At 39.2% G+C, this 43,159-nt stretch carries 31 protein-coding genes and 1 pseudogene; 30 read left to right on the top strand and 2 right to left on the bottom strand.

Translation table 11 applies throughout. From position 1 onward, the window contains the following. A pseudogene (locus NBH01_RS23305) lies at nt 1–168 on the bottom strand (MFS transporter); the annotation flags it as partial. 82 nt (nt 169–250) lie between these two features. Between NBH01_RS23305 and NBH01_RS23300 the strand changes: the two are divergent. The 28 genes from NBH01_RS23300 to NBH01_RS23165 all read left to right on the top strand — a co-directional run bounded on the left by NBH01_RS23300 (nt 251) and on the right by NBH01_RS23165 (nt 38,228). After that, on the top strand, nt 251–1,885 hold the full coding sequence (locus tag NBH01_RS23300) for a sialidase family protein (protein WP_070750947.1): 1,635 nt from the start codon (nt 251–253) through the stop codon (nt 1,883–1,885). Beyond that, nucleotides 1,882–3,894, top strand: coding sequence for a beta-N-acetylhexosaminidase (locus tag NBH01_RS23295; RefSeq protein ID WP_070750949.1), 2,013 nt, complete (start codon nt 1,882–1,884; stop codon nt 3,892–3,894). Before NBH01_RS23300 ends, NBH01_RS23295 begins: the two co-directional genes overlap by 4 nt. A 14-nt stretch (nt 3,895–3,908) precedes the next feature. After that, a complete protein-coding gene (locus NBH01_RS23290) occupies nt 3,909–5,984 on the top strand; it encodes a GDSL-type esterase/lipase family protein (protein ID WP_070750964.1) in 2,076 nt (691 codons plus the stop codon). 77 nt (nt 5,985–6,061) lie between these two features. Then, nucleotides 6,062–8,656, top strand: a complete 2,595-nt coding sequence (locus NBH01_RS23285) for a beta-mannosidase (RefSeq protein ID WP_070750951.1) — start codon at nt 6,062–6,064, stop codon at nt 8,654–8,656. Between the two features lie 38 nt (nt 8,657–8,694). Beyond that, nucleotides 8,695–11,019, top strand: a complete 2,325-nt coding sequence (locus tag NBH01_RS23280) for a glycoside hydrolase family 20 protein (RefSeq protein WP_070750953.1) — start codon at nt 8,695–8,697, stop codon at nt 11,017–11,019. Beyond that, a complete protein-coding gene (locus NBH01_RS23275; protein WP_070750955.1) occupies nt 11,019–13,094 on the top strand; it encodes a glycoside hydrolase family 20 protein in 2,076 nt (691 codons plus the stop codon). The genes NBH01_RS23280 and NBH01_RS23275 overlap by 1 nt, the downstream gene beginning before the upstream one ends. A 15-nt stretch (nt 13,095–13,109) precedes the next feature. Beyond that, a complete protein-coding gene (galB, locus tag NBH01_RS23270) occupies nt 13,110–15,629 on the top strand; it encodes a beta-galactosidase GalB (protein WP_070750957.1) in 2,520 nt (839 codons plus the stop codon). A gap of 333 nt (nt 15,630–15,962) precedes the next feature. Then, entirely contained in the window at nt 15,963–16,517 is a 555-nt protein-coding gene (locus NBH01_RS23265) for a UpxY family transcription antiterminator (RefSeq protein WP_008766024.1), read from the top strand. 176 nt (nt 16,518–16,693) lie between these two features. Next, nucleotides 16,694–17,581 carry a glucose-1-phosphate thymidylyltransferase RfbA gene (gene rfbA / locus NBH01_RS23260; RefSeq protein ID WP_070750959.1) on the top strand — a complete coding sequence of 296 codons (888 nt, stop codon included), beginning with the start codon at nt 16,694–16,696 and terminating at the stop codon, nt 17,579–17,581. Nucleotides 17,582–17,611: 30 nt separating this feature from the next. Next, a complete protein-coding gene (gene rfbC / locus NBH01_RS23255; protein ID WP_070750961.1) occupies nt 17,612–18,181 on the top strand; it encodes a dTDP-4-dehydrorhamnose 3,5-epimerase in 570 nt (189 codons plus the stop codon). Nucleotides 18,182–18,184: 3 nt separating this feature from the next. Continuing rightward, nucleotides 18,185–19,045, top strand: coding sequence for a dTDP-4-dehydrorhamnose reductase (gene rfbD / locus NBH01_RS23250; RefSeq protein ID WP_008766021.1), 861 nt, complete (start codon nt 18,185–18,187; stop codon nt 19,043–19,045). Between the two features lie 2 nt (nt 19,046–19,047). Beyond that, complete coding sequence (gene rfbB / locus NBH01_RS23245; protein ID WP_070750729.1) at nt 19,048–20,160, top strand: dTDP-glucose 4,6-dehydratase; 1,113 nt, start codon at nt 19,048–19,050, stop codon at nt 20,158–20,160. A 139-nt stretch (nt 20,161–20,299) separates the two neighbouring features. After that, a complete protein-coding gene (locus NBH01_RS23240; protein WP_070750731.1) occupies nt 20,300–21,832 on the top strand; it encodes an oligosaccharide flippase family protein in 1,533 nt (510 codons plus the stop codon). A 26-nt stretch (nt 21,833–21,858) separates the two neighbouring features. Continuing rightward, the gene (locus NBH01_RS23235; protein WP_070750749.1) at nt 21,859–23,025 is read left to right on the top strand and encodes a Coenzyme F420 hydrogenase/dehydrogenase, beta subunit C-terminal domain; all 1,167 of its coding nucleotides are present in this window, start codon (nt 21,859–21,861) and stop codon (nt 23,023–23,025) included. Nucleotides 23,026–23,063: 38 nt separating this feature from the next. Then, nucleotides 23,064–24,326, top strand: coding sequence for an O-antigen polymerase (locus NBH01_RS23230; RefSeq protein WP_070750733.1), 1,263 nt, complete (start codon nt 23,064–23,066; stop codon nt 24,324–24,326). Continuing rightward, nucleotides 24,326–25,555, top strand: a complete 1,230-nt coding sequence (locus NBH01_RS23225; protein ID WP_070750735.1) for a polysaccharide pyruvyl transferase family protein — start codon at nt 24,326–24,328, stop codon at nt 25,553–25,555. The genes NBH01_RS23230 and NBH01_RS23225 overlap by 1 nt, the downstream gene beginning before the upstream one ends. Before the next feature lie 6 nt (nt 25,556–25,561). Continuing rightward, nucleotides 25,562–26,776 (top strand): glycosyltransferase family 4 protein, encoded by a 1,215-nt coding sequence (locus tag NBH01_RS23220; protein ID WP_250700331.1) that lies wholly within the window; start codon nt 25,562–25,564, stop codon nt 26,774–26,776. 7 nt (nt 26,777–26,783) lie between these two features. Further along, complete coding sequence (locus tag NBH01_RS23215) at nt 26,784–27,542, top strand: acyltransferase (protein WP_008766014.1); 759 nt, start codon at nt 26,784–26,786, stop codon at nt 27,540–27,542. A 9-nt stretch (nt 27,543–27,551) separates the two neighbouring features. Then, on the top strand, nt 27,552–28,493 hold the full coding sequence (locus tag NBH01_RS23210; protein WP_070750739.1) for a glycosyltransferase family 2 protein: 942 nt from the start codon (nt 27,552–27,554) through the stop codon (nt 28,491–28,493). A 30-nt stretch (nt 28,494–28,523) separates the two neighbouring features. Further along, a complete protein-coding gene (locus NBH01_RS23205; protein ID WP_008766012.1) occupies nt 28,524–29,570 on the top strand; it encodes a GHMP family kinase ATP-binding protein in 1,047 nt (348 codons plus the stop codon). A 13-nt stretch (nt 29,571–29,583) separates the two neighbouring features. Beyond that, nucleotides 29,584–30,177, top strand: a complete 594-nt coding sequence (locus tag NBH01_RS23200; RefSeq protein WP_011107285.1) for a D-sedoheptulose-7-phosphate isomerase — start codon at nt 29,584–29,586, stop codon at nt 30,175–30,177. Nucleotides 30,178–30,181: 4 nt separating this feature from the next. After that, complete coding sequence (locus tag NBH01_RS23195) at nt 30,182–30,889, top strand: nucleotidyltransferase family protein (RefSeq protein WP_011107286.1); 708 nt, start codon at nt 30,182–30,184, stop codon at nt 30,887–30,889. A 15-nt stretch (nt 30,890–30,904) separates the two neighbouring features. After that, nucleotides 30,905–31,375, top strand: a complete 471-nt coding sequence (gmhB, locus tag NBH01_RS23190; RefSeq protein ID WP_070750741.1) for a D-glycero-alpha-D-manno-heptose-1,7-bisphosphate 7-phosphatase — start codon at nt 30,905–30,907, stop codon at nt 31,373–31,375. After that, nucleotides 31,372–32,478, top strand: coding sequence for a glycosyltransferase (locus NBH01_RS23185; protein WP_016267805.1), 1,107 nt, complete (start codon nt 31,372–31,374; stop codon nt 32,476–32,478). The genes gmhB and NBH01_RS23185 overlap by 4 nt, the downstream gene beginning before the upstream one ends. A gap of 156 nt (nt 32,479–32,634) precedes the next feature. Then, nucleotides 32,635–33,459, top strand: a complete 825-nt coding sequence (locus tag NBH01_RS23180) for a glycosyltransferase family 2 protein (protein WP_011107289.1) — start codon at nt 32,635–32,637, stop codon at nt 33,457–33,459. A gap of 57 nt (nt 33,460–33,516) precedes the next feature. Next, the gene (locus NBH01_RS23175; protein WP_008766006.1) at nt 33,517–34,923 is read left to right on the top strand and encodes an undecaprenyl-phosphate glucose phosphotransferase; all 1,407 of its coding nucleotides are present in this window, start codon (nt 33,517–33,519) and stop codon (nt 34,921–34,923) included. Between the two features lie 53 nt (nt 34,924–34,976). After that, on the top strand, nt 34,977–35,777 hold the full coding sequence (locus NBH01_RS23170; protein ID WP_008766005.1) for a polysaccharide biosynthesis/export family protein: 801 nt from the start codon (nt 34,977–34,979) through the stop codon (nt 35,775–35,777). 12 nt (nt 35,778–35,789) lie between these two features. Beyond that, a complete protein-coding gene (locus NBH01_RS23165) occupies nt 35,790–38,228 on the top strand; it encodes a GumC family protein (protein WP_070750743.1) in 2,439 nt (812 codons plus the stop codon). 7 nt (nt 38,229–38,235) lie between these two features. Here the strand turns inward: NBH01_RS23165 and NBH01_RS23160 are convergent, their stop codons facing one another. Next, nucleotides 38,236–38,397, bottom strand: coding sequence for a hypothetical protein (locus tag NBH01_RS23160; protein WP_155520514.1), 162 nt, complete (start codon nt 38,395–38,397; stop codon nt 38,236–38,238). An 81-nt stretch (nt 38,398–38,478) separates the two neighbouring features. On the opposite strand from NBH01_RS23160, the gene NBH01_RS23155 reads away from it, so the two are divergent. Further along, the gene (locus NBH01_RS23155; protein WP_070750745.1) at nt 38,479–41,223 is read left to right on the top strand and encodes a SusC/RagA family TonB-linked outer membrane protein; all 2,745 of its coding nucleotides are present in this window, start codon (nt 38,479–38,481) and stop codon (nt 41,221–41,223) included. 111 nt (nt 41,224–41,334) lie between these two features. After that, nucleotides 41,335–42,960 carry a RagB/SusD family nutrient uptake outer membrane protein gene (locus NBH01_RS23150; RefSeq protein ID WP_373151641.1) on the top strand — a complete coding sequence of 542 codons (1,626 nt, stop codon included), beginning with the start codon at nt 41,335–41,337 and terminating at the stop codon, nt 42,958–42,960. The last annotated feature ends 199 nt before the right edge of the window (nt 42,961–43,159 follow it).

The following is a 43,159-nucleotide window of genomic DNA, read 5'->3' as shown; positions in this document are numbered from 1 at the left end:
TCCCCAGGAATCACCGAAGAGGAAGTAAATGCCGATCAGCAGGAGGGAGACAACCATCCCCGAAACTCCGTAATAGACCAGTTGCTTGCGGCCGACCCTGTCGATGATCACAAGAGCAAGAACGGTGGTCAGAGTGTTGACTAGTCCTACGAGAACTTGGTAAAAAACGCAAGTTTGTCGCTTTGACTGTTAAATATATGCTGAGAAAATCTTATCTTTGCCTTCGTTAAACTAACTAATACCCCCATTTATGAAAAGAAATCATTATTTACTTACCCTTGTTCTCTTGTTAGGGTGCTCTATCTTTGTGAAAGCTTCAGACACCGTTTTTGTACATCAGACGCAAATTCCTATTTTAATTGAGCGGCAGGATAACGTATTGTTCTACTTTCGTTTAGATGCAAAAGAAAGCCGGATGATGGATGAGATCGTTTTGGATTTTGGAAAGAGTGTCAATCTGTCGGATGTACAGGCAGTCAAACTCTATTATGGCGGTACGGAAGCTTTACAAGATAAAGGAAAGAAGAGGTTTGCACCTGTTGACTATATATCCAGTCACCGTCCGGGGAATACATTGGCAGCAATACCGTCTTATTCGATAAAATGTGCGGAAGTCTTGCGGCCTTCTGAAAAAGTAGTTTTGAAGAGTCATTATAAGTTGTTCCCGGGGATTAATTTCTTTTGGATCAGCTTGCAGATGAAGCCGGAGGCTTCTCTTTTCACGAAAATAAGTTCCGAACTTCAATCAGTGAAGATCGATGGTAAAGAAGCCATTTGTGAAGAACGGTCGCCGAAAGACATCATTCATCGAATGGCAGTGGGTGTCCGCCATGCCGGTGATGACGGTTCGGCTTCTTTCCGTATTCCCGGATTGGTAACTTCAAATAAAGGAACCCTGCTTGGCGTATATGATGTCCGTTATAATAGCAGTGTTGATCTGCAGGAATATGTAGATGTCGGTTTGAGCCGGAGCACGGATGGTGGCAAAACATGGGAAAAGATGCGCCTTCCTCTTTCGTTCGGCGAATATGATGGTTTGCCTGCTGCACAGAATGGGGTAGGGGACCCTTCTATTCTGGTAGATACCCAAACGAATACAATATGGGTTGTTGCCGCATGGACACACGGAATGGGTAATCAACGTGCCTGGTGGAGTTCTCATCCCGGAATGGATCTATATCAAACAGCACAACTGGTGATGGCAAAAAGTACGGATGACGGTAAAACCTGGTCGAAACCGATTAATATAACCGAACAAGTAAAAGACCCTTCCTGGTATTTCTTGCTTCAGGGACCGGGACGGGGAATAACAATGAGTGATGGAACTTTAGTATTCCCTACTCAGTTTATTGACTCTACCCGTGTACCTAATGCCGGCATCATGTATAGTAAAGACCGCGGAAAAACATGGAAGATGCACAACATGGCACGCACCAATACAACCGAAGCGCAAGTAGTAGAAACAGAGCCCGGAGTGCTGATGCTGAATATGCGGGATAACCGTGGAGGAAGCCGTGCTGTGGCAATAACAAAAGATCTGGGCAAGACATGGACAGAACATCCTTCCTCCCGGAAAGCCTTGCAGGAACCTGTATGTATGGCCAGTTTGATCCATGTGGAAGCTAAAGATAATGTACTTGATAAAGATATCCTTTTGTTCTCGAATCCGAATACGACCAGAGGACGCAATCATATAACTATTAAAGCCAGCCTGGACGGCGGACTGACCTGGCTTCCCGAACATCAGTTAATGCTGGATGAAGGAGAAGGCTGGGGATATAGCTGTCTGACAATGATTGATCGGGAAACGATTGGCATCTTGTATGAGAGTAGTGCCGCCCACATGACATTTCAAGCAGTAAAACTGAAAGATTTGATTCGATGAAAAGTCTTCGAATCTTTTTGGGGATTGCATTTTTATTCCATACCTTATGTATATTAGGAGCAGGTCATTTGCATCTGCTTCCCCAACCTCAGCAATGTGTGCTTGCAAAAGGATATTTTGTCGTGGATAAAATGCAGCTTTCCACTCCTGTGCTTTCGCAGGAATGGAAGCGTTTTGTGACGGAGATGGGAGGCACTCTGACTGATCAGTCGGTATCCTCTATCAATATAAAATTGGTTGACGCGATTGACAACGTACCTGTCAATCTGGAAGAGGCTTATCGTCTGACTATTACTCCAAAGGCAATTACTGTGGAGGCTGTAGCAGAGCGTGGAGTATATTGGGCGATGCAGACACTATATCAACTAAAAGAAGAAAAGGGAAAGAAAATCCGACTGAAATGTGGTACTATCACTGATTGGCCGGCTTTCCGGATTCGGGGTTTCATGCAGGATGTAGGGCGTAGCTACTTGTCTTTGGAGGAATTGAAACGTGAGATAACCATTTTATCCCGATTTAAAATCAATACCTTTCATTGGCACTTGACGGAAAATCAGGCATGGCGTCTGGAAAGTAAAATCTTTCCGATGTTGAATGATAGTGTGAATATGACTCGTATGGCGGGTAAATATTACACGTTGGAGGAAGCGAGAGAGTTGACCGAGTTCTGTAAAGCTCATCAGGTACTGTTGATTCCGGAGATTGATATGCCCGGACATAGTGCGGCATTTATCCGTACTTTCCGTCATGATATGCAAAGTCCGGAAGGAATGAAGATCCTGAAACTCCTGCTGGATGAGATTTGTGAAACGTTTGATGTTCCATATCTCCATATTGGAACAGACGAAGTGCATTTTACTAATCCGCAGTTTGTGCCCGAAATGGTGGCTTATATCCGTGACAAAGGGAAAAAAGTGATTTCCTGGAATCCCGGATGGAAGTATAAGACGGGTGAGATCGACATGATGCAACTTTGGAGCTATCGTGGCAAAGCCCAACAAGGTATTCCCGCTATTGACTCCCGTTTCCATTATTTGAATCATTTTGATACGTTCGGCGATATAATTGCTCTATATAATAGTCGGATTTATAATGCGGATATGGGAAGTGATGATCTTGCCGGAGTCATTATGGGTATCTGGAATGATCGTTTAATCGACAAAGAGTGGAATATGGTTCTGGAAAATAACTTTTACCCGAATATGCTGGCTATCGCAGAGCGTTCATGGCGGGGAGGAGGAACTGAATATTTTGATAAGCAAGGAACAATTCTTCCTGTAGATGAAAACTCTGAGGTTTTTCGTAATTTTGAGGACTTCGAAAGTCGTATGTTATGGTATAAAGAGCATCTGTTTAAAGGGTATCCATTTGCCTATGTCAAACAGACTCATGTAAAATGGAACATTACAGATGCTTTTCCGAATGAGGGGGATCTGACTAAAGTTTTTCCACCGGAAGAAGAGCTGAAAGATTCATATACCTATGAAGGGAAGCAATATGGAGTGCGTCCTGCCATAGGAGCCGGTATCTATCTCCGGCACGTATGGGGGAAAATTGTGCCGGCTTTTTATAAAGACCCGCAGGAGAATCATACTGCTTATGCCTACACGTATGTCTATTCTTCTAAAGCACAGGAAGTCGGCTTATGGGCTGAATTTCAAAATTATGGACGTTCTGAGAATGACCTGCCGCCATTACCGGGAAAGTGGGATTATAAAGAAAGCCGTATTTGGATTAATGATCAGGAAATACTGCCTCCGGTATGGTCTGCTACTCATCGCGTGAAAAGTTTGGAAACAGCCTTAGGTAATGAAAATTGTGTGGCACGTCTGCCACTACGGGTTCATTTGCATAAAGGCTGGAATAAGGTATTGCTGAAACTGCCTGTCGGCAAATTCTCAACGAATGAAGTACGATTGGTTAAATGGATGTTTACCGCAGTATTTGTTACTCCTGACGGCGATAAGGCCGTAGAAGGGCTGATCTATTCTCCGGAAAAGAAAATGTAATTGACTCTTATATGATGAAAAATGTATTATTGATTGTTGTTGCCATCTTGTTTGTTACAGCAGCGAGTGCACAGGAAAATCGTATTAAAGTTGCCTGCATCGGGAATAGTATCACCTATGGTTATGGATTGCCCGACCGGACTACACAATCGTATCCGGCGCAATTACAGAAGATGTTGGGAGAGTCTTATCAAGTCGAAAACTTCGGCAAATCGGGTGCTACCTTGTTGAATAAAGGGCACCGGCCTTACATGCAGCAAGATGAGTATCGCAGAGCGATCGACTTTGGCGGAGATATTGTGGTTATTCATTTAGGCATCAATGATACAGATCCCCGTGATTGGCCCGATTATCGTGATTCCTTTGTGAAAGATTACATTGAATTGATCGATTCTTTTCGGGCGGCTAATTCTAAAGTCCGGATTATGATTGCCAGACTTACACCTATTGCCGATCGGCATCCTCGTTTCCTGTCAGGGACACGTGACTGGCATGGAGAAATACAATTGGCTATTGAGAATGTGGCACGCTATACCGGAGTACAGTTGATCGACTTTCATGAGCCGTTGTATCCATACCCTTTCATATTGACGGACGCCGTACACCCTGATTCCGAAGGAGCGTTTATTATGGCTCAGACCGTATATTCCGCCATTACCGGAGATTATGGCGGACTGAAAATGTCGTTGCTTTATACAGATAATATGGTATTGCAACGGGATGTTCCGCTGACGGTTCAAGGAATTGCCAATGCCGGGGACCGGGTAACTGTAAGCATAGCCGACCGGCAAATGAAAACAAAAGCAGGTCTGAATGGAAAATGGTCGGTAACGTTGCCTCCTTTAAAGGCGGGTGGTCCTTATACCTTAAAGATCTCAACGGATGAGACAGACCTTCAATATCAAAATGTGTTAGCGGGTGAAGTCTGGCTTTGTTCCGGTCAGTCAAATATGGAGTTTATGCTGAAACAGGCTTCGACTGCCCGAGACGATATTCCACGTGCCGCAGATCAGCAACTTCGTTTGTATGATATGAAAGCACGTTGGCGCACAAATGCCGTCGAATGGGAGGCGTCCGTACTTGACTCGTTGAATCATCTCCAATATTATAAGGATACGGAATGGAAAAATTGTACTCCGGCGACAGCTTCTGATTTCTCGGCAATTGCATACTATTTTGGTAAGATGCTAAGAGATAGTCTGAATGTTCCGGTTGGATTGATTTGCAATGCCATTGGAGGATCACCTACAGAAGCCTGGGTAGATAGAGCTAGTTTGGAATATCAGTTTCCCGCCATTTTAAAAGACTGGACTAAAAATGATTTTATTCAGGAATGGGTGCGCGGACGGGCTGCTTTGAATATAAAAAAGTCAGCAAATAGCCAGCAGAGGCATCCGTATGAGCCTTGTTATTTATATGAGTCGGGGATTCGGCCTTTGGAACAGTATCCGATACGAGGAGTAATCTGGTATCAGGGAGAATCGAATGCGCATAATTGGGAAGCCCATGAAAAATTATTTAAACTGCTCGTGAATAGTTGGCGAAAGAATTGGAATGATGCCTGCCTGCCTTTTTATTATGTACAATTATCCAGTTTGAATCGCCCTTCTTGGCCTTGGTTCCGTGATAGTCAGCGTAGAATGTTGAATGAAATTTCTCATATCGGAATGGCTGTATCCAGCGATCATGGTGATTCTCTGGATGTGCATCCTACCTGTAAGAAACCCGTGGGAGAGCGTTTGGCGCGATGGGCTTTGAATAAAACGTATCAGAAAAATGTCATTCCTTCTGGTCCTTTATTTCGTGGTGCAAACGTTCGCGGTGGGAAAGTCTTTTTGTCTTTTGATTATGGAAAAGGGATGCGGAGCTCGGACGGAAAGCCCTTACAATGCTTTGAAGTAGCGGAATATGATGGTATCTATTATCCGGCAACGGCTGAGGTTGTAGGAGAACAGGTGAAGGTATATAGTAAAGAAGTGCAAAATCCCCGCTATGTACGATATGGCTGGCAACCTTTTACGCGGGCTAATCTGATCAATCGGGAAGGACTGCCTGCTTCGACATTTCGTGCCGAATTTTCGATGAAATGAGATATTTTGTGGCTTCAATAGGAAATATTTAACAAAAAAGCAATATCTTTACTCCGTTAATATCTAATGCCCCCACTATGATCTTAAATTTGACAGGAAAGATAGCCCCGATAGCATGTGGATTGCTATGTTGCTGTAGTATGGTTTATGCTCAAGGTAATGACACTTCGGAAGTCATGCTACTGGATACCGGTTGGGAATTTTCTCAATCAGGGACTGAAAAGTGGATGCCAGCCACAGTTCCTGGTACGGTTCATCAGGACCTGATCAGTCATGAATTACTGCCGAATCCTTTTTATGGGATGAATGAAAAGAAAATTCAATGGGTGGAGAATGAGGACTGGGAATATAGAACCTCCTTTATAGTCTCCGAAGAGCAATTGAATCGTGACGGAATCCAACTTATTTTTGAAGGTCTTGATACCTATGCAGACGTATATCTCAACGGCTCATTATTGCTGAAGGCTGATAATATGTTTGTGGGATATACACTTCCTGTAAAATCAGTGTTGCGGAAGGGCGAGAATCACTTATATATTTATTTCCATTCACCTATCCGGCAAACGTTGCCGCAATATGCTTCCAATGGCTTTAATTATCCAGCGGATAACGATCATCACGAGAAACATCTTAGTGTGTTCAGCCGTAAGGCTCCGTATAGTTACGGTTGGGACTGGGGCATCCGAATGGTGACAAGTGGTGTTTGGCGCCCGGTTACTCTTCGTTTTTACGACATAGCTACCATATCCGACTACCATGTCAGACAATTATCGCTGACAGATGAAAACGCTCGTCTGTCTAATGAACTGATTGTTAATCAGATTGTTCCTCAGAAAACTCCGGCTGAAGTAAGGGTCAATGTATCGTTGAATGGAACTACCATTACAGAAGTAAAACAGCAGGTGACACTGCAACCCGGGATAAATCATATCACTCTTCCTACTGAAGTGACGAATCCTGTACGATGGATGCCTAATGGTTGGGGAACTCCGACTCTGTATGATTTCTCGGCTCAGATAGTTTGTGGAAATCGGATTGTTGCGGAACAATCTCATCGGATTGGTTTACGAACGATTCGTGTGGTAAATGAAAAAGATAAGGACGGAGAATCTTTTTATTTTGAAGTCAATGGCATACCGATGTTTGCCAAAGGAGCTAATTATATTCCTCAGGATGCACTGTTGCCTAATGTTACTACGGAACGCTATCAGACTTTGTTCCGTGACATGAAGGAAGCCAATATGAATATGGTTCGTATATGGGGTGGCGGGACATATGAGAATAATCTTTTCTATGACCTTGCCGATGAGAACGGGATACTTGTCTGGCAGGATTTTATGTTTGCGTGTACCCCTTATCCATCCGATCCTACTTTCCTGAAACGGGTAGAGGCGGAGGCTGTTTACAATATTCGTCGTCTTCGGAATCATGCCTCTTTGGCGATGTGGTGTGGTAATAATGAAATACTGGAAGCTCTGAAATATTGGGGCTTTGAGAAGAAATTTACTCCGGAGGTTTATCAAGGATTAATGCATGGTTATGATAAACTGTTCCGTGAGCTGTTGCCTTCAATGGTTAAAGAATTTGATTCGGATCGTTTTTATGTGCACAGTTCGCCCTATCTCGCTAACTGGGGGCGTCCGGAATCATGGGGGATAGGAGACAGTCATAATTGGGGAGTCTGGTACGGAAAGAAGCCATTTGAGTCTTTAGATACCGATTTGCCGCGTTTTATGAGTGAATTTGGTTTCCAGTCATTTCCGGAAATGAAAACCATTGCTGCTTTTGCTGCTCCTGAAGATTATCAGATTGAGTCTGAAGTGATGAATGCGCATCAGAAGAGTAGTATTGGCAATTCGTTGATCCGTACTTATATGGAACGTGATTATATCATTCCCGAAAGTTTCGAGGATTTTGTGTATGTCGGATTAGTCTTGCAAGGACAGGGGATGCGGCATGGACTGGAAGCTCACAGACGCAATCGTCCTTATTGTATGGGGACATTGTATTGGCAGTTGAACGACAGTTGGCCGGTGGTATCCTGGTCAAGTATTGATTATTATGGTAATTGGAAGGCATTACATTATCAGGCAAAGCGTGCTTTTGCACCGATCTTGATCAATCCTATACAGCAGAATGACAGTTTGAGTGTTTTTCTAATTTCAGACCGGCTTGATACAATGGAGCAAATGACATTGGAAATGAAAGTCGTGGATTTTGATGGAAAAACGCTGGGTAAGAAGATACAAGTACATTCGTTGGAAGCTCCGGCAAATACTTCAAAATGTGTTTATCGTGCAAAACTGGATGGCTGGCTGACTCCCGAAGACTGCCGACGCAGCTTCTTGAAATTGATACTCAAAGATAAATCGGGACATCAGGTGGCTGAAAGCGTCCATTTTTTCAGAAAGACGAAAGATTTGCAACTTCCTCCGGCAGCAGTATCCTATCAAATGAAGCAGACGGATGGTAAATGTGAATTGACTCTCTTTTCATCAATGTTGGCAAAAGATCTTTTTATTGAGACTCCATTGCAGGGAGCCCGTTACAGTGACAACTTCTTTGATCTCTTACCCGGAGAACGTAAGAAAGTAATTATTACTTCTCCCCGGATAAAGAAGGGAGAAGAATTACCTGTCAATATCAAGCATATTCGAGAAACCTATAAATAAAACTAATTTATTAACTACTAACACCTAATTTTTATTTTATGAAACAACTCCTAAAATTAACAGGATGTGTGGCACTGGCAGGACTGATGAGCTCTTGTGACTCGGTACAAGAAGAAGCCAATTATCAGATTATCCCATTGCCACAAGAAATTGTAACATCGCAAGTAAACCCCTTTATTTTGAAAAGCGGTGTGAAAATCCTTTATCCGGAAGGAAATGAGAAGATGCAGCGTAATGCGCAATTTTTGGCTGATTATCTGAAGACTGCAACCGGAAAAGACTTTTCGATTGAAGCCGGAACTGAAGGTAAAAATGCTATAGTGCTGGCGTTAGGCTCAGAAGTAGAAAACCCTGAATCTTATCAGTTGAAAGTCACCGATCAAGGTGTCACGATAACTGCCCCTACAGAAGCCGGAGTTTTCTATGGTATTCAGACTTTGCGTAAATCATTGCCTATTGCTTTGGGTGCTGATGTAGCATTGCCTGCTGTTGAAATTAAGGATGCTCCTCGTTTCGGTTATCGTGGTGCACATTTCGATGTTAGCCGTCATTTCTTCACAATTGATGAAGTGAAGACTTATATTGATATGCTGGCTTTGCATAACATGAACCGTTTGCACTGGCATATTACTGACGACCAGGGATGGCGTCTGGAAATCAAGAAATATCCGAAGTTGACGGAAATAGGTTCTCAAAGATCGGGAACGGTCATCGGACGTAACTCCGGTGAATATGATAACACACCCTATGGTGGATTTTATACACAGGAACAGGCTAAGGAAATTGTAGATTATGCCGCAGAACGTTATATCACTGTTGTTCCTGAGATCGACCTTCCGGGACACATGCTGGCTGCCCTTGCCGCTTATCCGGAATTGGGTTGTACCGGTGGACCGTATGAAGTTTGGAGACAATGGGGAGTGGCCGATGATGTACTTTGTGCTGGCAACGATCAGGTTCTGAAATTCCTGGAAGATGTATATGGTGAATTGATTGAAATCTTCCCTTCAGAGTATATCCATGTAGGTGGTGACGAATGTCCGAAGGTAAGATGGGAGAAATGTCCGAAATGTCAGGCACGTATCAAAGCGTTGGGCTTGAAATCGGATAAGAATCATACTAAGGAAGAACGTTTGCAGAGTTTTGTTATCAATCATATAGAGAAGTTCCTGAACGATCACGGACGTCAGATTATTGGTTGGGATGAGATTCTCGAAGGCGGACTTGCTCCTAATGCAACAGTTATGTCATGGCGTGGCGAAAGTGGAGGTATTGAAGCTGCCAAGCAGAAACATGATGTGATCATGACCCCGAACACTTATCTGTATTTTGATTATTATCAGGCTAAAGATACTGAAAATGAACCTTTCGGTATCGGAGGTTATTTGCCGATGGAAAGAGTGTACAGCTATGAGCCGATGCCGGCTTCCCTTACTCCGGAAGAACAGCAGTATATAAAAGGTGTACAAGCCAATCTTTGGACAGAGTATATTGCTACTTTCTCTCATGCTCAATATATGGTCTTGCCTCGTTGGGCTGCTTTGTGTGAAGTCCAGTGGTCAACACCTGATAAGAAGAACTACGAAGATTTCTTGTCTCGTCTTCCACGACTGATTAAGTGGTATGATGCAGAAGGATATAATTATGCAAAGCACGTATTTGATGTAAAAGCAGAATTTACTCCGAATCCGGCTGATGGTACTTTAGACATTACACTTACTACAATTGATAATGCACCAATCCACTACACGCTAGATGGTACAGAGCCGACGAGTACTTCTCCCGTTTATGATGGTGCTTTGAAGATTAAGGAAAATGCAGACTTCTCGGCTATAGCTATTCGCCCTACTGGCAATAGTCGTGTCGTTTCTGAGAAAATCGATTTCAGTAAATCAAGCATGAAGCCGATTGTTGCTAATCAGCCGGTGAATAAACAATATGAGTTCAAAGGTGTCTCTACGTTGGTAGATGGCTTGAAAGGAAATGGTAACTATAAAACCGGACGCTGGATTGCATTTAGAGGAAATGATATGGATGTGACTATTGATTTCAAACAACCAACAGAGATTTCAAGCGTTGCCATTTCTACTTGCGTAGAGAAGGGAGATTGGGTTTTTGATACAAGAGGACTCTCTGTAGAAGTTTCAGAAGACGGCACAAACTTCACGAAAGTGGCATCTGAAACTTATCCTGCAATGAAGGAAACTGATAAAAATGGTGTTTATGACCATAAACTAACATTTACACCTGTAACTGCACAATATGTGAAAGTTATAGCTTCACCCGAGAAAAGTATTCCGGAATGGCATGGTGGTAAGAGTTATCCAGGCTTTTTATTTGTAGACGAAATCACAATTAATTAATGAATATAAGAAAGAGATACACTAAAGTTTGTCTTTTCTTATGGGTAATCGGGATGTGTCTTTGTACACATCCCATAAATGCACAGTCCGTAATTCCTGTTCCCTTAAAGATGGAACAGGGTACGGGCTCTTTTTTACTCTCTGAAAAAACAAAGCTTTATACAAATCTACAGGGAGAAGAAGCTATTCTTCTGGGTAACTATCTGAAAACTGCATTACCTGTACAATTTAAGGAAGGGAAAAAGAAAGATAAACAGAATGTCTTGTCTTTATTGATAACAGAAAAGAAGCCTCAGTTGGTGTCACCGGAAAGTTATATATTATCCGTTACTCCTGAACATATTCTGATTCAGGCTTCTTCCGGTGCTGGGTTGTTTTATGGAATTCAGACATTGTTGCAGTTATCTCAGCCTTCGGACACGGGCTATTCTATAGCTTCTGTTGAAGTACAGGATACCCCTCGTTTTGCTTATCGTGGTATGATGCTGGATGTCTCCCGCCACTTCTTCTCTAAAGAATTTGTGAAGAAACAGATAGACGCATTGGCATTTTATAAACTAAACCGTTTGCACTTGCATTTGACGGATGCGGCAGGATGGAGACTTGAAATAAAGAAATATCCTTTATTGACGGAATTTGCAGCCTGGCGTACAGATGCAAACTGGAAGAAGTGGTGGAATGGCGGACGGAAATATCTTCGTTTTGATGAGCCCGGTGCTTCCGGTGGTTATTATACTCAGGATGACATGAAGGAGATTATTGCATATGCGCAGCAGCATTATATCACAATCATTCCTGAAATCGAGATGCCTGCCCATTCAGAAGAAGTATTGGCTGCTTATCCGCAACTCTCCTGTTCGGGTGAACCTTATAAAAACGCAGATTTTTGTGTTGGAAATGAAGAAACATTCACTTTCTTAGAAAATGTGCTTACTGAAGTAATGGAGCTTTTTCCATCGGAATATATTCATGTAGGAGGCGATGAGGCTGGTAAGGCGGCTTGGAAGACTTGTCCGAAATGTCAGAAAAGGATGCAGGATGAACATCTTTCTAATGTAGACGAGCTACAAAGCTATCTGATTCATCGTATTGAACTGTTTCTGAATGCACATGGACGTAAGTTGCTGGGTTGGGATGAAATTCTTCAAGGTGGTCTGGCTCCTAATGCTACTGTAATGTCATGGCGTGGCGAAGAGGGAGGTATTGCTGCTGTCCGTTCCGGTCATCAGGCAGTTATGACTCCCGGTCAATATTGTTATTTGGATAGTTATCAGGATGCTCCGTATTCTCAGCCGGAAGCTATCGGAGGATATTTGCCATTGGAGAAGGTTTATTCATATAATCCGGTTTCAGATTCTTTAACTGTAGAACAGGCAAAACTTGTTTATGGTGTGCAGGCAAATCTATGGGCAGAATATATCCCCACTCCGGAGCATATGGAATATATGATATATCCTCGTATCCTTGCTTTGGCAGAAGTGGCTTGGTCGGCTCCCGAACGTAAATCATGGACAGACTTTCATAATCGTGCATTGAAAGCAGTTGATGATTTGCAAGCGAAAGGATATCATACTTTTGATCTTAAAAATGAGATAGGAAGTCGTCCGGAGTCTTTGAAGCCGATAAGTCATCTGGCTGTGGGGAAGAAGGTTATTTATAATGCTCCGTATAGTCCTCACTATCCTGCGCAGGGAAATACAGCTCTTACTGATGGTATTCGTGGCGACTGGACTTATGGAGATGGTTCCTGGCAAGGTTTTATCGATAAAAAGCGATTGGATGTTACCATTGATATGGGTACGGAAACTGTTGTCCATTCTGTCTCTGCTGATTTTATGCAAGTGGTAGGGGCAGAGGTCTTTTTGCCTGAATCTGTCACTATTTCCATTTCTGATGATGGAACAAACTTCACAGAATTGAAACAATATACTTTTGAAGTAAATAGAAAAGAAGCTATTAAATTTATTAGTATTTCATGGGAAGGCAGTGCTGAAGGACGGTATATACGTTATCAAGCTCGTGCCGGAGAAGAATTCGGTGGATGGATATTTACGGATGAAATAGTAGTGAAATAATCAGATGTATAATTTATGACTCTAAATATTAGATACTTATTAGGAATAGCCGTCCTTTTTTCTTTCTCTGTGATCAGTGCACAGGTACGAACCTCGTATACCTTTGAGAAAGGATGGAAATTTACACGTGAAGATAATGCTGATTTTATTCAGCCCGACTATAATGATATCAAGTGGCAATCAGTGGTAGTACCCCATGACTGGGCTATTTATGGGCCTTTTGGTGTAGATAATGATAGGCAAATGACAGCCATTGCACAAGACGGACAAAAAGAAGCGATGGAACATGCCGGACGTACAGGTGGTCTTCCTTTCGTCGGAGTGGGCTGGTATCGGCTGAATTTTGATGCTCCCTCTTTTGCCAAAGGGAAAAAGGCTACATTGATCTTTGACGGAGCTATGAGCCATGCTCGTGTGTATGTCAACGGTCAGGAGGCGGGTTATTGGCCCTATGGGTACAATACCTTTTATCTGGATGTAACTCCCTATCTGAAAGAGGGGACAAAGAATACTTTAGCTGTTCGTCTGGAGAATGAGACAGAATCTTCCCGTTGGTATCCGGGAGCCGGACTTTACAGAAATGTACATCTGGTAGTAACGGAAGATGCTCATATTCCGACATGGGGTACACAGTTGACTACTCCGGTAGTGAAGGATGATTATGCGAAAGTGAATATAAAAACGACTTTGGTCGTACCTTCCGGAAAACAGTTTGATGCATACCGTATAGTGACTGAACTTAAAGATAAGGATGGAAAAGTAGTAACTACTGATGAGAAACAAGGTTCCCGTTTTGATGATAATATCTTCAGTCAGGAACTTGTTGTCAGTCGTCCGGCTTTATGGAGCCCGGAAACACCTGTTCTTTATCAGGCTGTTTCTAAAGTCTATGAAGGTAATACACTGAAGGATGAATATACAACATCTTTCGGTATTCGTACTATTGAAGTCATTCCCAATAAGGGCTTTTTCTTAAATGGAAAGAGAACTCCATTCAAAGGCGTATGCAATCATCATGACCTCGGTCCTTTGGGAGGTGCTGTGAATGATGCTGCTATCCGTCGTCAGATTCGTATTTTGAAAGATATGGGTTGTAATGCGATTCGTACTTCTCATAATATGCCTGCTCCTGAGTTAATCAGAGCTTGTGATGAGATGGGAATGATGGTGATGGCGGAATCGTTTGATGAATGGAAGGCTATGAAAGTTAAGAACGGCTATCGTCATGTCTTTGACGAATGGGCAGTAAAGGATCTGACGAACTTGCTACGTCATTATCGTAATAATCCGAGTGTGGTGATGTGGTGCATCGGAAATGAGGTTCCCGAACAATGGGATGGAAATAAAGGACCTAAGATGTCTTATTTTCTACAGGAACTTTGTCATCGTGAAGATCCGACACGTCCTGTCACACAGGGGATGGATGCGCCGGATGCTGTAGTCAATAATAATATGGCGGCAGTAATGGATATTGCGGGATTTAATTATAGACCACATAAATATCAGGAGAATTATAAAAAACTTCCTCAACAGATAGTCTTGGGTAGTGAGACTGCTTCTACGGTTAGTTCCCGTGGAGTATATAAATTCCCTGTTACCCGCCAATGGATGAAGAAATATGACGATCACCAGTCTTCCTCTTATGATGTGGAGTCTTGTTCATGGTCCAATCTGCCTGAAGATGATTTTATTCAACATGAGGACTTGCCTTATTGTATAGGAGAGTTTGTTTGGACAGGATTCGATTATCTGGGTGAACCGACTCCCTATTATACAGATTGGCCCAGTCATTCTTCACTGTTTGGAATTATCGATTTAGCAGGGCTGCCCAAAGACCGTTATTATCTCTATCGTAGTCACTGGAATAAAGAACAGGAAACACTTCACATTCTTCCTCACTGGAATTGGGAAGGACGAGAGGGAGAGATAACTCCTGTCTTTGTGTATACCAACTATCCTTCAGCCGAATTATTCATCAACGGAAAGAGCCAGGGGAAACGTACCAAAGACCTTTCCGTAACCATTGATAATAGTGCTGACTCTGTTTCCATCATGAACTTGAAACGTCAGAGCCGTTACCGCCTGATGTGGATGGATACAAAATATGAGCCAGGCACGGTGAAAGTCGTGGCTTATGATGCTGACGGGAAAGCTGTAGCTGAAAAAGAACTCCATACAGCCGGTAAACCGGATCATATTGAATTGGTAGCCGATCGTAATGTAATCAAAGCGGATGGAAAAGATCTTTCTTTTGTAACAGTGCGAGTGGTAGACAAAGACGGTAATCTGTGTCCGGATGCCTCACATGAAATCAGTTTCAAAGTGAAGGGGGAGGGTAGTTACCGTGCAGGAGCTAATGGTAATGCAGCTTCCTTGGAATCTTTCCAGCGTCCGAAGATGAAAGTCTTCAGTGGTATGATGACTGCTATTGTATCTTCGACAGAGCAACCGGGCAAAATAACCCTTGAAGCTACGGGCAAAGGCTTGAAAAAAGGAACCTTGATCATTGAAAGCCGTCAGGAAGCTAAGAAGTAAGAAATATCGTTGTAATATATGTAATTCCTCTAAGTGTTTCATTGCGACACACTTAGAGGGATTTTTGTTTAAGCAGACAGGAGTTTAACATCTTTGCAGGCAAAATAAAAGCTGTAAAAGTATGTTCTTTTATTAAATTGTATTACTTTTGCATCGTTTTAGTACTGTATCCGTTTCTCTATGAACCTTGGTTCTTATATGGAGATAAGATAAAAAGGCTAAATCCTTAAGAGATGCGCTACTGCTTCATAAATGGATTTCATTTGTGAAAGTCAGGGCGCTTTTGTCTTTTAAGTAAGTGATGAAATAAAAAACAAGGGGTAATGGGTGATAATGAATGATTTGGACAAAGAACGACAAACAGAGGGAAGGAAGGCATGGTATGCTGTACAAACCTTCTATTGTAAAGAAGAACATTTGGGGAAATATTTGGAAAAAAAAGGGGTAAATTATTTTATTCCGATGCGATATATCGAGCATGAGACGCTTGATGGTAAAAAGCATCGGAAACTGACTCCAGCTGTACACAATCTGCTGTTTATCGAGAAAGAATTTACGGAAAAAGAACTTTTAGAAAGGGTAAAAGATTGTACTATACCTTTTTTGCTTGTTCGTGACCGGAGTACACGGCGGTGTTATGAGATTCCAGACTGTGAGATGTTGGAATTCCGTGCCGTATGCGATCCTAATTATAAAGGAACTCTTTATGTCGATACAGTAACAGCAGAAGCCCGTCCCGGACAAGCAGTTCGGGTGATCCGTGGCCCGTTTGCCGGACTTGAAGGCAAACTCACGCAATACAAGAAGAGCTATTACGTAGTTGTTACGTTAGCTACTATCGGCGTCATGCTACATATTCCCAAGTGGTATTGCGAAAAAATCAACTAATCATAACATTACGATCATCTGCTCAACACCTTGTTGTCGGACACTTCATGTCTGACCTTTAGAACTATTTTTTTTTAATCTCGGAAGGTAATCTATTTTTTTAATAAAATATTCAATTTTTTGAGTGGAAGGATATATACCCTGCCACTCAAATCTTGAGTACTAATAACAAATCAATGAAAGGAATTGTTTTAGCCGGTGGTTCAGGTACTCGTTTGTATCCGATCACAAAAGGAGTGAGCAAACAACTGCTCCCTATCTTTGATAAGCCAATGATTTATTATCCTATTTCGGTATTGATGTTGGCTGGTATACGTGAGATTCTGATAATTTCTACTCCTTATGATCTTCCGGGCTTTAAACGTCTTTTAGGAGATGGCTCTGATTATGGTGTACGTTTTGAATATGCAGAGCAACCTTCTCCGGATGGATTGGCTCAAGCATTTATTATCGGAGAAGAATTTATCGGTAACGATTCTGTTTGTCTGGTACTAGGTGATAATATTTTCTATGGTCAGGGTTTCACCCGTATGCTGCAAGAAGCTGTGTATACTGCAGAAGAAGAGAATAAAGCTACTGTTTTTGGATACTGGGTTGCCGATCCTGAACGTTATGGTGTTGCTGAATTTGATAAAATGGGGAGTGTTCTGAGTATAGAAGAAAAACCTATTCAGCCAAAATCTAATTATGCAGTAGTCGGTCTTTATTTCTATCCTAATAAAGTGGTGGAAGTAGCTAAAAATATCACACCATCTTCGCGTGATGAATTAGAGATTACGACAGTGAATCAGCAATTCCTGAATGATCAGGAACTTAAAGTGCAGCTGCTAGGTCGTGGATTCGCTTGGCTGGATACAGGAACCCATGATTCTTTATCCGAAGCCAGTACTTTTATTGAAGTTATTGAGAAACGTCAAGGCTTGAAGGTAGCATGCTTGGAAGGTATTGCCTTACGTCATGGATGGATTACTGCTGATAAGATGCGTGAGCTGGCCAAGCCTATGCTGAAGAATCAGTATGGGCAATACTTGCTAAAGGTAATTGATGAGCTAACACAGAAATAAATTTAATACTTAATTTTCAAAAGAATCACAGTGGAAGTTATTAAAACAGCTATAGAAGGTGTGTTCATTATTGAACCTCGTTTGTTTAAGGATGATCGTGGCTATTTCTTCGAATCTTTCTCGCAACGGGAATTTAACGAGAAAGTTCGTAAAGTGAATTTTGTACAAGATAATGAGAGTAAGTCTAGTTATGGGGTGCTACGAGGTTTACATTTTCAGAAGCCTCCCTATGCACAAAGTAAATTAGTTCGTGTCATTAAAGGCGCCGTTTTGGATGTTGCGGTAGATATTCGCAAAGGCTCACCAACGTTTGGGAAGTATGTATCTGTAGAACTGACAGAAGATAATCATCGTCAATTTTTTATTCCTCGTGGTTTTGCTCATGGATTCAGTGTGCTGACGGATGAAGTTATTTTTCAATATAAATGTGATAATTTCTATGCTCCGCAAAGTGAAGGGTCTTTGGCATGGGATGATCCTGATTTGGGTATTGATTGGAGAGTTCCGGCAAATGAGATTGTATTGTCTGAGAAGGATAATCATCATGAATTATTGAAAGATGCTTCTTGGTTGTTTAACTATAATGAAAGTCTATATTAAATAATGAATATTCTAGTAACTGGAGCTAATGGTCAGCTTGGTAATGAAATGCGATGCATAGCAGCTACAAGTTTGAATAATTATATATTTACTGATGTTGCAGAGTTGGATATAACAGATTTAGATGCTATTCGTAATATGATACATTTGGATAATATAAAGGTAATTGTTAACTGTGCTGCTTATACGAATGTAGATAAAGCAGAAGATGATTATGATATGGCAGACTTATTGAATAATAAAGCTGTAGAGAATCTGGCTATTGCTGCAAAAGAAGTTAATGCTACTTTAATTCATATTTCGACTGATTATGTATTTCAAGGTGATAAGAATATGCCATGTGGAGAAGACTGTGAAACTAATCCTTTAGGTATTTATGGCAAAACAAAAAGAGCAGGAGAACAAAGCATCCAACGTGTAGGCTGTAATTATTTGATTTTTCGTACAGCTTGGCTGTATTCTCAATTTGGTAAGAATTTTGTTAAAACTATGCGACAGTTAACCGCTGATAAAGATAAATTGAGAGTTGTTTTTGATCAGATTGGTACACCTACATATGCAAAAGATTTGGCTGATATTATTTATAGAGTGATTGAGGGGGATCAATATCACAAACAAGGTATCTATCATTTCAGTAATGAGGGTGTTTGTTCATGGTATGATTTTGCTAAAGAAATCTGTGAATTGAGTGGAAACAGTTGTGATATTCAACCTTGTCATAGTGATGAATTTCCTAGTAAAGTAAAACGTCCTCATTTCTCAGTATTAGATAAAACAAAATTGAAGCTGGCTTTTGGTGTCGAGATTCCTTATTGGAAAGATTCTCTTGTGAAATGTATTAATGAACTTAAAGAAAATAATTAATCATGAAATTCTCAAGAAATATAATGATCACTGGTGGCGCTGGTTTCATTGGTAGTCATGTTGTCCGTCTGTTTGTGAATAAATATCCCAGCTATCGTATTATCAACTTAGATAAACTGACTTATGCTGGAAACTTGGCTAATCTGAAAGATATTGAAGATAAACCTAATTATGTTTTTGTAAAAGCTGATATCTGTGATTTTGAAAAAATGATAGAGTTGTTTAGTGAGTATAAGATAGATGGGGTTATTCACTTGGCAGCTGAAAGTCATGTAGATCGTAGTATTAATGATCCTTTTACTTTTGCTCGTACGAATGTAATGGGAACCCTTTCTCTGCTTCAAGCGGCTAAATTAACTTGGGAGTCTCTTTCTGAAGGTTATGAAGGCAAGCGTTTTTATCATATATCTACAGATGAAGTTTATGGTGCATTGGATTTAACGAATCCTAGTGGCAATAAGGACGGTAGGGGACCTTATGGTCATGATTTTTTTAAGGAAACCACGAGGTATAGTCCACACAGTCCGTATTCTGCTTCTAAAGCAAGTAGTGATCATTTTGTACGTGCTTTTCACGACACTTATAATATGCCTACAATTGTAACGAATTGTTCCAATAATTATGGCCCTTACCAATTTCCTGAAAAACTTATACCATTATTCATCAATAATATTCGCTGTCGTAAACCATTGCCCGTGTATGGCAAAGGAGAAAATGTTCGTGATTGGTTGTATGTAATCGACCATGTTCGGGGCATTGATCTTATTTTTCACAAAGGTAAAATAGCAGAGACATATAATATTGGTGGGTTCAATGAATGGAAGAACATAGATATTATTAAGGTTATTATTAAAACTGTTGATAGGTTACTAGGTTATTCCGAAGGTTATTCCTTAGATTTAATTACATATGTTTCTGATCGAAAGGGACACGATCTACGCTATGCAATTGACTCCGCTAAGCTGAAACAAGAGTTAGGCTGGGAGCCGAGTTTGCAGTTTGAAGAAGGTCTCGAAAGGACTGTGAGATGGTATTTAGATAATGAGGTATGGATGGACAATGTGACAAGTGGTGATTATCAGGAGTATTACGATTCCATATATAGGAATGAATGAATATTCTCTTTTATATAGAGCCTTTTTATTCCCATAATAATTAAAGTATTAATATGAAAAATAGCTTTTGATGTTGTAAACATCTAAAGTTGGAGTTGGATACGAAGTTCCGGATATTTACTGAATAATTGTTTTATATTTGATAACTACTAATTACAATAATAAGCGAATAGCTAAGAATACTTTTCTTCTCTATTTCCGTATGTTATTTACCATGATGGTATCATTGTATACTAGCCGTGTGGTACTAGCTACGTTGGGGGTTGAAGATTTTGGTATTTATAATGTGGTAGGGGGAGTAGTAACTATGTTTGCTATTATATCTACCTCATTGTCTTCTGCCATTAGTCGCTTTATAACTATTGAGTTGGGTAAAGGTGATCTACGAAGACTGAAGACGGTATTTTCTACAGCAGTAGTTATACAGTTTTTAATGGCTTTAGTGGTCGTTATACTTGCTGAGCTTATAGGAGTGTGGTTTCTTAATAATAAAATGAATATACCCGAAGTTCGTATGAATGCGGCAAATTGGGTGCTTCAGTTCTCAATTTTTACCTTTGGAGTCAATTTGATTTGTATTCCCTTTAATGCTTTAATTATTGCACACGAACGAATGTCTGCATTTGCTTATGTTAGTATTCTGGAGGTGTCACTTAAACTCTTAATTGTTTATTTATTAGTATTAATGTCAGTAGATAAATTGATTGTTTATGGGGCTTTGTTGTTGGTGGTAGCAATTGTTATAACCTTCGCTTATTTTATATATTGTAGGCGACATTTTAAGGAATGTAAATGTTTTTGTCGAATCGATAGATTCCTATTGAAAAGAATGTTGAGCTTTTCGGGTTGGAATTTTATAGGGGCATCTTCAGCAATCCTTAGAGACCAAGGCGTAAATATTGCTATAAATCTTTTTTGTGGTCCAACTGTCAATGCTGCAAGAGGGATGGCTGTACAGGTTAATTATGCAATTAATAGTTTCGCTCAAAACTTTATGACAGCATTAAATCCACAGATAACAAAATCATTTGCTGTAGGTGATAGTAAATACATGTTTACTTTGATTTTTCAGGGGGCAAGATTATCTTTTTATATGTTACTATTTTTGTCATTACCAGTACTCATGAGTACAGAATATATATTATCAATATGGTTAAAAAATGTTCCTGATTATACAATCATATTTGTCCGTTTAATCTTGATCTTTGCCATGTGTGAATCAATATCAAATCCTTTGATTACTGCGATGCTAGCAACAGGCAGTATTAGAAATTACCAAATAGTTGTAGGCGGTATGCAAATGATGAATTTTCCTATTTCATATATATTGTTAGAACGAGGTTATGCACCAGAAATTACTCTTTATGTGGCTATTGGTATATCATTATGTTGTTTGGCACTTCGTTTATTTATGCTTCGTAGTATGATACAATTGCCTGTTAAAAGCTATATGAAGAATGTTTTCTTTAATATATGTGCTGTGACGATATTTTCAGTTGCAATTCCCTATTTAATCTCATTACGATTACAATCATCATTTTATTCGTTCTTGATCTTATCTTTCTCATGTATCATATGCTCATTTATGGCTATCTTTTTTGTGGGTTGCAAAGCAAGTGAAAGAGTATTTGTCGTTGGTCAAGTGCGTAAGCTTATAAAAAATAACTTGTAATCATATCAAATAAGCTGTTGAGGATCATGATAAAAATAAAAAAATCAGAGGATTGTTGTGGATGTTCTGCATGCTTGTCAATCTGCAATCATAATGCGATAGTTTTTAAGGAAGATGTGGAAGGTTTTAAATATCCTATGATTGAGGAAGGTAAATGCATCAATTGTGGACTTTGTGAGATGGCTTGTCCTATTCTTTATAGAAAGGTGAAGGATATAAGGCCAACTCCAAAAGCATATTTTGCAGCTCGCCATAAAAATATTGTAACGTTACGGAACAGTTCTAGTGGTGGTGCTTTTACAGCTATTGCAGGATCTGTAATAGAATTGGGAGGGGTTGTTTGTGGTGTAGAATATGATAACGATGGAGTAGTGAGACATAGCTTTTCGGAAACGATGGAAGGTATAGGGAGTTTTATGGGGTCAAAATATGTCCAGAGTGAAATTCAAGGTGTTTACAATCAGATAAAGACTTATTTAAAAAGCGATCGCTGGGTTTTGTTTACAGGTTCTCCTTGTCAAGTAGAAGGGCTTAAGCTTTTTTTACGTAAACCATATGAGAATTTACTAACGGTTGATTTAGTTTGCCATGCTGTTCCTAGTCCACTTATATATAAGCAATATATAAATATGTGCTCGACGAAACTTGGCCAAAAGGTCATGTCTATCAACATGAGGTACAAACAAACTTATGGGTGGAGTCATCGCTTCTCTTATTGTTTTTATTTTGAAAACGGCCAGAAAGCTGTCGATCCTGTTTGGGTAGTTAATTGGGGAAAAATATTTTTTTCTCAAATGATAAATCGTCCTTCTTGTCACTCTTGTAAGTATTCTAACTTGGACCGTCCTGGAGATTTTACAATAGCTGATTTTTGGGACGACAAGAAGAATCGCCCGGATTTGTATTCATGTGAAGGTACTTCATTATTAATGGTGAATACTAATATGGGGTTAGGCTTGGTAAATAAACTTTACGATTCTATTGATTTGTGGAAGATAACGAAAGATGAAGCTATGCAGCCATGCTTAATTCGCCCTACATGTTCTAATCAAAGACGACAAGAGTTTTGGGAATTTTATCTTTTAAGAGGGTTTGATGCTGCATATAAGAAGTATTTTGGTGATAGCAAATATGTTATCACTAAAAAAATAGTGAAACAAATTGTTAAAAGAGTATTAAGAAAACTCCAATAATAGCCAAGCTATTTATGGGTGAACAAAAAATCAAATAAATGTCAGAATTACAAATATTGATATTTAACGCTGCTGTCTTTTCTATATTAGCAGTTTACCACTATTGGAAAAATAGGAAGTTAAATATCGCTTTCTATATATTGGCATATTATTCGATTTGTGCATGGGGAGCATTACTGTATCATGAGCACGAGTTGTTTCATTATATGCGGGGGAGGGAGACGTATTCAATTATACCATTTTTATATCTTATACCTGTTATTCTTCTTTTTGCATATCCTATTATCAGATATGATAATACTAGAATCACTCGAATTGAAACGTTAAATTCTAACTTCTTCATAAATTTGGTTTGGATACTTCTTTTTATTCAGATAGTGTTATATATTATTTTATTTCCTTCATTTTTAAAAGCAATACTTTCTTCAAATATTGGTGATTATCGTAATGATACATATGATGAATCTGAGATTGTACAATTTCCAAATTATTTTTTTAACATATTATGTCGTCTATATATGGGCGCACGCAATGTTGTTATTTTGATTGCCGCTTACGGTTTACTTGTCATAAAAACACATAGAAAACTTCTTAAGATATTTCTCGTCACTTCTTTATGTTTTCCTGTATATATGTTTACAGCATATGCAAGTAGAGCCGTAATGATAATGACATTTTTCTTTTTAGTTTTTATTTTTGTGTTTCTATCTGTTTTTATGAATGTAGGATTGAAAAAAAAGATTGTATCTTATTTAATCTTAATCTTAGTTCCTATTTCTTCAGCCTTTATTCTTATATCCAACTCTCGTTTTGGTAATCTTGCCACTTATATGTTTTATCGGTATTTAGGAGAGTCTTTTAATAATTATAATACACATTTTTTCTATGAGTTAAAAGGTAATACATGGGGAGAGGCATATTTTGTTTTTTTTCGTAAGCTTATGGGAATTTCCTCAAATTTTAAAACAACACGTGAAAAATGGGAGTGGCTTGATAATATTACAGGTGTTGACACCCATGTATTCTATACATTTGTAGGCGGTCTGAATATTGAGTTTGGTTTTGTTGGCACTATTGTTATTGGTTTGCTTTTATCGTTTTTTATGGTAAAGAAAATGCGACCTTACAATATACTGACACTGCCTAAGTTCATAGCTTTGGGAATGTTAGCCTACACACTGATCAATGGTGTTTTTTTCTTTGTTCTTCAAGGGGATTGGGGGAATCTTGAAATTTTGTTTACTCTTTTTTTCTGCTTTTTATTTAGTAAGTATCGGACAAGAAAATATATTAATAAATAATGAAGATCGGAATTCTAACATTTGCTAATGTCCCTAATTTTGGGGCTAATTTACAAGCACTATCTACGATAAGCTATCTACAGAATCACGGATATAATCCTATTTTGATTAAGTGGGAGCCAGAAGATTTTGAAGCTCGTTTCACAAGTATTAAAACTCAGAAGCAACCACAAGAGCATTTTCATTTTGTAGAGAAATATTTTCCGCAGACCAAAATATGTCGTAATGATGATGATATTTGTCAAGTGATAAAGGATGAAAAAATAGAAGGTATAATTATTGGCAGTGATGCAGTTCTTCAGTGTTCGTCTTTTTGGGGTAGATTGGATTTTCCAACCAAAACAGTTGTACGTGTTAATAAAGCTACATCTGAACGTGAGTATCCTAATGCTTTTTGGGGTACATTTTATGATAAACTTGGGTCTAAAATTCCAATGGTAATTATGTCTGCATCATCACAGAATGCGAAATATAGATTGATAGCGCGTTCGGTAAAGCATAAAATGAGTAATAATTTGTCTCACTTCGAATATATTTCGGTTCGAGATATATGGACTCGTGATATGATTACTTATATAACAAAAGGGGCAATAATACCAAATATAACTCCCGATCCAGTATTTGCCTTTAATTATAATTGTGCTAAATTCATTCCTTCAAAAGAAGATATTCTTTTAAAATATCATTTGCCTGAAAATTATGTTCTTGTAAGCATGAAATGTAGAATGCTTGATAATATGCTATGGATGGATAAATTAAAATCAGAAATGAAAAAGCTATATTTAGAATGTGTTGCTCTTCCTATGCCGACTGGTATTGAGTTTAAGCATAATTTTGATTTTTCTATTACTACTCCGCTACCTCCATTAGATTGGTATGCCTTGATAAAATATGCTAAAGGATATATTGGGGAAAATATGCATCCTATTGTTGTGGCTCTACATAATGCAGTACCATGTTTTTGTTTTGATACCTATGGTGTACTTAAATATGCACGTTGTGTATGTGTCGAAGAATCGAGTAAAATTTATGATATTATGTCACGTTTTTCTTTACTTGATAATCGTATCAATGCGTATTCTCGCTTTTGGAAATGTCCACCTGTTGATATTGTGATTAATCAAATATTACATTTTGATGTAATAGCATGTCAAAAAACAGCTTTGAATTATTATAATAACTATGAGCAAATGATGAGTTCTATTTTGGAAGTTTTTAAGTCTAAATAATGTTTTATGAGATATCTTATTACATTGCCATGGATGCCTTATCCTGCTACAGACGGAGGAAAGCAGGGGTCGTTTAATATGTTAATGGAGTTGCAGAATATGATAGATATAACTTTGATCTATCCTGTATTCTTTAAGAAACAAATGGCCTGTCAATATTTGTTGGAAAAACAATTACCAAAGGTTAAAGTTTACCCTTTTGAATATTATAAAAATAAAGATGGCATCAAGTCGCAATACTCATTATTTCGTCTGCACCGTATTATAACCCGGAAATTTTTGAAACAGCCATATTTGGCTACACCTATATATAAAGATGCTTATATTGATTTTGTAAATGAAATTATAAAAAAAGATCGGATTGATATTGTTCAAAATGAATATTTTGAACAGCTATATATGGTTTATGCTATTCCTAATACTGTAAAGAAGGTGTTCATTCAACATGAAATTCAATACATTGCTAAGGAACGTCTGTTTCAGCAGCGTGAATATCCTTCTAGCGTACGCTATTTAGCCACGATGCAACAGATACAGGAAATTAATGCGTTAAATGAATACGACCAAGTAATAACAATGACTGATATTGATAAGAATATCCTGATGTGTGATGGGGTAAGAGCACCTATTTCAGCTTCTCCTTCTTTTATTCCTTTACCTGATAATATAGCATATAAGGAATGTGAACGGAGTAGTATCTGTTTTATTGGTGGTTCTGGTCATAACCCAAACTTAAATGGAGTTACTTGGTTCTTAGATAATGTTTGGTCTTTGATACTCAAAGAAAATCCCAATTTTACTTTTAAAATTATAGGAAAATGGGATGAGAAAATTAAAACAGAATATCAGAAGAAGTATAGAAATTTGTTTTTTTGTGGCTTTGTAGATAACTTGGCTATGGTTATATCTGAATGTATTATGGTAATACCTATTTTAATAGGTAGCGGTATTCGTATGAAAATATTAGAATCGGTCAATTTCTATTCGCCTTTCGTTACTACCACAGTAGGTGTAGAAGGACTTGATTTTATAAATGGAAAAGAGTGTATCATAGCTGATGAGCCTCAAGCTTTTGCTACTGGTGTTTTAAAAATAGCAACAGATAAGGTTTTACAACATAATCTGACAAAAGCTGCTCATGAGAAACTAATGGAGATGTATTCACCGGAAGCTTCTGTACAGCGGCGCCTGAATATTTATAATGAAATGTTGAAACGATAATGAGATTATGAATTTATCGGTTGTTCTGTTTATACTAATAGTTGTATTTATTAAGTATTGGTTACTGCTATTTACTTCTCCTTTACTAATGGCTTATTGTTGGCTGCATCGTCGCAAAAACATGGCTAATCCTGAAGGTGAGGTGAGTGAAATTAGGGATTCTGGCATTACTTCTTCTTCTTGTTCTAAAAAATTGTTCAAACGAATAGATAAAAGAGGATTGATCAATATTGTGGATGGTTATTTTCGTTGGATGATCAAAATAATTTCGGATATTCCTTCACATCATATACGTGATTTCTTTTACAAGTATATTTTCTTGGTAAAAATGGAAAAGAATTCAGTATTATATTATGGAAGTGAAATTCGTGCACCATGGATGTTGATGATAGGAAAAGGCTCTGTCGTTGGAGATAATAGTATTCTGGATGCGAGGCGTGGAGGAATCTATATCGGTGAAAACGTTAATATTGCTTCTAATGTTTCTCTTTGGACAGGTGGTCATGATTATAATGATCCATACTTTCGATCTATGAAAACGAATCGTGGTCCTATTTATATAAAGAACCGTGTATGGATTGGCCCTAATGTAACAATTTTGCATAGTGTTACTATTGGGGAGGGAGCAGTGATAGCAGCTGGTGCCGTAGTTACTAAGGATATTCCGCCTTTTACTATATGTGGAGGAATACCAGCAAAAGTTTTGGCGCAACGTTCTATTGATTTGCGGTATACTTTGGGAGGGACATATCTTCATTTTCTATAAAGTTGATTAATGAAAAAATTGGCAATTGTAATACCTGCCTATAAGGTAGACTTCTTTGAGACTGTATTATTCTCTTTAGCGCAACAGACATGTAAAGATTTCACTGTTTATATTGGTGAGGATTGTAGTAGAGATGATTTTAAGAGTCTTATAGAACAATATTCGAAGCAATTGGATATTGTTTATAGAAGATTTGAAGTGAATTTTGGTGGGCATGATCTCGTTGCACAATGGAACCGTTGTATACAACTGACACAGAATGAGCCTTGGCTGTGGCTGTTTTCTGATGATGATATTATGGGGCCTCGTTGTGTAGAATGTTTTTTTAATACAATAGCAATAGATAATGGAGCTTTTGACATTTATCATTTTGATGTTAAGATTGTTGATTGCGAAAATCAGATAGTGAGAATTCCAACTGTTTATCCATCGGTGATAGATAGTGAGACTTTTTATCGTCGGAAAGCGTCGGCTCGGTTAGATAGTTTTGTAGTAGAGTATATTTTTCTAAGGGATATTTATAATTGTACAGGTGGTTTTCAGCACTTTGATTTAGCATGGGGAAGTGATATAGCTACATGGGTGAAAATAGGAGCTGATAAAGGTATTAAAACTATTTCTGGAGATTATGTATATTGGCGTAAGAGCAAAAAAAATATAACACCTAATATGGATAATAAAATGGTGCTCCGAAAGCTTACTGCTGATATTGAGTTTACTCATTGGATAAATGAGTTCTTTCATAAATCATCTGTCTACCGATTTACAAAGTATGCTTTTTTTCGTTTAGTGGTACATTATTCTCAAGCAATCTCAAAATCTCAAATACGCCTCTTATTAGATAAGGCAGTTGGAAAAAATATTATTTCCTTCAATGATGCATTTATCATTAATTGGACATATCGTTTCATTCAGCTAGCTAAAAGAGTAAAGGATGTTCTATATTTTTGACTATATGAATAATTTATATATTTCAATAAAATGATTGTAAGAAGTAAAGCGCCATTACGTCTGGGATTGGCTGGTGGTGGAAGTGATGTATCACCTTATAGTGATATTTATGGAGGGTTGATTCTCAATGCAACAATTAATTTATATGCTTATTGTACTATTGAAGAGACCAACAGCGGTAGGATTGAGATTAATGCTTATGATGCACAATGTTGCAAAAGTTACCTTTCTATGTCTCAATTAGAGATTGATGGAGAAGCAAGTCTCATAAAAGGTGTGTATAACCGTATTATTCGTGATTATAGGCTTGAGCCTAAGTCATTCAAAATAACAACTTATAATGATGCGCCTGCTGGATCAGGATTAGGAACATCCTCTACTATGGTTGTTTGTATATTAAAGGCTTTTATTGAGTGGTTGTCACTTCCTTTAGGAGATTACGAGACGTCGCGTCTAGCTTATGAAATTGAACGTAAGGATTTGGGATTGAGTGGTGGTAAGCAAGATCAATATGCAGCAGCTTTTGGGGGATTCAATTATATGGAATTCTTGCAAAATGATTTGGTGATTGTTAATCCGCTAAAAATGAAACGTTGGATTGTGGATGAATTAGAGTCAAGTATGGTTCTATATTTTACAGGTCGTTCTCGCTCTTCTGCTGCTATTATTAATGAGCAGAAGAAAAATACGAGCGAAGGTAATCAAACCGCTATAGAGGCGATGCATAAGATTAAACAGAGTGCTATTGATACTAAATTAGCCTTGTTGAAGGGGGATGTTGGGGAGTTTGCTCGTATTTTGGGTGAAGGATGGGAAAATAAGAAGAAGATGGCTGGCGCCATTACTAATCCGATGATTCAAGAAGCTTTTGATGTAGCCACTGGTGCCGGTGCTATGGCCGGTAAGGTTAGTGGAGCAGGTGGGGGAGGATTTATCATGTTTGTGGTTGAGCCGACACGTAAAGAAGAAGTGGTACGGGCTTTAAATAATTTGAATGGTTTTGTTATGCCATTTCAGTTTATTGATGACGGTGCACACGGATGGAAGATTTATTCAACAGATAAAGTTCAGAAATAGATATAGCATAAGTATGGAAAGTATTGATATTGTAAGAAAACAAGTCGCGGAGAGTGAGCGAGTGAAAGCGGAACTTTCTAAAAATGAAGAAGTGATAGCGGCTATTGCTAAAGCGGCTGACGTATGTACTGAGGCCTATCGTCGAGGAAATAAAACGATGTTTGCGGGTAATGGGGGGAGTGCAGCTGATGCTCAGCATTTAGTCGGCGAATTTGTGAGTAAGTTTTATTTTGATCGTCCGGGAATTCCTTCAATAGCTTTAACTACGGATACCAGTGTTATTACAGCTATTGGTAATGATTATGGATATGATAAAATATTTACACGGCAACTCCAGGCACAAGGTGTGGCAGGAGATGTTTTTATTGGTATTTCTACTTCAGGTAATTCGAAAAATATTGTAGATGCCTTGCCTATATGTAAAGAAAAGGGGATTACAACGATTGCTCTTACAGGTATGAAGTCTTGTAAAATGGATGATTTTGATATTGTCATTAAAGTTCCTAGTGCTGAAACCCCTCGTATACAGGAATGTCAAACATTGATAGGACATATTATTTGCTGTATTGTGGAAGAGAATATTTTCGGGGAAGAATATAATAAATAATTTTATGGAAGTTATCATATTAGCTGGTGGATTTGGGACTCGTTTGCGTAGTGTAGTAAATGAAGTACCCAAGTGTATGGCGCCAATAGCAAACAAACCTTTTTTGTGGTATTTACTGAAATATCTTACAAAATTTGATGTATCAAAAGTAATTCTATCTTTGGGTTATTTACGCGGTGTTATTATTGATTGGATTGATGAGTGTAAAGATGAGTTTCCTTTTGCTTTCGAATATGCCGTGGAGGACGAACCATTAGGGACAGGTGGAGGAATAAAACTAGCCTTAAAGAGAACTAGTAAACCTAATATTATTGTTTTGAATGGCGATACATTCTTTGATGTAAATTTGAATGAATTATATGAATGGCATTGTTTATATCCTTCATCAATCACACTGGCATTAAAGCCAATGGAAAACTTTGACCGTTACGGAAATGTACAGATATGTGAAGATACTAATCAGATTAGAAGATTTGATGAGAAAAAATATTGCGAGAAAGGCTTGATTAATGGTGGTATATATATTATCAATACATTAGAACCGATATTCGACAGACTACCGCAGAGATTTTCTTTTGAGACAGGAGTTCTTCAACCCCAATGTTTATTAGGAAAACTTTATGGTGTGGTGCAAAATGGATATTTTATTGATATTGGTATTCCCGAAGATTACGACAAGGCCAATGCGGAATTTTCAGATCTCCTTTTCTAAATAATTCTTTCTATAATGAGACTACAAGATATTGATGTAACTGGTTTTGAAACATTGTTGCTAGATCGTGATGGAGTGGTTAACAGACTTCGTCCAGATGACTATGTGAAAAAATGGGAAGAGTTTGAATTTCTTCCTGGAGTACTTGAAATTTTGAAAGCTTGGAATACCCATTTTAAATATATATTTATAGTGACTAATCAGCGTGGAGTAGGGAAGGAAATTATGAGTGAAGAGGATTTAAAACATATACATGGGCGAATGATTTCTGAAGTTAAGAACTATGGAGGGAGAATAGATAGAATTTATTATTGTACCGCTTTGACGGATTCTGATATTAACCGTAAACCGGGAATAGGTATGTTTCTTCAAATATTGAGAGATTATCCAGATATTGATAAAGCTAAGTGCCTTATGATAGGTGATAGTGATAGTGATATAAAATTTGCTAAGAATTGTGGTATTGTAGGAATTAAAGTTATATGAAAGAGAAAATTTTGTTTTTGACAGCATATGTTCCCAATAAGGCAGCAGCAGGTGAAAAAAACACTATGATAATGCTGAATGATTTAGCTTCATGTTATGATGTTGATTTGATTTATTTTAAATATGATTGGGAAAATGATTATGTGCCCGAAAGAGGAAATGTAAATACGAAACTAACAATTCGTAACTCGATAATGACTAAATTAAAAAATGTTTGCAACTTTCCTTTTGTTCATCCTACTTTTTCTATACGTTTTAATTGGCTGATACTTCGAAGAGTTAGGGATTTGCTTAAAATGAATCATTATAAAGTTGTGATTTTTAATCATAGTAATATGTTCTTGTATGGACGATATATTGATAAACGTATTCCTAAAATATTACTTTGCCATGATGTAATTGCACAACGTGTGCTTCGTTCTTCTTCATATTTAATGCAGAAGATATGTATTTTCTCGGAACGGATGTCCTTGAATCTGCCTAATGCTCATATTTTTTCTTTTTCACAAAAAGATTGTGACCTAATAAAACAGATTTATCATAAGGAAACTAATCTTTGTTTAGACTATATTGATGAACAAATTATTAATAAAAGTCCCGATAAAGTTGAGGATTATTTCACAATGTTTGGCGATTGGCGGCGTAAAGAAAATGCGGAAGGGGCTTTGTGGTTTATTAATACTGTAGGTCCATTATTGAGAAAAAAAGTACATATTAAAATCATAGGACGTGGATTTCCTAATAAAGATGTGAAAAATATAGTTCCGAATTTGAATTTAGATATTCTTGGCTTTGTAGATGATCCATATAAGATTTTATCTCAGAGTAAAGCTTTGATATCCCCATTGTTTACAGGGGCAGGTATTAAAGTCAAGGTTATAGAAGCTTTGGCATGTGGCATTCCTGTTATTGGAACTGATATTGCTTTTGAAGGTCTTCCTCCTTTATTTAATTCCTTTATGCTCATTGCTGAGACGCCAAAGGATTATATTAGATGTATGGAATGTCTCAATTTGAATATAGATGAAAGAATAAAAACGAAAGAAATGTTTATTAAGACATATCAATCGGATTCCATAACAAACTATATTAAAAGGATTTGAGTGATTTATTGTTGATATGTGTGAGTTTATTGTTTAGTCTTTACTGCCAGATTTAATATAACTACAATCATATAGTGAAAGTCTATATATTTAGTTTAATAGATATATTATTTGGAATTAATTTATTCAATTTTCCTTTGTTAATCCTCGATAAATATGATTGATATTTCTATTATTACGGTCGGTATGAACCATCTTTTATACCTTAAAGTATTATTACGTTCTTTATATAAAGAGAATATTCCTCAAGCAAGTATTGAAATGATTTATGTGGATAATTGTTCATCAGATGGTACTGTTGAATATATCCGACAAAATTATCCTCAAGTAAGGATCGTTGAGAATCAAAAACCTTTAGGATTTGGAGAAAATAATAATAAAGGAGTATTAGCCTCAATAGGGAAATATATTGCTATTATTAATCCGGATATTGTTTTGCATAAAGGGAGTTTAGATTTTCTATATGAATATGTTGAAAAGCATCCTATTATAGGCATTACTGTACCAAAACTATTGAATCCAGATGGGACAGTTCAATATTCTGTGAGAAGTTTTATTACATTAAAAGTTCTGTTCTCTCGATTTTTATCTAAAGGTAATGATCAAACAACCAGTAAGATAGTGAATAAGTATCTTTGTAAAAACATGGATACAACAAAGATACAACCTGTAGATTGGGCTATTGGCGCAGCATTATTTATGCGGAGAGATTTTTATGCTTTTTTAGGCGGGTTTGATCAGAATTATTTTTTATATATGGAAGATGAAGATATTTGTCTTCGATCTTGGAAATGTAATCGTCCTGTCATTTATTTTCCTGAATCTATAATGACTCATAACCATCTTCGTGGAAGTTCTAAAATCGGTCGAAAGGCGCTTCTTCATTTACAGAGTATGTTTGTTTTCTTTAAGAAACATGGATGTTCGATTGGAAGCTTTTGTTCTAAAATGCAAGCTTGCTCAAAACTAGAATATTATTAGAAGAATAAATGTGGTTTTATAGAAATAATATTAAAATCTATTATATAACATCGTTCTATGCAGGAGATCCAACGTTTTAATAAAGTTTTAAAATCTTGTGTCCTTTTTGGGGATATAATTTTGTTGAATTCATTGCTATGGGGATTTGAACTGGTTTTGGGCAGTCGCTTTTATTCTGGTAATTTAACTTCTCTTTATCAAGGGATGGTTCTGCTTAGTCTATGCTATCTGGTTTGCAATATTCAATCAGGGGTTATTTTGCATCATCCAGTTGTTCGTCCAGAACAGATTATGATTCGTGTACTTCGTAATATGGTTCCTTTTATTTTATTTTCCATTTGCTTTTTGTCTCTTTTCCATTTTGAATTTTTCCGCTCTCGGTTGTTCGGATTGTTTTATGTTGCTTTACTGATCATCTTGATTTGTTATCGTCTTGCTTTTCGTTATTTTTTGGAGCTTTATCGTGAAAAAGGAGGAAATGTTCGCATGGTTGTATTGGTGGGCAGTCACGAGAATATGCAGGAACTTTACCATTCAATGACAGATGATCCAACTTCAGGCTACCGTGTAATGGGATATTTTGAAGATTCCCCATCCGATTATTATCCGGAAGAAGTTGCATATTTGGGACAGCCGAAAGAGGCGATTGAGTATTTAGAAAGAAATTCAGGTAAAATTGCACAACTCTACTGTAGTCTTCCTTCTGTACGGAGTGCGGAGATTGTTCCGATCATTAATTATTGCGAGAACCACTTGGTGCGTTTTTTTAGTGTTCCCAATGTCCGTAACTATTTAAAGCGCAGGATGTATTTTGATTTATTAGGTAATGTACCAGTATTATCTATTCGTCGTGAACCATTGGAACTTCGTGAGAATCGTGTTTTAAAACGATTTTTTGATATAATATTTTCATTGATATTCTTGTGTACTATTTTCCCTTTTGTTTATATAATAATAGGGATTGCTATTAAAATCAGCTCGCCGGGGCCCATTTTTTTTAAACAGAAACGTAGTGGTGAAGACGGTCGTGAATTTTGGTGTTACAAATTTCGTTCTATGCGAGTAAATGCACAATGTGATGTTCTTCAAGCTACAGCAAATGATCCTCGTAAAACACGTATAGGTGAGTTTATTCGTAAAACGAGTATTGATGAATTGCCTCAGTTTATTAATGTATTGATGGGTGATATGTCTGTTGTTGGTCCTCGCCCCCATATGCTGAAACATACAGAGGAATATGCCCAAGTGATTAATAAATTTATGGTTCGTCATTTTGTGAAGCCTGGTATAACTGGTTGGGCGCAAGTAACAGGCTATCGTGGAGAGACTAAAGAACTTTGGCAAATGGAAGGACGGGTTAGTCGTGATATTTGGTATATTGAGCATTGGACGTTTATGCTTGATTTGTATATTATTTATAAAACAGTATATAATGCTATTCATGGAGAAAAAGAAGCGTATTAATTAGTAATAAAACAACAAAGTATAAAAGAATAGATATCTAATTCATCACAGTTATGAGAATATTGAATAAATTGATTTTTGTAGTGTTACTGCCTTTTCTGTTTACGGCCTGCCAGTCCTACAAGAAAGTACCTTATTTGCAGGATACAGAAGTAGTAAATCAAATAGAACAGAAAGAGAATTTGTATGATGCAAAGATCATGCCTAAAGATTTGTTGACTATCGTAGTTTCCTGTACTAGTCCGGAGTTGGCTGCACCATTTAATTTGACAGTTGCCAGTCCAACAAATTTGTCTGTTACTAATATTTTAGCTACTACACAACCTGTGTTACAAACTTACTTGGTAGATAATGAAGGAAAGATTTTTTTTCCTGTATTGGGAGAGTTAAAACTAGGTGGTTTGACAAAGAAACAGGCAGAACAAATGGTTGTAGAAAAGTTGAAACCCTATATGAAAGAAACGCCTATCGTTACAGTGCGTATGGTAAATTATAAAATCTCAGTGATAGGTGAAGTCACTCGTCCGGGTACTTTTACTATTTCTAATGAAAAAGTCAATTTATTGGAGGCGCTTGCTATGGCAGGGGATATGACGGTGTATGGCTTGCGGGATAATGTAAAACTGATTCGTGAAGATGCCACAGGTAAGCAAGAAATTATAACTCTTGATTTGAATAAATCAGAAACAATTCTTTCTCCATATTATTGGCTACAGCAAAATGATGTCGTTTATGTAACACCTAATAAGGCAAAAGCTCGTAACTCGGATATTGGGAATAGTACGAGTCTATGGTTCTCTGCTACATCTATCCTAGTTTCTCTTGCCAGCTTATTATTTAATATCTTAAAATAACGTTTTGAAAAAATGAAAGAAGAAATAGTAAACGAAAGACAGTGTGAAACTGAGGACGAGAAAATAGATATTCAACAATTACTTTTTAAATATATTATTCATTGGCCGTGGTTTGTCGGTGCCGTTTTAGTTTGTCTTATTGGAGCTTGGATATATTTGCGTATGGCCACTCCTGTTTATAATATATCGGCAACAGTTTTGATAAAGGATGACAAAAAAGGTGGCAATACAGGAAGTATGGTAGGACTGGAAGAATTAGGGTTAAGTGGCTTGATTAGTTCTTCTCAGAATATAGATAATGAACTTGAAGTTTTACGTTCAAAGACTTTAGTGAAAGAAGTAATCAATCTGTTAAACTTATATGTATCATATACAGATGAAGATGGATTTCCTTCAAAGAATATGTATAAAACTTCTCCTGTTTTAGTTAGTTTGACTCCGCAAGAAGCTGAGAAACTAACTGATCCTATGGTTGTTGAGATGGCGTTGTATGGAGAAGGTGGTTTGGAGGTAAATGTTACAGTTGGTGATAAAGAATACCAAAAGCATTTTGAGAAATTGCCAGCTGTATTCCCGATGGATGAGGGAACTTTAGCTTTTTTTCAATCGCCAGATTCCTTATCATTGAAGAAAGATACAATGGAAGCGTCTTCAAATATACGGCATATTACGGCTAAGATTAAATCACCTATGAAAGTAGCACGGGCGTATTGTGAAAATCTAAAAATTGAGCCTACTTCTAAAACGACTTCGGTAGCTGTGATTTCATTGAAGAACTCTAGTTTGCAACGTGGGCAAGATTTTATCAATCAATTATTAGAAATGTATAACCGTAATACGAATAATGATAAAAATGAGATTGCTCAAAAGACTGCTGAATTTATAGATGAACGTATCAATATTATTTCTAAGGAGCTTGGGAGTACAGAGGCAAATCTTGAGAATTTTAAACGTAATGCCGGTATTACCGACTTGACTAGTGAAGCGCAAATTGCCTTGACCGGTAACGCCGAATATGAAAAGAAGAGAGTAGAGAACCGGACACAAATCAGCCTTATTGAAGATTTGCGGAAATATATAAGAGGAAATGAATACGAAGTTCTTCCGGGTAATATAGGCTTGCAAGATCCAGGATTGGTTGCAACGATTGAACGATATAATGAAATGTTAGTTGAACGGAAGCGCTTATTACGTACTTCTACAGAAAATAATCCTACGATTATCAATCTGGATACAAGCATCCGTGCCATGAAGTCGAATGTGCAGGCGACCCTTGACGGATCATTGAAAGGTTTATTAATTACAAAAGCTGATCTTGAACGTGAAGCAAGCCGTTTTTCTCGTCGTATTAGTGATGCTCCCGGACAAGAACGTCAGTTTGTAAGTATTGCCCGTCAACAGGAAATCAAGGCCGGACTGTACTTGATGCTTTTACAAAAGCGTGAGGAGAACGCCATAGCATTGGCAGCTACTGCAAACAATGCAAAGATCATTGATGAAGCTATCGCTGATGATATCCCTGTTTCTCCGAAGCGTAGAATGATTTATCTGATCGCTTTAGTATTAGGCGTTGGCATCCCTGTAGGCATCATCTACCTGATTGGCCTGACCAAGTTCAAACTCGAAGGCCGTGCAGATGTCGAGAAACTGACAACCGTTCCTATCGTCGGTGATATCCCATTAACCGACGAGAAGAACGAAAAAGACGGTTCTATTGCCGTCTTTGAGAATCAGAACAACCTGATGAGCGAGACCTTCCGAAACATCCGTACCAACCTTCAGTTCATGCTTCAGAATGACAAGAAGGTGATTCTTGTGACTTCTACCGTCAGTGGAGAAGGAAAATCATTTATCTCCGCCAATTTAGCCATCAGTCTCTCTTTATTAGGAAAGAAAGTAGTGATCGTAGGGCTTGATATCCGTAAACCGGGATTGAATAGAGTCTTCCGTCTTTCGACAAAAGAGAAAGGTATTACCTTATACCTTGCAAACCCGGAAACAGATTTGATGAGTCTGGTACAACCTTCGGATATTAATCAGAATCTGTATATACTTCCCGGTGGAACGGTTCCTCCTAATCCGACCGAGCTGTTAGCGCGTGATGGTCTGGACAAGGCTATAGAAATATTGAAGAAGAACTTTGACTATGTGATTCTGGATACCGCACCGGTAGGTATGGTTACCGATACCTTATTGATCGGTCGTGTAGCGGACTTGTCCGTCTACGTATGCCGTGCCGACTATACTCATAAAGTAGAGTATACATTGATCAACGAACTTGCCGAAGAAAAGAAACTGCCTAACCTTTGTACTGTAATCAATGGCGTAGACCTGAAACGCAGGAAGTATGGCTACTACTACGGCTACGGTAAATATGGCAAGTACTATGGATATGGCAAACGCTATGGCTACGGATACGGTTATGGACAGGAAAAAGGTGCTAAATCGTAATCCGGTTCTAAGAATAAACCTGAGAATAAACGATAGCCTGTTTCAGTCTGATTGACCACAGTATATCCCCCAAGATATAGTCAGTCAGATATAGCCGACCGCTTGATTTTCCCCAATCAAGCGGTTTGTTGTATTCATCTACGTTGACAATATAATTTTTATATCCCATATCAAAGAAAAGCGGGTATCCGGACAACCAGATGCCCGCTTTTTTTGTTATATTTGTATTATCCCTTAAAAAATGATAATTATGAAACAACACTACAGACTTACTATTTGGAGCCTTTTCTTTCTGATCACTTCCAGTGGAAGTGCCTTTGCCCAGAGAAAAACGATCACTCCGATAGACTCTCTGATAACGGTAGGATACGCCACCGGAAGTTTAAAAACCATATCCGGATCAGTGGAGAAAATCACGGAGACACAGATGAATAAAGACCAGATCACGAATCCGCTGGAAGCCATACGCGGACGAGTACCGGGCCTGACCATCCAGCGTGGGACAAACGGTCCCGCCGCCTTAGATGCAGTCCGCCTGCGAGGAACCACCTCATTGACCAGCGGAAACGACCCGCTAATTATCGTCGATGGAGTCTTCGGCGATTTGAGTATGCTTACCTCCATTTATCCTACAGACATAGAGAGCTTCACCATCCTGAAAGACGCTTCCGAAACAGCACAGTACGGATCACGAGGCGCCTCCGGTGTCATCGAAATCACCACCAAGAAGGGCATGAGCGGTAAAACGCAAGTGAGTTATAACGGCATCTTCGGTATATCCACCGTCTATAAGAATCTGAAAATGCTGTCAGCAGATGACTTCCGCCGGGTTGCATCCGAACGGGGCATCTCCATTCTGGACAAGGGAAACAACACCGACTTCCAGAAAGAGATAGAACAAACAGGATTGCAGCAAAACCACCACATCGCCTTCTATGGAGGCTCGAATGAATCTAGCTACCGTGTATCTCTCGGTTTCATGGACCGTCAGGGAGTCATACTGAACGAGGACATGAAGAACTTCACCTCCAATATGAACATGACCCAAAAGATGTTCGACGGTTTTCTGAACTGCGAACTGGGCATGTTCGGTTCTATCCAGAAGAATCACAATCTGGTAGACCTTCAGAAAACCTTCTATTCTGCCGCCACTTTCAATCCCACATACCCCAATCACAAAGACCCCGATTCCGGTTCATGGGACGGAATCACTACCGCCAGTCAGATCACGAATCCGTTGGCATGGATGGAAGTACAGGATCATGATGCCACCTCGCATATCAGTACTCACGCTCGTCTGACTTTCAATCTGATGGACGAACTGAAACTGGTTCTCTTCGGTGCTTATACCTATAACATAGTCGAAAATTCCCAATACCTGCCCACCTCCGTCTGGGCGCACGGACAGGCATACAAAGGCACGAAAAAGATGGAATCCCTCCTGGGTAACATGATGCTGACCTACAAGAAAGGCTGGAAGAAGCATTACTTCGACGCGCTGGCACTGGCGGAACTCCAGAAGGAGACATACACCGGATTCTATACCACAGTCACCAACTTCAATACAGATAAATTCGGCTACCACAATCTGCAAGCCGGCGCTCTCCGGCCGTGGGAGGGAACCAACTCGTACTACGAGCAACCGCATCTGGCCTCCTTCATGGGACGCTTCAACTACACCTATGCCGACCGCTACAGTCTGACAATGACCGCCCGTACCGATGCCTCTTCCAAATTCGGAGCCAATCACAAATGGGGATTCTTTCCCTCCGTCTCCGCCGCATGGGTGATCAGTGAGGAAAAGTTTATGAAACGCCTCCCTGTGATTGATAATCTGAAGTTCCGTATAGGCTACGGTTTGGCTGGCAATCAGAGCGGTATCGACTCCTACACCACGCTGAGCCTTGTCAAACCGAACGGAGTGATTCCCGTAGGAAACTCGGCAGCCGTGTCATTGGGAGACTTGCGAAACACGAATCCCGACTTGAAATGGGAAGTGAAACATACCTTCAATACAGGTATTGACCTTGCCATGTTCGGCAACCGCCTGCTGCTCTCCGCCAATTATTACAACTCCAAAACGACGGATATGCTCTACCTCTACAACGTAAGCGTACCGCCCTTTACCTACAACACCCTGTTGGCGAATATCGGCTCCATGCGCAACAGCGGTCTGGAGATAGCCATCGGCATCACCCCGTTGAAGACTCAGGACATGGAACTGAACATCAACGCCAACATCACCTTCCAGCAGAACAAGTTGCTTTCTCTGAGCGGTATGTACAATGGCGAACTGATTTCCGCCCCCGAATACAAGAGTCTCGCCAGCCTCGACGGAGCCGGCTTTCACGGAGGTTATAACCACATCGTTTATCAAGTAGTAGGCCAGCCGCTGGGTGTCTTCTACCTGCCACGTGCCAACGGACTCGTTTCCGACGGAAACGGCGGCTACACCTATGACATAGCCGATCTCAATGGCGGCGGCGTCAGCCTCGAAGATGGCGAAGACCGCTATGTAGCCGGGCAAGCCGTACCAAAAACGATTCTCGGATCGAACCTCAGTTTCCGCTACAAGCGTTTCGATATTTCAGTACAGATCAACGGCGCCTTCGGACACAAAATATACAACGGAACCTCCCTGACCTATATGAACATGAATATATTCCCCGACTACAATGTGATGCAGGAAGCTCCCGCACGCAATATCAAAGACCAGACCGCCACCGACTACTGGCTGGAAAACGGAGCGTATGTCAATTTCGACTACGTGACACTCGGCTGGAACGTACCGATAGAAAAGGTGCAGAAACTAAAGAAATATGTTCGCTCCCTGCGACTGGCATTTACAGTCAACAACCTTGCGACGATTTCCGGCTATTCAGGTCTTTCGCCCATGATCAACAGCTCGACGGTCAACTCCACTTTGGGGCTGGACGATAAACGCGGATATCCGTTAGCGCGGACTTACACGTTGGGATTGAGTATTAACTTTTAACGGAGGAGGAAAACGATAATGAAAAAGATAAAGCGATATTTGCAGCAGCAAGGATGGTATTTAGAGAGTAAATCTCTATATGATGGAAAAGCAACTCTGCTTGAGGGGAAGATGAACCTGAAAAAAACAGTTGTCTGTCTTATTGTGTGCATTACCTTCTTCTCGTGCGACAAGTTTCTGGAAGAGAGTCCCAGAGACAAACTGCCGGAAGATGAAGTCTACAACAATATCTCGGATGTATATCTGAATGCCGTAGCCTCACTTTACACCTACATCGGCGGTTATAGCGACAGTCAGGGATTGCAGGGGACGGGTAGGGGAGTCTATGACCTGAACACCTTCACCACCGACGAAGCCATTATCCCCACCCGTGGCGGCGATTGGTACGACGGCGGCTTTTGGCAAGGTCTGTTCCTGCACCAATGGGGAATAGATAACGATGCTATCCAAGCCACTTGGGAATATCTTTATAAAGTGGTGATGCTGTCCAACAAATCCCTCGAACGAATAGACAAATTCAGTGCCACCCACACCGACGCCGAACTTCCCGCCTATCGTGCCGAAGTACGCGCCATGCGGGCGATGTATTACTATTATCTGATGGATCTGTTCGGACGTGTCCCGCTTGTACTTACCTCATCCCCGTCGATGAAAGACGTAGTGCAGAGCGAACGGAAAACGATATTCGACTTTGTATTCAAAGAACTGCAAGAATCCGCCCCTTTGCTGGCCGAAGTCCACAGCAACCAGTCCGGTCCGTATTACGGACGAATCACCCGTCCTGTAGTTGTTTTCCTCTTGGCGAAGCTTGCCTTGAATGCCGAAGTCTATACCGACAACGACTGGACGGACGGCCAGCGTCCCGACGGAAAGAATCTCTTTTTCGAAGTAGACGGCAACCGCCTCAATGCCTGGCAGACGGTTATCGCATACTGTGACCAACTGCAAGAAATGGGCTATCGTCTGGAACCGGATTACAAAAACAACTTTGCCGTATTCAATGAACCGTCTGTCGAGAACATCTTCACCATCCCGATGAACAAGACCTTGTACACCAACCAGATGCAATACCTTTTCCGTTCCCGCCATTACAATCACGCCAAAGCCTACGGACTGAGCGGTGAAAACGGACCGAGCGCTACTATCGAAGTTCTGGAAACCTTCGGCTATGAAACAGCGCAACAGGACCCGCGTTTCGATATCTGCTATTTTGCCGGAGTCGTATATGATTTAAAAGGAAATATAGTCCGTCTGGACGATGGAACCGTTCTCGAATATTTGCCGTGGAAAGTCGAACTGGATATCTCGAATACTCCCTATGAGCAGACGGCAGGAGCACGCATGAAAAAGTACGAAGTAGACGAAACGGCTACCAAGGACGGTAAACTGATGGAAAACGACATTGTACTGTTCCGTTATGCAGATGTCCTGTTGATGAAGAGCGAAGCAAAGGTTCGTAATGGGGAAGACGGAGATGCCGAACTGAACGAAGTACGTGGGCGTGTCAACGCTTCCTCCCGAACGGCTACATTAGAAAATATCCTTGCCGAACGACAACTCGAACTGGCTTGGGAAGGTTGGCGACGGCAGGATCTGATTCGCTTCGGAGCGTTCACGAGAGCATACAGCAGTCGTCCGCAACTTCCTGCTGAGAATAATGGATATACCACCGTATTCCCGATTCCGGAAAAGATACGGGTAATGAATACAAAACTGGAGCAGAATCCGGGATATTAGCTGGTTTCATCCATTTATAATATCCAATACAAACTAAAAGAGTGTGTGTCAAGCCAATAGTAACTAAAATGGGGTGACTATTGACTTTTGACACATTTACATTTGCAGTATTAAATATCACAACAAAATATAAGTGTATATTTGAAAAGTAGAGTTGCAGTGAACTAACTTTGACACTAGTCTTAAATGACTATAGGCT

Origin of the sequence: Bacteroides sp. B1-V-101 (genome assembly GCF_023656585.1) — a bacterium.
GTDB classification, from domain to species: Bacteria; Bacteroidota; Bacteroidia; order Bacteroidales; family Bacteroidaceae; genus Bacteroides; species Bacteroides thetaiotaomicron.
This window is presented reverse-complemented; position numbering and strand designations above follow the sequence as displayed.

Excerpts from the sequence above, each read along its gene's own strand:
- NBH01_RS23300 (WP_070750947.1), top strand. The coding sequence starts at position 251 with ATGAAAAGAAATCATTATTTACTTACCCTTGTTCTCTTGTTAGGGTGC.
- NBH01_RS23295 (WP_070750949.1), top strand. The coding sequence starts at position 1,882 with ATGAAAAGTCTTCGAATCTTTTTGGGGATTGCATTTTTATTCCATACC.
- NBH01_RS23290 (WP_070750964.1), top strand. The coding sequence starts at position 3,909 with ATGAAAAATGTATTATTGATTGTTGTTGCCATCTTGTTTGTTACAGCA.
- NBH01_RS23285 (WP_070750951.1), top strand. The coding sequence starts at position 6,062 with ATGATCTTAAATTTGACAGGAAAGATAGCCCCGATAGCATGTGGATTG.
- NBH01_RS23280 (WP_070750953.1), top strand. The coding sequence starts at position 8,695 with ATGAAACAACTCCTAAAATTAACAGGATGTGTGGCACTGGCAGGACTG.
- NBH01_RS23275 (WP_070750955.1), top strand. The coding sequence starts at position 11,019 with ATGAATATAAGAAAGAGATACACTAAAGTTTGTCTTTTCTTATGGGTA.
- galB (WP_070750957.1), top strand. The coding sequence starts at position 13,110 with ATGACTCTAAATATTAGATACTTATTAGGAATAGCCGTCCTTTTTTCT.
- NBH01_RS23265 (WP_008766024.1), top strand. The coding sequence starts at position 15,963 with ATGAATGATTTGGACAAAGAACGACAAACAGAGGGAAGGAAGGCATGG.
- rfbA (WP_070750959.1), top strand. The coding sequence starts at position 16,694 with ATGAAAGGAATTGTTTTAGCCGGTGGTTCAGGTACTCGTTTGTATCCG.
- rfbD (WP_008766021.1), top strand. The coding sequence starts at position 18,185 with ATGAATATTCTAGTAACTGGAGCTAATGGTCAGCTTGGTAATGAAATG.
- rfbB (WP_070750729.1), top strand. The coding sequence starts at position 19,048 with ATGAAATTCTCAAGAAATATAATGATCACTGGTGGCGCTGGTTTCATT.
- NBH01_RS23235 (WP_070750749.1), top strand. The coding sequence starts at position 21,859 with ATGATAAAAATAAAAAAATCAGAGGATTGTTGTGGATGTTCTGCATGC.
- NBH01_RS23230 (WP_070750733.1), top strand. The coding sequence starts at position 23,064 with ATGTCAGAATTACAAATATTGATATTTAACGCTGCTGTCTTTTCTATA.
- NBH01_RS23225 (WP_070750735.1), top strand. The coding sequence starts at position 24,326 with ATGAAGATCGGAATTCTAACATTTGCTAATGTCCCTAATTTTGGGGCT.
- NBH01_RS23220 (WP_250700331.1), top strand. The coding sequence starts at position 25,562 with ATGAGATATCTTATTACATTGCCATGGATGCCTTATCCTGCTACAGAC.
- NBH01_RS23215 (WP_008766014.1), top strand. The coding sequence starts at position 26,784 with ATGAATTTATCGGTTGTTCTGTTTATACTAATAGTTGTATTTATTAAG.
- NBH01_RS23210 (WP_070750739.1), top strand. The coding sequence starts at position 27,552 with ATGAAAAAATTGGCAATTGTAATACCTGCCTATAAGGTAGACTTCTTT.
- NBH01_RS23205 (WP_008766012.1), top strand. The coding sequence starts at position 28,524 with ATGATTGTAAGAAGTAAAGCGCCATTACGTCTGGGATTGGCTGGTGGT.
- NBH01_RS23200 (WP_011107285.1), top strand. The coding sequence starts at position 29,584 with ATGGAAAGTATTGATATTGTAAGAAAACAAGTCGCGGAGAGTGAGCGA.
- NBH01_RS23195 (WP_011107286.1), top strand. The coding sequence starts at position 30,182 with ATGGAAGTTATCATATTAGCTGGTGGATTTGGGACTCGTTTGCGTAGT.
- gmhB (WP_070750741.1), top strand. The coding sequence starts at position 30,905 with ATGAGACTACAAGATATTGATGTAACTGGTTTTGAAACATTGTTGCTA.
- NBH01_RS23185 (WP_016267805.1), top strand. The coding sequence starts at position 31,372 with ATGAAAGAGAAAATTTTGTTTTTGACAGCATATGTTCCCAATAAGGCA.
- NBH01_RS23180 (WP_011107289.1), top strand. The coding sequence starts at position 32,635 with ATGATTGATATTTCTATTATTACGGTCGGTATGAACCATCTTTTATAC.
- NBH01_RS23175 (WP_008766006.1), top strand. The coding sequence starts at position 33,517 with ATGCAGGAGATCCAACGTTTTAATAAAGTTTTAAAATCTTGTGTCCTT.
- NBH01_RS23170 (WP_008766005.1), top strand. The coding sequence starts at position 34,977 with ATGAGAATATTGAATAAATTGATTTTTGTAGTGTTACTGCCTTTTCTG.
- NBH01_RS23165 (WP_070750743.1), top strand. The coding sequence starts at position 35,790 with ATGAAAGAAGAAATAGTAAACGAAAGACAGTGTGAAACTGAGGACGAG.
- NBH01_RS23160 (WP_155520514.1), bottom strand. The coding sequence starts at position 38,397 with ATGGGATATAAAAATTATATTGTCAACGTAGATGAATACAACAAACCG.
- NBH01_RS23155 (WP_070750745.1), top strand. The coding sequence starts at position 38,479 with ATGAAACAACACTACAGACTTACTATTTGGAGCCTTTTCTTTCTGATC.
- NBH01_RS23150 (WP_373151641.1), top strand. The coding sequence starts at position 41,335 with ATGAACCTGAAAAAAACAGTTGTCTGTCTTATTGTGTGCATTACCTTC.